Source organism: Granulicella mallensis (assembly GCF_014203225.1).
Classification (GTDB): domain Bacteria; phylum Acidobacteriota; class Terriglobia; order Terriglobales; family Acidobacteriaceae; genus Granulicella; species Granulicella mallensis_A.
Genome location: NZ_JACHIO010000001.1, coordinates 173,015 through 230,685, shown reverse-complemented (window position 1 = coordinate 230,685; position 57,671 = coordinate 173,015). Strand labels below are relative to the sequence as shown.

Annotated in this window: 45 protein-coding genes (2 of these 45 running past the window's edge); 21 read left to right on the top strand and 24 right to left on the bottom strand. The window is 55.5% G+C overall.

All coding sequences use genetic code 11. The features are described from left to right. The 3 genes from HDF15_RS00865 to HDF15_RS00855 form a co-directional block, all read right to left on the bottom strand. Positions 1-1,163 carry the start of a glycoside hydrolase family 2 protein gene (locus tag HDF15_RS00865; RefSeq protein WP_184252391.1) on the bottom strand. Its footprint begins 1,246 nt before the window's first position, so only the first 1,163 of its 2,409 coding nucleotides appear in the window; it begins with the start codon at positions 1,161-1,163; its stop codon lies beyond the left edge, outside the window. A 236-nt stretch (positions 1,164-1,399) separates the two neighbouring features. After that, positions 1,400-2,278, bottom strand: coding sequence for an alpha/beta hydrolase (locus HDF15_RS00860; protein ID WP_184252390.1), 879 nt, complete (start codon positions 2,276-2,278; stop codon positions 1,400-1,402). After that, complete coding sequence (locus HDF15_RS00855; protein ID WP_184252389.1) at positions 2,279-4,429, bottom strand: hypothetical protein; 2,151 nt, start codon at positions 4,427-4,429, stop codon at positions 2,279-2,281. A 150-nt stretch (positions 4,430-4,579) separates the two neighbouring features. On the opposite strand from HDF15_RS00855, the gene HDF15_RS00850 reads away from it, so the two are divergent. Continuing rightward, the gene (locus HDF15_RS00850) at positions 4,580-7,066 is read left to right on the top strand and encodes a glycoside hydrolase family 2 TIM barrel-domain containing protein (protein WP_184252388.1); all 2,487 of its coding nucleotides are present in this window, start codon (positions 4,580-4,582) and stop codon (positions 7,064-7,066) included. 89 nt (positions 7,067-7,155) lie between these two features. Here the strand turns inward: HDF15_RS00850 and HDF15_RS00845 are convergent, their stop codons facing one another. The 3 genes from HDF15_RS00845 to HDF15_RS00835 all read right to left on the bottom strand — a co-directional run bounded on the left by HDF15_RS00845 (position 7,156) and on the right by HDF15_RS00835 (position 9,985). Then, the gene (locus HDF15_RS00845; RefSeq protein WP_184252387.1) at positions 7,156-8,031 is read right to left on the bottom strand and encodes a hydroxypyruvate isomerase family protein; all 876 of its coding nucleotides are present in this window, start codon (positions 8,029-8,031) and stop codon (positions 7,156-7,158) included. 23 nt (positions 8,032-8,054) lie between these two features. Then, positions 8,055-8,930 carry a sugar phosphate isomerase/epimerase gene (locus HDF15_RS00840; protein ID WP_184252386.1) on the bottom strand — a complete coding sequence of 292 codons (876 nt, stop codon included), beginning with the start codon at positions 8,928-8,930 and terminating at the stop codon, positions 8,055-8,057. A 104-nt stretch (positions 8,931-9,034) separates the two neighbouring features. Beyond that, positions 9,035-9,985, bottom strand: coding sequence for a LysR family transcriptional regulator (locus HDF15_RS00835; RefSeq protein ID WP_184252385.1), 951 nt, complete (start codon positions 9,983-9,985; stop codon positions 9,035-9,037). Between the two features lie 126 nt (positions 9,986-10,111). Between HDF15_RS00835 and HDF15_RS00830 the strand changes: the two genes are divergently transcribed. From HDF15_RS00830 to HDF15_RS00820, 3 genes are read left to right on the top strand one after another with little or no spacing between them, the layout of a single operon-like run. Then, entirely contained in the window at positions 10,112-10,687 is a 576-nt protein-coding gene (locus HDF15_RS00830; protein ID WP_184252384.1) for an NADPH-dependent FMN reductase, read from the top strand. A 9-nt stretch (positions 10,688-10,696) separates the two neighbouring features. Continuing rightward, complete coding sequence (locus HDF15_RS00825) at positions 10,697-11,605, top strand: transporter (protein WP_184252383.1); 909 nt, start codon at positions 10,697-10,699, stop codon at positions 11,603-11,605. A gap of 29 nt (positions 11,606-11,634) precedes the next feature. Next, positions 11,635-12,045, top strand: a complete 411-nt coding sequence (locus HDF15_RS00820) for a XapX domain-containing protein (RefSeq protein WP_184252382.1) — start codon at positions 11,635-11,637, stop codon at positions 12,043-12,045. Between the two features lie 72 nt (positions 12,046-12,117). Here HDF15_RS00820 and HDF15_RS00815 read toward each other — a convergent pair whose 3' ends face one another. Then, positions 12,118-12,744: a TetR/AcrR family transcriptional regulator gene (locus HDF15_RS00815; protein WP_184252381.1), complete on the bottom strand. Its 627-nt coding sequence runs from the start codon at positions 12,742-12,744 to the stop codon at positions 12,118-12,120. Between the two features lie 329 nt (positions 12,745-13,073). Between HDF15_RS00815 and HDF15_RS00810 the strand changes: the two genes are divergently transcribed. The 5 genes from HDF15_RS00810 (at position 13,074) to HDF15_RS00790 (ending at position 17,633) form a co-directional block, all read left to right on the top strand. Continuing rightward, complete coding sequence (locus tag HDF15_RS00810; RefSeq protein WP_184252380.1) at positions 13,074-13,886, top strand: NIPSNAP family protein; 813 nt, start codon at positions 13,074-13,076, stop codon at positions 13,884-13,886. Between the two features lie 151 nt (positions 13,887-14,037). Further along, a complete protein-coding gene (locus HDF15_RS00805) occupies positions 14,038-14,565 on the top strand; it encodes a cupin domain-containing protein (RefSeq protein ID WP_184252379.1) in 528 nt (175 codons plus the stop codon). Between the two features lie 171 nt (positions 14,566-14,736). Then, positions 14,737-15,624, top strand: a complete 888-nt coding sequence (locus tag HDF15_RS00800) for an aldo/keto reductase (RefSeq protein ID WP_184252378.1) — start codon at positions 14,737-14,739, stop codon at positions 15,622-15,624. Positions 15,625-15,702: 78 nt separating this feature from the next. Next, complete coding sequence (locus HDF15_RS00795) at positions 15,703-17,148, top strand: sorbosone dehydrogenase family protein (RefSeq protein WP_184252579.1); 1,446 nt, start codon at positions 15,703-15,705, stop codon at positions 17,146-17,148. Positions 17,149-17,171: 23 nt separating this feature from the next. Beyond that, positions 17,172-17,633, top strand: coding sequence for a cupin domain-containing protein (locus HDF15_RS00790; RefSeq protein WP_260330742.1), 462 nt, complete (start codon positions 17,172-17,174; stop codon positions 17,631-17,633). Between the two features lie 110 nt (positions 17,634-17,743). Here the strand turns inward: HDF15_RS00790 and HDF15_RS00785 are convergent, their stop codons facing one another. Beyond that, positions 17,744-18,688, bottom strand: coding sequence for a cupin (locus HDF15_RS00785; RefSeq protein WP_184252376.1), 945 nt, complete (start codon positions 18,686-18,688; stop codon positions 17,744-17,746). A gap of 157 nt (positions 18,689-18,845) precedes the next feature. On the opposite strand from HDF15_RS00785, the gene HDF15_RS26145 reads away from it, so the two are divergent. The 3 genes from HDF15_RS26145 (at position 18,846) to HDF15_RS00770 (ending at position 22,696) form a co-directional block, all read left to right on the top strand. Continuing rightward, positions 18,846-19,739: an AraC family transcriptional regulator gene (locus tag HDF15_RS26145; RefSeq protein WP_184252375.1), complete on the top strand. Its 894-nt coding sequence runs from the start codon at positions 18,846-18,848 to the stop codon at positions 19,737-19,739. 133 nt (positions 19,740-19,872) lie between these two features. Beyond that, positions 19,873-20,871 (top strand): SDR family NAD(P)-dependent oxidoreductase, encoded by a 999-nt coding sequence (locus HDF15_RS00775; RefSeq protein WP_221314218.1) that lies wholly within the window; start codon positions 19,873-19,875, stop codon positions 20,869-20,871. A 166-nt stretch (positions 20,872-21,037) separates the two neighbouring features. Next, positions 21,038-22,696, top strand: a complete 1,659-nt coding sequence (locus HDF15_RS00770) for a DUF5597 domain-containing protein (protein ID WP_184252374.1) — start codon at positions 21,038-21,040, stop codon at positions 22,694-22,696. A 32-nt stretch (positions 22,697-22,728) separates the two neighbouring features. Here the strand turns inward: HDF15_RS00770 and HDF15_RS00765 are convergent, their stop codons facing one another. From HDF15_RS00765 to HDF15_RS00755, 3 genes are all read right to left on the bottom strand, one after another. Continuing rightward, the gene (locus HDF15_RS00765; protein ID WP_184252373.1) at positions 22,729-23,583 is read right to left on the bottom strand and encodes an amidohydrolase; all 855 of its coding nucleotides are present in this window, start codon (positions 23,581-23,583) and stop codon (positions 22,729-22,731) included. A 16-nt stretch (positions 23,584-23,599) separates the two neighbouring features. Next, positions 23,600-24,847, bottom strand: a complete 1,248-nt coding sequence (locus HDF15_RS00760; protein ID WP_184252372.1) for an enolase C-terminal domain-like protein — start codon at positions 24,845-24,847, stop codon at positions 23,600-23,602. 129 nt (positions 24,848-24,976) lie between these two features. Then, positions 24,977-25,606 (bottom strand): GntR family transcriptional regulator, encoded by a 630-nt coding sequence (locus tag HDF15_RS00755; protein WP_184252371.1) that lies wholly within the window; start codon positions 25,604-25,606, stop codon positions 24,977-24,979. A 588-nt stretch (positions 25,607-26,194) separates the two neighbouring features. On the opposite strand from HDF15_RS00755, the gene HDF15_RS00750 reads away from it, so the two are divergent. The 5 genes from HDF15_RS00750 (at position 26,195) to HDF15_RS00735 (ending at position 35,106) form a co-directional block, all read left to right on the top strand. After that, the gene (locus HDF15_RS00750) at positions 26,195-29,428 is read left to right on the top strand and encodes a carboxypeptidase regulatory-like domain-containing protein (RefSeq protein WP_311733006.1); all 3,234 of its coding nucleotides are present in this window, start codon (positions 26,195-26,197) and stop codon (positions 29,426-29,428) included. Between the two features lie 2 nt (positions 29,429-29,430). Continuing rightward, positions 29,431-29,637: a hypothetical protein gene (locus tag HDF15_RS25640; protein ID WP_260330741.1), complete on the top strand. Its 207-nt coding sequence runs from the start codon at positions 29,431-29,433 to the stop codon at positions 29,635-29,637. A gap of 143 nt (positions 29,638-29,780) precedes the next feature. Further along, complete coding sequence (locus HDF15_RS00745) at positions 29,781-32,429, top strand: glycosyl hydrolase family 95 catalytic domain-containing protein (protein WP_184252370.1); 2,649 nt, start codon at positions 29,781-29,783, stop codon at positions 32,427-32,429. A gap of 107 nt (positions 32,430-32,536) precedes the next feature. Beyond that, on the top strand, positions 32,537-34,051 hold the full coding sequence (locus HDF15_RS00740; protein WP_184252369.1) for a UxaA family hydrolase: 1,515 nt from the start codon (positions 32,537-32,539) through the stop codon (positions 34,049-34,051). A gap of 104 nt (positions 34,052-34,155) precedes the next feature. Next, positions 34,156-35,106: an aldo/keto reductase gene (locus HDF15_RS00735; RefSeq protein ID WP_184252368.1), complete on the top strand. Its 951-nt coding sequence runs from the start codon at positions 34,156-34,158 to the stop codon at positions 35,104-35,106. On the opposite strand, the gene HDF15_RS26330 is transcribed toward HDF15_RS00735, so the two are convergent. Both HDF15_RS26330 and HDF15_RS00725 read right to left on the bottom strand, forming a co-directional pair. After that, on the bottom strand, positions 35,045-35,800 hold the full coding sequence (locus HDF15_RS26330; RefSeq protein WP_184252367.1) for a beta-propeller fold lactonase family protein: 756 nt from the start codon (positions 35,798-35,800) through the stop codon (positions 35,045-35,047). The two genes, HDF15_RS00735 and HDF15_RS26330, sit on opposite strands and share 62 nt — an antisense overlap. Positions 35,801-35,861: 61 nt before the next feature. Next, complete coding sequence (locus HDF15_RS00725) at positions 35,862-37,409, bottom strand: FAD-binding protein (protein ID WP_184252366.1); 1,548 nt, start codon at positions 37,407-37,409, stop codon at positions 35,862-35,864. 555 nt (positions 37,410-37,964) lie between these two features. Here HDF15_RS00725 and HDF15_RS00720 point away from each other — a divergent pair. Both HDF15_RS00720 and HDF15_RS00715 read left to right on the top strand, forming a co-directional pair. Further along, positions 37,965-41,450, top strand: a complete 3,486-nt coding sequence (locus tag HDF15_RS00720) for a TonB-dependent receptor (RefSeq protein ID WP_184252365.1) — start codon at positions 37,965-37,967, stop codon at positions 41,448-41,450. Between the two features lie 222 nt (positions 41,451-41,672). Then, a complete protein-coding gene (locus tag HDF15_RS00715; protein WP_223295366.1) occupies positions 41,673-42,158 on the top strand; it encodes a RidA family protein in 486 nt (161 codons plus the stop codon). Positions 42,159-42,209: 51 nt separating this feature from the next. On the opposite strand, the gene HDF15_RS00710 is transcribed toward HDF15_RS00715, so the two are convergent. The 9 genes from HDF15_RS00710 to HDF15_RS00670 form a co-directional block, all read right to left on the bottom strand. After that, a complete protein-coding gene (locus HDF15_RS00710) occupies positions 42,210-43,463 on the bottom strand; it encodes an ABC transporter permease (RefSeq protein WP_184252364.1) in 1,254 nt (417 codons plus the stop codon). Next, positions 43,450-44,181 carry an ABC transporter ATP-binding protein gene (locus tag HDF15_RS00705; RefSeq protein ID WP_184252363.1) on the bottom strand — a complete coding sequence of 244 codons (732 nt, stop codon included), beginning with the start codon at positions 44,179-44,181 and terminating at the stop codon, positions 43,450-43,452. The genes HDF15_RS00710 and HDF15_RS00705 overlap by 14 nt, the downstream gene beginning before the upstream one ends. 30 nt (positions 44,182-44,211) lie before the next feature. Further along, positions 44,212-44,637, bottom strand: a complete 426-nt coding sequence (locus HDF15_RS00700; RefSeq protein WP_184252362.1) for a DUF3299 domain-containing protein — start codon at positions 44,635-44,637, stop codon at positions 44,212-44,214. A gap of 91 nt (positions 44,638-44,728) precedes the next feature. Continuing rightward, positions 44,729-46,078 (bottom strand): amidohydrolase/deacetylase family metallohydrolase, encoded by a 1,350-nt coding sequence (locus HDF15_RS00695; protein WP_221314217.1) that lies wholly within the window; start codon positions 46,076-46,078, stop codon positions 44,729-44,731. A gap of 121 nt (positions 46,079-46,199) precedes the next feature. Further along, on the bottom strand, positions 46,200-47,504 hold the full coding sequence (locus tag HDF15_RS00690; RefSeq protein ID WP_184252360.1) for a selenocysteine synthase: 1,305 nt from the start codon (positions 47,502-47,504) through the stop codon (positions 46,200-46,202). A 177-nt stretch (positions 47,505-47,681) separates the two neighbouring features. After that, positions 47,682-48,449 carry an RraA family protein gene (locus tag HDF15_RS00685; RefSeq protein ID WP_184252359.1) on the bottom strand — a complete coding sequence of 256 codons (768 nt, stop codon included), beginning with the start codon at positions 48,447-48,449 and terminating at the stop codon, positions 47,682-47,684. 95 nt (positions 48,450-48,544) lie between these two features. Continuing rightward, positions 48,545-49,168, bottom strand: coding sequence for a response regulator transcription factor (locus HDF15_RS00680; RefSeq protein ID WP_014266642.1), 624 nt, complete (start codon positions 49,166-49,168; stop codon positions 48,545-48,547). 57 nt (positions 49,169-49,225) lie between these two features. Further along, positions 49,226-50,491, bottom strand: coding sequence for a histidine kinase (locus HDF15_RS00675; protein ID WP_311733004.1), 1,266 nt, complete (start codon positions 50,489-50,491; stop codon positions 49,226-49,228). 63 nt (positions 50,492-50,554) lie between these two features. After that, complete coding sequence (locus tag HDF15_RS00670; RefSeq protein ID WP_184252358.1) at positions 50,555-51,850, bottom strand: MFS transporter; 1,296 nt, start codon at positions 51,848-51,850, stop codon at positions 50,555-50,557. A gap of 318 nt (positions 51,851-52,168) precedes the next feature. Here HDF15_RS00670 and HDF15_RS00665 point away from each other — a divergent pair, with 318 nt between their 5' ends. Beyond that, on the top strand, positions 52,169-53,269 hold the full coding sequence (locus HDF15_RS00665; RefSeq protein WP_184252357.1) for an oxidoreductase: 1,101 nt from the start codon (positions 52,169-52,171) through the stop codon (positions 53,267-53,269). 126 nt (positions 53,270-53,395) lie between these two features. Beyond that, positions 53,396-54,802, top strand: a complete 1,407-nt coding sequence (locus tag HDF15_RS00660; RefSeq protein ID WP_184252356.1) for an aminotransferase class V-fold PLP-dependent enzyme — start codon at positions 53,396-53,398, stop codon at positions 54,800-54,802. A gap of 41 nt (positions 54,803-54,843) precedes the next feature. Here the strand turns inward: HDF15_RS00660 and HDF15_RS00655 are convergent, their stop codons facing one another. Together HDF15_RS00655 and HDF15_RS00650 are read right to left on the bottom strand one after the other, a co-directional pair. Next, positions 54,844-57,468, bottom strand: coding sequence for a glycoside hydrolase family 3 protein (locus tag HDF15_RS00655; protein WP_184252355.1), 2,625 nt, complete (start codon positions 57,466-57,468; stop codon positions 54,844-54,846). A 104-nt stretch (positions 57,469-57,572) separates the two neighbouring features. Next, positions 57,573-57,671 carry the final stretch of an alpha-L-fucosidase gene (locus tag HDF15_RS00650; protein ID WP_221314216.1) on the bottom strand. It continues 1,299 nt past the right edge of the window, so only the last 99 of its 1,398 coding nucleotides appear in the window; its start codon lies off the right edge, out of view — the gene reads right to left on this strand; it ends in the stop codon at positions 57,573-57,575.

The following is a 57,671-nucleotide window of genomic DNA, read 5'->3' as shown; positions in this document are numbered from 1 at the left end:
TGGCGCGACTGCGGATAATGAGAGGTTCGTACGATGTTGCAGTGCAGGTTGTAGCGAAGGATCTTCGCATCCTGGCGTTGGACCCTGGCGGGCATGGCCTGACCGGCGAAGGGAAAGGTTTGGTGGCGATCAAGGCCGCGTAGCTTAACGATCTTTCCGTTCAGTGAGAAGCCGTGATCGGTGAAGATCGCCTCGCGGAAGCCGATCCGGCGAGTGTCTTCATCGATGACACTTCCAGCGCGCAAGAGACGCACACGGACTGTATAGAGATTCGGGCTCGCCAGATCCCAAAGCTTGATTCCCTCGATCTCTTTGAACGAGATCGTCTGCTTTCCGGGATCGTTTACCGTCTCCGTGCTCAGGTAAACAGGAGCGCTCGTGGCAGGATCATCCGCTACGTCAGGATCGCTGGCAGACGACACTCTGAAGGATCGGCTCGCCTTTGCGAGAGAGCGTTCGCCGTCCAACAGTTCTGCTTCGAGCACGAGATCTCCGTGAGGGGCGATGCCGGCGAGGAAGCAGTCCACGTCGAGCGCCGGCTTGCCACTCAGCACATCTTTCGGGTGCGCAAAGATATTGTCGAGATAGAGAGCGGGCACTACGCGCAGGGAGACCTCGCGGTAGATGCCGCCGAAGGTCATGTAGTCGATCTCGTAACCGAACGGTGGGATATCGCTTCGCTCCGTTGAATCCACCTGCACGGTCAGGACATTTTCCCGGTCCTTACGCAGGTGTGGTGTCAGCTCGAAGGAAAACGGCGTGAAGCCACCCTTGTATTCGCCGAGCGGGATGCCGTTGATCCACACCGTCGAGGCAGTCATGACACCTTCGAAGTCCACGAAGATGCGTTTGCCCTGCGTGTTGGACGGCGTTCTGAAGCGGCGCCGATAGGTTGAGATGAACTCGTAGTCTTTATCGTTGAAGCTGTGCCAGGGAAGGCTGATGTTCGTGTGCGGAATCACCACCTCTTCGAAGACAGAGTCATCGAACTCCGGGGCTTCGGCTCCAGCGACTTTGCTGGGGTGATATCGCCAGCCACGGTTGATGGGGAGAACCAATCGTCCGCCCGCTGTGGGCTTCTCCTCGGCGAAAGCTGAAATGCCCGGCAGCGTCGAGGCTGCCAGCAGTGTGCCCGTCCGTTGGAGGAAAACTCGTCTGTCCATAAGGTTGGTCATCCTAAAGATTTGCTTGAAATGTATCTAGACACACACGTTCAAAAGTAATGCGGTAGCTACCTTAGCCGCCCCTCTTCGATCGAGAGGGAGGGTGAAGTCCATACTACTGATCAAAAGCCACGCTACTCTTCGAAAGGGAAATGCGAATCCGTCGAAAGTAGGAGTGAGCGATTGGTTCCTGCGAGTGTTAGCCGGTCATCGATTTGTCGGCTGCTATTACCCTATTACTTCAAAAGACCTTGCACGCTCATCCATTCGAGAAAAAGCTCCGGCCAGTCGGCGACCGGCCTGGTGTTGCTCTTACGAATCCCGAACCCGTGCCCAATGCCCGCATAGATGTGCAGCTCCGCCGACACGTGCAGCCGAGCCAAAGCCAGATAGAACTCCGCCATTCCCTGCGAGATGTCGACTCGATCCATCGCTCCACAGGCGAGGAAGGCCTTTGGCGTCTGCGCCGTCAACCGTGGCTCCTTCGGAATGGCGGGATAGAGCAACGCCTGAAAGTCCGGCTTCGAGCTCACATGTTCTACGGGATCTTCCGTGTCGAGGTGTCCGGCATCGTAGCGAGTGCTGGCGAGTTCCGCCAGCTCGCCACCTGCTGAAAATCCCATCACACCGATGCGCGCTGGATCGATCTTCCAATCGCCGCTGCGGCTCCGTACGACGCGAATCGCACGCTGCATATCTTCCAACTCTGTTCCTTCGACGGTGTAGGAAGATCCCTTCTCTCTCGCCAGCCGGTATTTCAGAACAAAGGCTGCGACTCCGTGCTCGCTCAGAAACTCCGCCACGCGGAAGCCTTCATGGTCGATCCAGAGCTCGCTGTGTCCGCCGCCCGGCGCTATGATCACGGCTGCACCTGTGGCAGTTTGTGGCGACGGTAGATAGAGCGTGAGCGAAGGCTCAGCTACATGGGTGATGACGTGGTCGCCCTCCGGCGAGATCCGCACTGTCTCAGGCCTTGCATCGGCCTGTAACGCAGGTGCGCCTTTGGGCCACAACTTAACTACTTCATGGTTACCGGGATATTGGGCGCACGCGGCGAGGCTCGCTACGCCAACTACAACGCCCGCCAACAGACGCAATGTGAATGATCGTGTCATCTAGCGCTCCACCCTAATTTCATACCATGTGGTCGTGACTGGCCCTAGCGGAACCTTCCAGGTTCCGCCGATGTTTGCGGCCGCTGTGGGCTTGCCCAGAGGCTGGCCGGCGCCGTCGATCGGCTGCACCCATACTGCGTGCGCGCCTTCGAGGCCGTTCAGGGTAATGGTCCCCTTCACCGGCTCGACAAGACTCGGTGGCCCTCCGAACGAGGTCACATCGGTCCCTGCAGTGTTCCACTGCTGTCCGGTGTTCTCCACGGGACCTCCTGCCACCAGCAGCAGCTTCGCGCTCGTAGCAATCGGCTGCTCATCCATCGCGCTGAGCAGAAGGATACAGAAGCTGTTGTTCACCTCGGCGCTCATGTTGCGCACGCTTTTGCCCTGTGCCTTTACGAAGCCGATCAGTGCCTGGCTCCTCGGTGTATCCACCGTCACCAGCCCGTTCGTATGCTGAGGTCCCACATACCATGCGAGCTGCCGTGTATCGGAGACGATTGGGTCTGTTGCTTTCGGCGTCTCGAATGGCTTGGTCGGAGGTCCGGTCAGTGAGCCGATCCGCACCTCGTGCTCGAGTGGCAGAGCCAGTGGAAACCCCTCCGTATAGTACGGCCGCTCCGTCGAAGGGATCAGCATGCTATCGAAGACCTGCTTCTCCGAATACGTCCGCTCGCTGACAGTGCGCGCCTTCTCGACATCGCCGCGCAGAAACAGGAGCGCTCCCGCTGCCAGCTCCGGCATCTTTACCGGGTCTAACGAGATATCAAACGCGTCGCCTACATAGGGCTTCCATGCCGGATCGCTCTTAGGCTCGAAGGTGTACCAGAAGAGAGCGTCCCAGTCCTGTAACCCTGCATAGGCCGCAAGGATAGGGATACCCTCGCCCGCGTAGTCGTTGGGGAACGGATTGTTGACCTCGCTTACCGTATAGGGCTTTCCAGCAATCGCCGACCGCGATAGCTCTACTATCGTCGAGTTGAACGGGTCGTTCACCATCGGGAGTTTCTTCACGTAATACTCGGGATGCTGCCAGTAGGTATGCCCGTCGATGATGTCCATGTCCTCGGTCGCGAGCAGGATAGAATAACCGCTGTTGGAGTGGCTGTGATCCGCCGTCGCGATCACCAGCGAGTGCGACCCCAGCGTCTGCTTCAGGTATCGCTCCATGTCCAGGAAGTAGTCGTGCTGCAGGTCGTTGTAGAACTCGGCCTCGGCGTAGAACCGTTCCGGAGGAGCCTCCGCTACCAACGTCTTGCTACTTAGCAGAGGCACTGGATCCGCTGCTCCGGCACTTGTGATCTCCCGGAGCTTCGCGCTCTGTTCCGCGGTGCGGTGCTTCGCCAGCCATTGATTGTAGAGACCGGTTAGCTCATCCTGATAAAACGGCGCTGGCGCGTGGAACCCTACATTGATCGCATTCTCATTGTTGATTTCGACGATTGCGACCGCTGGATCGTCTGTGTACCGCAGCTTTGTATAGGGATTGAGATGTGTCAGCAACTGCCGTGCATACTCTTTCTGCAGTTCGATCATCCGCGCGTCATAGAGCGACGTTCCCTTCGATCCCTCCCGCAGCAGCTCTGCGTTCTTCACGCCATCGCCAGCGTGGAAGGGCCTGCCCACCAGCAGGTTGAAATCGATATAGATCCCGCGCTTTTCGAGCTCTGCGATGAAGTAATCTTCGCGGTCGAGCGCGTCGACATCGAGCATGCGGGTGCTGTCGCCCTGCTTCGCGATGAGTCCCCGAGACACTTCGAGATCGAGGAACTGGAAGCGCACGCTGTTCACGCCGAATCGTGCGAGCGTCGACGCCAGAAAGGCCGCGTCCTGCTTCACCGGAATCTGCCGCGAGCCCTTGCTCCAATCGGTGATGTTGACGCCCCAGAAGCGGATGCGTTTTCCCTCGCCAGTCGCCAGGTGGCCGTCCTTTACCTGCACGAAGCCGTGTTTGCCGGCCGGCGCATCCAGCAGGTACGAGACGTCCACCGGCGAATGCGTCAATGCGCCGCGCCGAAGCTCCATCGTAAAGGGAGACATATCTGCCTGACTCTGCTGCGGACTCTGCGCTCCGATGCGAGTCGCATTGATAGCAGCGACTTGAAGTCCCGCAGCCGTTAAGAATCCGAGCCAGATCGCTCGCCACGTCGTCATGCTGTTGCCTCGCCTTAAGAATGCTTCTTGAATGCGCATCAAGCCTACTCGCTCGCTACATCGATACGAATCCACCTTTTGGCGGATTCGCGGCGACTGATTTTCACGATAAGCTTCTCTGCCATAAGAGAACCAGAGAAAGGCCCCACGATGTCCCCTATCACCCGCCGAGATTTTCTTAGTGATGCAGCAATGGCCGGAGCCGCTTCGGCCCTTCGGCTCGACGCCTCTTCCGGCACGAATCCTGAAGTGCTGCCTGAACGCCGCACTAACTTCGACCGCGGATGGCGTTTTCTGCTCGGCGATGCCGCAGGTGCGCAGGCACCGGGCTTTCACGACGCGGCCTGGCGCAGTCTCGATCTCCCCCATGACTGGAGCATCGAGGGCAGCTTCGACGAGAACGCTCCCGCCAAGGGAAATGGAGCCTACCTGCCTACCGGCATCGGCTGGTATCGCAAGGACTTTATCGTGCCCTCCTCGGCGCATGGCAGACGCATCGCTCTTCAGTTTGACGGGGTCTATCAGCGCAGCGAGGTGTGGATCAACGGTGTCTCGCTGGGCATGCGCCCTTATGGCTTCATCGGCTTCTCTTACGATCTCACGGCCCATCTTGCGCCACCGGGCAAGCCCAACTATCTCGCAGTGCGCGTCGACAACTCTCTCCAGACCAACTGCCGCTGGTACTCCGGGTCTGGCATCTACCGTCACACATGGCTTCGGATTACCGATCCGATCCATATCGTCGAGAACGGTATCTATGTTCGCACGCCGTCCATCACGCGGGAGAGCGCCACGGTCGAGGTCACCACTCGCCTGCGCAATGATAGTGTCCGCGATGCCGATCTCGAGCTGATGACCGAGATCCTTTCGCCGACCGGCGAGACCGTTCAGCAGACCACAACGCCGCACACCCTCAGCAAGGATGCCGAGACAACATTGGCCCAGACGCTCACCGTGGCCTCCCCCGCGTTGTGGTCCACAACGACACCGCACCTCTATCGTGCCCGCTGCACCGTGCGCTCTCGCGGCGCGCAAATCGATCAGGACTCTGCCAACTTTGGCATCCGGCAGATTGCCTTCGACGTCGATCGCGGTTTTCTACTCAATGGCGAACACGTCAAGATGAACGGTGTTTGTATTCACGGTGACGGCGGCTCAGTCGGCACAGCGGTACCCGAGCGTCTATGGGAGCGCCGTCTTGAGCTGCTTCAGCAGATGGGGTGCAACGCCATCCGGCTCAGTCATAACCCACCCGCGCCGGAGCTGCTCGACATGCTCGACCGCATGGGATTTCTGGTGATGGCCGAGGCGTTCGACGAGTGGCGGCACGCGAAAGGGCAGACGCCGACCTATGGATACCATAGGTACTTCGATGAGTGGTCGGAGCGCGACCTCACTGCCATGATGGAGCGTGATCGTAACCATCCCTCCATCGTGATCTGGAGCCCCGGCAATGAGGTTCCCGATCAAACCGCTCCTGACGGCCCTGCCACCCTCCAGCGTCTCATCGAGATCATTCACAGCAAGGATTCCACGCGGCCCATCACCGTCGGCTGCGACCAGATCGCCGCCGAGCCGAAGGCTGCGCCTCCGGACTTTCTGGATAAGCTCGATGTCGTCGGATACAACTATGTGGACCGCTGGCGCGACCGTCGCGAGAAGTATTACAGCATCGACCGGCAGGCTTATCCGCAGCGTCGTTTTATCGGCACCGAGAGCTCTGCACTGCGCGGCGCACGCGGCGTCTACTTTACCGAGCAGCCGATCGACGACATCCTGGAACGGCCAACGAATAATCTCATCCAGGTCGAGCAACAGCAAAAGTTCGTGCAGACCTATGACTACGTGAGCGGCGACTTTCTTTGGGTTGGGATCGACTATCTCGGTGAGGCGAAGTGGCCAAACAAACTCGCCGTGAGCGGCGCACTCGATACCTGTGGCTTTCTAAAAGATAGCTTCTACTTCTATCAAAGCCTCTGGACGAAGCAACCCGTTCTGCATCTACAGCCGCACTGGAACTGGCCCGGCAAAGAGGGCAAGGTGATACCCGTCACGTGTTTCACAAACTGCGAAACCGTCGAGCTCTTTCTGAACGGGGAAAGCCTCGGCGTAAAAGGCTACAGCTTCCCGCGACCCGGCATGGTCGGACGTTATGGCAATTACCAGCCGGGCGCTGATGTGCTCCAGACTACCGCAGACCTGCACCTCACATGGGATGTGCCCTATGCTCCAGGAACCCTCACAGCGAAGGGCATTAAGGATGGAAAGGCTGTCGAAGGCATCGAGGTTCACACTACCGGAGCCCCTGCGAAGCTGGCGCTTATCAATGATCGGCAACGCCTCCGCACCACGCCGGATGATGTGGCTCATATCACCGTCACCGTGCAGGATGCACAGGGCCGCATCGTTCCTACTGCCGATGATGCCATCACCTTCTCGCTTACGGGCGCCGGTCGCATTCTTGGCGTCGACAACGGACAGCCCGACAGTCATGAGCCTTATAAAGCGAGCAGTCGACGCGCCTTCAATGGCCTGGCTCTCGTTCTCGTCCAATCGAACGGACGTCCTGGGCAGATCACACTCTCGGCATCTTCGCCGTCGCTTGCTTCCGCGCAGATCAGTATCGAGGCGAATTAGGGAGTGTCATCAAAAGGCAGTTCGAGAGAGATTGAGCCGTGCGAATTAATAACTCACCATGCCCAGCGTTCAGAGACGATTCTTCTGGATCATGATTGCTTCAGAGTCCGTTGCGCCCCCATCCGTGATTTCTTCAGAGAGGTTACCGGCTCTTCGGTCGGGTAGTACTCCATTGCGATCCAATGGCTGTAGTTGAGCTCCGCCAGCTTGCGATAGATCGACTCGTAGTCGATCTCGCCCGTCCCCGGCTCATGCCGTCCGGGCACATCCGCCACATGCACCAGGCCTACCCATTCGATGTTCTTTTCGAGCTTTTCGATCAGGTTCCCGAAGCTCCGCTGCTCATGGTAGAAGTCGTATAAAACCTTCACATTTGGACTGTCGATTGCCCGCACGATCTCGAAGCCATCCGTCACAGAGGCTAGATAAATGGTCGGATTCTCCAGCAGATCGATCGGTTCAATCACGATGTCGATCTGCTCTTTTGCCGCTCTCTCGGCAGCCCACTTAAGATTATCGATGGAGGTCTGCCGCTGCATACCGGCGCGTAGACCCTCTACCCGTTTGCCCGAGAGCAGAATAATCTTCGGACACTCCAGTTCCTTCGCTGCCCTCATCTGTTCGGTGAACTGCGTCCGAAACGCCTCTGTCTGCTCCGGCTCTGCGAATCCTGCCTTCACTCCACTCATCGCGTCAAAGACCATTCCCAGGCGGCGCATTCTCGCCATGGTGGCTGCTCTCTCGGTGGGTGACCAACTCTGGAACTCACCCACCAGTTCCACACCCTGGTATCCCGCTTCGGCCACCCATTCCAGGCATTGGTCGAACGGCGCCTGCTTCTCGAGTGCCCACAGCATGAAGGAGAATCGCACTTTTTTTGCTGCGCCAATGCTCTGCGCAGCCACAGGCCACGCCGACGCCAAAGCCGCTCCCGCACTCATCTTTCCAAACTCTCTACGATTCATTCGTCCCTCCGCAGCCTGCGGTTCTATAAGGTACGCAGATACTGATAATCAACTTTTATCGCCGCAAGCGCAGGCATGTCGAGGAACGGCGGCTCCTGTTCCACATAGTAGTCATGGATGCCTGCTTCGGCCGCCGCAAGAAGGATCGGCTTGTAGTGGATATGTCCACGTCCCAGTTCCGCACCCTGGGGCCGCTCCTCCTTTGCGAGCGATGTGCTCGGCCCCTTGGTCGCAACGAAATCCTTTATATGCAGCATTCGATAGCGCCCAGGATATTGGCGGAAATACTCGATCGGGCTGAACCCGGCCGCCACGATCCAGCCGCAATCCAGCTCAAAAGCTACCAGCTCCGGGTCCGTATGCTTCAGCAACACGTCGTACCCAATGCTGTCGCCGTTCAGCTTGCGGAACTCAAAGTTGTGGTTGTGGTACGCATACTGTAGTCCGGCGGCCTTTGCCTTGCGTCCCAGATCATTGAGCCGGTCCGCCATTGTGCGGTAGTCATCGAGTGTCTGATCTCCGCTCTTGGAAAATAGCGCCGAGCTCACTACATACCGTGCACCGACGACGTGTGCATCCTCGAAGAGTGGACCGAGTTCGGAGTTGCCCACGGGCAGGTGGGTGCTCGGACATACCAACTGTGCCTGATCGAGCTGTGTCCGAAATGCCTTGGCCGTCAACCCCGCAAATCCTGCCGTCTCTACCCGCTCATACCCGAGCGCCCTGATTTGCCGCAGTGTCCCGGGAACGTCCTTCTGTAGATCGTCGCCTACACTATAAAGCTGCAACCCAATCGGGAACCCTACCGGCAGTAGCTGCGCTGGTTGCGCCCAAGCCAAACGCGTGCACATCACTGCAGCTCCAACCTGCACAAATCGACGCCGTGAGATCAGCTTCATAAGCTCCTGGTATCCTTCCTGCCTTCGGCGTCCACGTTACACCAGTCATGCCATTATGCGAATCCTACAAAAGTAGGAGCATGACTATTTCATGTTTTCCCAATCTAGCCGGCGGCCCCCTCTGTTTCGCCAGTGGTCTTCGTCTTTCTTGAAAGTTCCGCAAGTGTCTCCAGAAAGAGTTCAACCGTTGTCTTCCCAGGAATGTCGTTCCGCCTTGGCCGTGTCAAAATTGCGATTCGCCATTTAGGAAGCTTTGGAGCCTGACTCAGTATCCGCAGCGTATGAAGACGATGGGATGCGGTGGAAGAACGAGCCAGGGCGGACGGCACGATTGCGACGCCAAGACCATGAGCCACGAAATAGAGTTGCGTCTCAATATCGCTTACCTGATATACGCTCGCTCTCGGTAAGTGGTGCTGGGTGAAAATCTGATCAACCAGCTTTCGCAGAGCCCTCTCGGGTGTGAGATCCACAAAGCTCTCTTGGCTGAGCACTTCGAGTTGCACACTACTCTTCCTGGCTAACGCATGCTTGCTGGAGCAGATCGCAACGAGCGAGTCTTGTGCATAGGGGATGACCCGGACTCCGGGCCACTGCTCTTTGCCAATGATGGCCTGGAAGCTCAGATCTATATATCCCGAGCGCACCAGCGCAGGCACAGCCTCTGTAGAAAGAGCTCGAACTGCGAATTCGACCTCCGGGTACGACGAATGAAATCGTTGCAGCAAGGCGGCGAGTTGCACGTACGGCGTCAGGCTTTGCAGGATGCCGAGATGCAGACGACCTCTGACGACACCATCCTGAGACCGAACGGCCTGAACTCCATCATTCAACAAAGAGAGACAACCACGCGCATGTTCAAGGAAGAGTTCTCCAGCGGCAGTCAACGAGACTTTGCGAGTCGTGCGCGTGACGAGTTGACTCCCGAGTTCCTGTTCGAGCTCTTTGATGGACATGGACAGTCCTGATTGAACGATGTTCATGCGTTGCGCGGCAGTCGTAAACTTACCCTCTTCCGCCAAGGCGATGAAGTGCTGCAGATGTCGTATCTCCATAGGATCTCCCTTTATTCATCATTTCTTCAGATATATGTTATGCGAATCTTTCGTTGGACACATGAAAAAGAGGGGCCTAGCCTTGTGAATGTGGACGCTAGGCGCGGCCACAGACAAGGAGAAAACATGGACCGCACGGGAGAAACAGTTCGAGTAGTTGGCCTTTCAGGAAGCCTCCGCAGAGCGTCCTTCAGCACGTCGCTGCTGAAGATACTGGCTGAAAAAGCCGCGCCTGCCATCGATATTCAGGTGGTGACTCTGGAAGACATTCCACTCTATAACGAGGATCTGGATCGGAGCCCTGAGACTCCTTCGGTTGCCTCGTTCAGGAAGATCATCGCGGCGAGCGACGGGGTCCTGATCGCAACACCTGAATATAACCATGGCATGCCAGGCGTTCTGAAGAATGCACTCGACTGGGCCTCCCGGCCGGTCTTCGAGTCATGTTTCAAGGACAAGCCCGTCTCGATCATCAGTTCGTCGAAAGCCTTTACGGGCGGCGTCCGGGCTCAGTACCAGCTACGGGAGACGCTGATCTCCATGCATGCGCACCTCGTGATGGGGCCAGAGGTCGTCGTCGGTGGTGTTCACACCAAGCTCGCTGAGGATGTGTATCAGGACGATCAGGGGCTGACTTTTATGCTGCGCTCGCTCGACAGACTTCGTGAAGAGATTCTGGGTCGCCGCCTGGTTTGTGCATAGGAGAGGATCATGCTCAAGCCGCTCCAATACGTCCTTTTCCTGGTCTTCATCTTTTCGGCTTCGCTCGTCGCGCAGACGCACGTTGCGGAGCCGGCGGTGAACCTGGGGGATACCAGCTTTCTCGACGGTATCGCAGGACCTGGCGTGGTCATTGAAGAGATTGGAGATGGTGCCCATGAAGGATCAGTTGTAGACGGCTACGGGAGGCCGATTGCAGGAGCCGGTGCTACTAACAGCATCAGCGAACTTACCCACATCGCGTGGCTGACTCATAAGAGAATTCTGAGCGGATGGTACGGGACGGAAGTAGTGGCGACTGCCGCGCACGTCAACGCCGGCAGTGCGGGACAATCCGGTGGGTGGGGAGCGCTTACGGTGTCTCCATTCATTCTTCAATGGAGCGAGCGAAAGATCGGCAAGGTCCCTATCGACCAGCGAATCGTCTTCGATTTCGATCTACCTGTGGGCGCTTACACCCGATCTTCTGCTGTAAATATCGGCGCGAATGCATTCACTGTTCATCCGTATTATACGATTACCGCATTCCCCATTAAACGTATCGAGACCAGTTGGCGCGTGCACTATCTCTGGAATTCGACGAACGATAGCCCGCCATTCGCAACTGGCGCTCAATCGACACAGGCAGGACAGGCGATCCACTTCAACGCCACCGCCGCATACAACTTTGGCAAACACCTTTGGATCGGCCCAAACGCCTACTACCTCCGGCAGATTACGGATGGCCGTATCAATGGCGTCCCGCTTCGGAACTCTCCGGAGCAAGTAGGAGCGATCGGTCCAGGCATGGTCTGGAACTCGGGTAAATGGTTCTTCTATGCAAACGGTTATCACGAGCTTGGCGCAAAGAATCGTGCCGAAGGAAACAAGCTCGTACTGAGGGTAGAAAAGACTTTCTGAACGAAACGCAGTATTCCAAGGAGGAGAAGATGAAAATCCTGATCGCGTTCATTGTCGCATTCGTTATCGGTGCAGCTTCGAGATGGACCGGAGTGCCCTCACTGGCCCCACAGGCGATCATCGGCGCTCTCCTCATCGTAGCGATGAGTACGGGCTATGTCTCAGTTGATCACCTTCTGAAGCGCACCTCCGCCCGCTCAATAGCAGCCTCCGCATCGACGGGTGCCACGACTGAATTGGGAGCCCACGGCAGGGAAGTCATCTCCCACGAGTCCCCAGCAATTCCAGAGCCTGAAGCGGATACTGCATTCTGGCGGCAAAGATCCGAAGCTCTGCAACTGATCATTGCTGATCTGCTACTCACGAATCAGCAGCTACGCTCTTCGGAAACGTTCATGTCTCCCAAAACGACGACTCACTTCACTGACTTCATCTCTTGATCTTCAGAACTGATTACGCGTCAGGGGAACCACGCGGTTCTGCAAGTGGATGGCATCCAACCTCGGGAATCGCTATTTTTTGGATGGATCGCTGCAAACGTTCCCGAGAATGGCGTCGACCGCAGTGCAGGCCAATCGCTCGAGCTCGGCATCGCTCTTAGGCTTACCGACTCCTGCCAACAGACGGTAGAGGATGTCTCCCGTTAATGAATCGTGAAGGAGCACCGCGATACGGTCAATTGGAATCGTTGTCTTTCGCAGCTCTTCGCGACGACTTTCCAACAGAGCGCGTATAAACGAAGCTGTCCTGGCGGGACCATGTGTGTACCATGCCTCGCCTACTTCAGGACAGTTCACCGCCTCGCCGATAGCGAGACGATGAAGCTCCACGGACCGTTTCGCGGTGATGAGATGCAGAATCTGGATAGAGAGTTTTTTCAGACTCGCTTCAAGGTTCAATCCTGCGTAGTCAATCTTTGTGAGCGGTTCATTCGCCTCGCGGCACAGGTTCTCGATGCTGCTGATGAACAGCCCACACTTCCCACCGAATTCGGTGTAAACCGTACTTTTCGATCCGCCAGCCAACTCGACAATCTTGTCGATGGTGACACCCTCATAGCCGTGCTTTAGAAACAGGTCTGCTGCGACTTTTTGGAGCTTGCTGTTCCGAACCTCTCCTCGCGACCGCTTGTTAGGCATTCATCTCTCCCGATCTCAAGTCGTGAATGCATTTCCAAAAACAGCGAATGCAATCTTCAGCTTGAGTCCCCTGTACCAGCAGCATTTTACGCGGCCTATTGTTTCACGCCACTTTGGCTTGCAAGCCTTATAGGGTTGTCGTAACTTGTTTCTATATTGTAACGTACTGTACAGTACGGCAGAATAGCTAAGCCTATGGAGAATGCAATACCACCATTGTCGCTGGAATCTCTCTGACGATCATCCTTGCTCAGGGCCAGGCGAAGAACGTTGCAAGTGGTCACCGCAAATTGTTTGGACCTAACGTTATCTAATCTCAAGGAGACTTCATGGATCGCCGCAATTTTCTTTCTAGCTCTCTTGCTGCTTCAGCCCTCTCGCTCGCTGCTGGTGGTGATTTACTGGCTCAGACAGCCACTATTGCGGACAAATCTGTGCCGGAGTACATGGATTTGCGCCGATACCATTTAGCAAATGGACCGGGAGTAAAGCTCACGAATGATTTTTTTGCCGATGCTTTAATTCCCGCATTGAACCGGCTCGGCATTGGGCCAGTCGGTGCATTCTCTGTTTATTTCGGACCAGATAGCCCGTCCTATTACCTGCTGATGCCCAGCTTGAAGTTGGAGACCCTGGTTACAGCTGACCTTGAGTTGGCGAAGGACGATGTCTTTATGAAGGCGGCTGCGCCATTCTGGGATGCTCCCGCCGCCATGCCGCCCTATATTCGCATAGAGAGTTCTCTCTTGCGGGCGTTCCCGGGATATCCCAAGGTCACTCCACCAGTCGCCGCCGCAACCAAGGGGAAACGCATCTATCACCTTCGCCAGTATCAGTCGCCGACAAACATGGATCACGTTCGGAAGGTGGAGATGTTTCATAACGGCGAGTTCGGCATCTTCGCTAAAGCCGGTGCTACCGGAGTTTTCTATGCCGATACACTCGTTGGACCGAGTCTGCCGAATCTTACCTATATGCTCAGCTTTCCAGATATGACTTCGCTTGAGGCAGATTGGGAAAAGTTTTCCGCCGATCCCGATTGGAAGAAGCTCTCTGCAGATTCGAGGTTTAACTTGGACCCACCAACGGTATCCAATGTGACGAGCCTTGTGCTGCGCCCCCTGGCCTGTTCGCAGGTGTAGTGGAATTGCGATAGACGCACGGCATTTTATGCGGCCTGTTTCTTCAGGTGCCTCGGATGAATGGTGCGTCGAATTTGTTGTCGGGTGCATCTTATTGTAATGTACGGTACAGTACAGTTTTTTAGGCAATCACGAACCACCTGGAGATCACATGGGAAGGAAACCGAATGATTCGCTCCCTCGCCCGATAGCTGACGCGTTTGCTGTGCAGGGGGAAGCTGCTATTGAGGCGGCATCTCAACCGGGATCGAATTCAACGATCAGCATCGTGCATCCTGTTGAGTTAAGCACGGAAACGCAACAGACGTCAGGATCGCTGAGGATGTCCGCCATTACAGCGATGCATGGCATTGTTTCCTCGTTATGGGCAGGCCTATTTGTCGTTGAGCCTGCAGCGAAGACCGGCATCCACCACCACGGCGAACAGGACACTGTAGTTTACGTGCTTGAAGGAGAGGCTACGGTGCGGTGGGGTGATTTTGGAGAACACTCGGCCACTGTTGGAGCGGGCGATTTTCTCCATGTACCAAGTTGGTTGCCACATCAGGAACTCAACCCATCGAAGGAGCAACCGTTTCGATGGGTGGTTGTGCGAAGTACGCCAGAACCGATCGTTGTCAATTTGCCTGACGATTTCTGGACGCCAACTGACCCAGATCCTATAGAGAGGAAATGCTGATGAATACGAGAAGAGGTTTCTTGAGCGTCACTGTCAAAGGATCAGCCATGGCAGTGGCCGAAGCCCTTCTGACCAGGGCAGCTTCTTCTGCAGAGTGCCCCAGTGTCCGCATGAGTACAGGCGCTGGGTCTGTCCTACATCCCAAATCTCAACACGAAAAGGAGCAGTCTTATGGATAAGGAACAAGTTCTTTCAGCCGCAGCAGCTGGTACGTTCACCATCGGTGGTGATCTTACGGTCAATCGGATGGGCTATGGTGCGATGCGCATCACAGGGGCAGGTGTGTGGGGACCTCCCACAGACAAAGTTGCGTCCCTTGCGACTCTTCGGCGTGCGATCGACCTCGGAGTGAACCTGATCGATAAGGCTGACTCCTACGGCCCTGGCACCTCCGAAGAATTGATCGCAGAAGCACTCTATCCCTATCCCGCTGGATTGGTGATCGCAACCAAGGGTGGATGGGAGCGCCCAGGTCCCGGCCAATGGACGCACAATGCCAGTCCGAACCATCTCACCGAAGCACTCGAGGGAAGTCTAAAACGTCTGCGGCTGGATCGTATCGACGTCTATCAACTGCACGCTCCCGATAATGCTGTGTCCTTCGAGGCGTCGATCGAAGCACTCGCCAGCCTTCGCGAACAGGGTAAGATTCGCCATGTCGCGCTCTCGAATGTGACTCGTGAACACGTGGAGAGGGCCCGCAGGATTGTGCCGATTGTCTCAGTGCAGAACCGCTATAGCTTCGCCGACCGGGAATCTGACTTCATCGTCGATTATTGCGAGCAGAACAATATCGCCTTTCTTCCCTGGGCTCCGCTCGGTCAAGCGAAGGAGGCACATGACACCATCAAGAGGGTCGCAAACGATCTTGACGCGACTCCTTTGCAGGTCGCCCTGGCCTGGCTACTCAAGCGCTCCAAAGTGATCCTGCCTATTCCCGGAACGTCCTCGGTCAAGCACCTGGAGGAGAATACCGGTGCTGCGAGTCTTGAACTGCCACAGGGCGCTTATGCCCGGTTGTCCGCTGTGACCCATCCTCCCGCAAGTCTACGCGGTTGATGCTACTGCCAAAACCTGTGCTTGCTAAGCCACTGCATGATCGACTGTCGCCAAATTACGTATCTGGAGATAAGAATGATGAGACATTCACGCTTCGAAAAGTTGTATGCATTCGCCGCTCTTGTTTTTACCGCGCTTCTTCCGTCTGCACTCCACGCTCAGCAGGCGATCACTGGTCAGGCCGCCTTTGCGGACTGGAATCAGCAGCAGCCTGGCGTCCGTCGTAAGATTACAGTCGCCGATCTGCCAGTGCCCAAACCTCAGGAGGCCGTTAACAATACCCCGCATTTGATTCCCCGCCCAAAGGATGCCTGGCCTATTGCTCCTCCAGGCTTCACGGTGACGCTTTACGCCGGAGGTGATGCCGCTCCCATGCAGCGTGCTGACAACAAGGAGCACATGCAGTTGAGTGGGGGCACATTTACGATGCCTCGCCTGCTCAGGACGGCACCCAATGGCGATCTTTTTCTCGCTGACTCCGGCGCCGGCACCATCTTCATCCTTCGCGGTGTAGGCCCCGACGGCAAAGCCGCGCAGATTGAAAGATTCGCTACCGGCCTCGATCATCCCTTTGGCATTGCGTTCTATCCTGCTAAGAACCCAAAGTACGTCTACGTCGGCAATGCCACTACCATTCAACGAATCCCCTATCGCACAGGGGATCTGCACGCGACGGGTGCTCCTGAAACGATCGTTCCCAATATTCCTGGGTATGCCCAGCTCATGGGTGGAGGTCATTGGACTCGCGATGTTGTCTTCAAAAAAGACGGCAAGTCTATGTTAGTTTCCGTAGGCTCAGGATCAAATATCGATGATCCTGACACGCATCCAAAAGAGTTCCACCGGGCTGATGTACTCGAATACACGCCCGAAGGAAAGTTCATCAAGGTCTATGCATCCGGTATTCGCAACTGCGTCGGAGAAGCCATCAATCCCAATACAGGTCAACTGTGGTGCTCTACCAACGAACGCGACAATCTGGGCAATCACCTGGTCCCCGACTACGTCACCTCGATCAAGGAAGGCGGCTTCTACGGCTGGCCCTGGTACTACATGGGCAGCCATCAGGATCCGCGCCTCCCGGAGCCCTGTGCCAAGGGCACCGGCCCCCATCCGCAGGCCTCCGCACTTACCGCGGATGAGGCCAAAACCTGCAATCGCGTCGATCTCGCCTCTAAGGTGATTACTCCGGATGTGCTCGTCCAGCCCCACATGGCCTCGCTCGAGATGGTCTTTTATCCCGACCAGAAAGAACAGTTCCCTGAGCAATATGACGGCGACGCCTTTGCCGCAGAACATGGCTCCTGGAACCGAGCCAACCGCGCCGGCTACGAAGTCATTCGTATCCCGATGCACAATGGTCACGCCGATGGGAGCTACGAAGACTTCCTCACCGGCTTCGTCACCAAAGACGGCCAGGTCTGGGGACGTCCCGTAGGCGTCGCCATCGCCCAGGACGGCAGCTTATTCGTTACCGACGATGGCTCCCGCTCTGTCTGGCACGTCACCTACACCGGAAAATAGCGAGGCTATAGGAGATGACCGACATGATTTGTAAATACCGTAGCATTGGAATTACCGCTATCGTCACCGGAGCAGCTCTGACGGTCGTACTCGCTCAAACCCCCGCGAATAGCGTTGCAAGCGGGCACCGCGAAATTCTGCTGCAGACAACCCAATCGTGGAACGGCAAGCCTTACACACACTATCCCACCGGCCAGCCGCAACTCACTACGATCAAGCTGACCATCGCACCACACACGGCCCTGCCATGGCACACGCATCCCTCTCCAAATGTTGTCTACGTGCTTTCGGGCTCTCTTACGCTGCACGACAAAGTCAGCGGCAAGACTCAGGTCGTTCATCAGGGGCAAGCGGTAGGGGAGTCAGTAGACGATGTGCATCGGGGCGAGTCGGGTGACGAATCCACCGTATTGCTCATCACCTATGCCGGTACCCCAGGCGTTCCGACCTCTGTCCCCGCAAAGGGGGAGAAGGCGGAATACTGAATCCGTAGGTGCGAAAGAACACAATCGAAGTAACAAACGATCCTGATAGAGCGAATAAAATGCTGTGGGCCTGGATACAGGCCCACAGCAGCAGAAGACCTGAAACGGAATTAGTCTTCGAGATAGAACTGGATGTCCAGGGTGCGCAGATAGGAGTGCAAGCCAGCATCTTGAATGGGCATCACATAGGCATCCGCATTGGACTCGTTAACATGTTCATGCCAGTAGCCGGCTGGTGTTACGAACGCGGCACCCTTCACCCAGTCCACGCGGATAGCGTCTTTGATAGAGCCGTCTGCATTCAGTTCCGGTCCGATCAGGGTGTATACGCCGGAGTTCGCTTCTACCGCGAAATCAAGTGCAACGGATTGATGACGGTGCGGAAGCTGCCGCGTCCCGGGAGGCACAATGCCGAACATGGACCACAGAGTATGCGTGATGGTTAACGTCTGGTCGAAGTTCTTGTTTGCCAGCAGCACGCTCACGCGACTGCGCTTGCCTGCGTTTGGATCGTTCTTGGCCCTCTCCAACTCGGCCATGATCATGGCATGCGCGTACAGCGTTGGCTTGAAACGGCTTTTCGACTTCTCTACACCGAGATAGGCGAGCAGCGGCGAATCGTTAACCATGTAGAAGGCCGTGCCTGCATCAGCATGGTGTACCGCAGCCATGCCAGGCAACACGAAGATGTCGCCTTCGCTCCACTCGATGGAGCCCTCCTCTGTATCGGTATGGCCGTTGCCCTTGATAACGTAGAAGAACTCACTGGTGGCATCGGCTGAAGTGGTGATCGACTCGCCAGCCTCGATGCGAACAAAGCTCGCCAGAACACTCGGGCCTGTCGCAGAATAGTGGGTCTTCAACTCTTTGCTCAGATCGAGTGGAACCATACGTGTCGTGCCGGAAGCATAGAGTTCACTCGAGAACGTCCTGACTGGGATGCGTGGCGTCGCCCCGGAAGAGATCGGATCGGCTGCTTTACTGTACTCAAAGATCTCGGCATCCTGCGTGAGAGCAGTAGCTGGAATCACCTTTGCGGAAATTGCGGTATTCATGTGTTTCTCCTTTCACACGAGGTGCAGTCGTTGGTCGCTTCGGCCAACGTCAGATACAGTGTGGCTTTGGCCGAATGATCCTGTATCTTTGGTTCTTCCGGGACTTTTGGATTCTTTAGACTGAGATCATCCGGCGAGTTAGGAGCCGACCGAACGCGTGACACAGCCATCGCAGGAACGAATGATTCTGGTGGGAGCGAATGAACCGTTGCCCGAAGATCACTTCTGGTTTGATGGAGAAGGCTTTAGCGTTTACGCGGCGAAACAGCCGCGCAGTACGTGGCAGGAGCATGTGCACGACTGCGTGCAGGTAACCGTGGGGCTTGAGCCAGCGCATATGCATGCGGAGTGGCGTGCAACGGGAAAGCTTCGCCAAAGCAAGGAATTTATTGGGAACGCAGTCAGTGTGATCCCTGCGCGCATTTCGCACAAGACACTCTGGCAGCGGCGAGCGGCGTTGATTCACATCTACATCCGTGAAGAGTTTCTGCTGCGTCTTGCCTCTGATGTCTTGCAGCGGGATTCTCTGGAACTTCAGACCACTTATCTGGTCCGAGACCTGTTGATCGAGGAACTTGCTCGTTCGCTTTATCTGGAATCAGAGGGTGGACATCTGAATGCTGCGGTGGCGAGCGCAGCGGTCATGACTCTCTGCGTACGCCTACTCCGCGCCTACTCCGTACGGAAGGGAGAGGCGCCTTATGCGACCGGAGGCTTAGGGCCCACCCGCGAACGACGCGTCCGAGAATATATCGAAGCTGATCTGGAACGCGATCTTTCGATTCAATCGCTTGCGGGCGTCGTTGGGTTGAGCCCGCAACACTTCGCGGTCCTATTTCGCGAGTCTACCGGATTTACGCCGCATCAATACGTCAACCATCGCCGCATCGCCTGCGCTCAGGAGCTTCTGAAGAAGGCCGATGTGCCGCTCATCGAGATATCAATGCAATGTGGCTTCTCCAGCCAGAGCCAGTTCATTACGACCTTTCGCAAGCTGGTTGGTATGACGCCGGGGCGCTTCCGCTCATCACTCACTGCTTCTCCATCGTAGTTAGTACTTCGAGGTCGCCTTCTGTGGATAGCGTGACAACTACACCTGAAAAATCCAAAATTACCCGCTATTCGAGAAAGCTAAGCAGTCTCTGCTCGCCCAAACTGTTAATGAAAGACAGGTGAGGGTGCTCATGCAATCAAATGGAAAACAAGAGACAGCGAAGGCGATCGTATCGCGCAGGTTCTTTCTGGCTGGCTCAGCAGCGCTGAGTGCGGTTTCACTGACAGGAAATATGGAGGGACAGATGACACAGGCGAAGACAGATCTTTGGGGACGCATTCTCAATGGAAGAGTAGCCGTCGTAACTGGAGCGGCTCGCGGGATCGGGCGCGCAGTAGCCGTTGCCCTGGCGCATAGTGGAGCGAATGTGGTTGGAATCGACATCTGTGCCGTTGTCGATCCGCGTTCGGGAGTGGAACCTGCCAGCCGCGCTGAGCTCGATCAAACTGGTGAAATGGTCAAGAGCGAAGGTGGCCAGTGGAGAAGCTTTGTGCTGGACCAGCGCGATCTTCCCGCATTGCGGATAGCCGCAGAGAAGATCAACGCTGAGTTTGGCCACATTGACATCTTGTTTGCCAACGCTGGTATCCAGGCGTTCCGTCCATTGCTGGAGATGGAAGATGCTGATTGGCACATCCAGATCGACGTCAATCTGACGGGCACCGCCAACGCTCTCCGTGCCTTTGCGCCGTATATGGTGCAGCAGAACCACGGCCGGATCATCATGACGACATCAACTCAGGGACGACACGGCACATTGAACGGTTCGGCCTATTCGGCGTCGAAGTGGGGGATCATCGGCTTGATGAAGTCTGCGGCGATGGAACTGGGCCGGCATGGCGTCACTGTGAACTGTCTTGTTCCAGGACTCATCGATACACCGCTCACACGCCACGAAGAACGATATGCGCAAGCGTTGCAGGTCGCGGGACGCACGCCAACCGGTGACAAAGCCGTCGACGAAGAAGCGGCCCGGAAGGCGCTGCAGAGCAAATCTATTCTGGGTGTGCCATGGATCGATCCGGCAGAGATGGCGCCGGTCGTCGTGTTTCTCGCGTCTGACGCGGCGCGAATGGTCTCAGGCGCAACTTACGATGTAACGGGGGGTGATAGCGCCAACAACGTCTAGCGGCAGGGAGTTGCCCTTGGCGCTGTTTGCGGTAGAGTTGCATCGATTCATCGTGATGACTCCGATCGCCGGGAAGAAGTGACACAATGGGTCCATTGGTTTTAGCAAAGAGACCTTACCTTGTGAAGAGCGCATCTTCCCCGAGGAGGTGTTCAGGAGGTTGTTCATGAGTCGTTTGTCAGTTGGTTGTGCGATCCTCGCGGCGCTTCTCATTGTTGGGACTGGACAGGCTCAATCGCCCAGCGGAGCTGAGTCGCAGTTGCCGCACCTGCAGAGGCAGGACGGGCACTACGCTCTGGTGGTAGACGGTAAGCCCTACCTGATGCTTGGCGCACAGATCAATAATTCGAGCTCCTGGGCGTCGACCTTGCCGGATGTCTGGCCTGCGTTGGAGGACCTGCACGTCAATACGGTCGAGGCACCCGTTTATTGGGAGCAGATGGAGGCGCACGAGGGAACGTTTGATTTCTCAAACGTCGATCTTCTCGTCCATGGCGCTCGTCAACATCATCTGCATCTCGTCCTGCTTTGGTTTGGCACCTGGAAGAACGGGCAGATGCACTATGTGCCGGAGTGGATCAAGACGAATCCCGCTAAGTATCCGCGAGAGCTGAACGCCTACGGCAAGGTGCTGGATGTGATGTCTCCTCATTCGACAGCGACTCTCGAAGCTGACGGGCATGCCTTTGCCGCGCTGATGCATCATCTTCGTGAAATCGATGGCAGCGAGCACACTGTCATCATGATTCAGGTTGAGAACGAGTCGGGATCGGTGGGTTCGGTGCGGGACTTCTCCGCGGCGGCGAACAAGGAGTTCGCCGGAAGTGTGCCCCAGGTTCTGCACGCCGGGTCTGGAACCTGGTCCCAGGTGTACGGCGCCGATGCCGATGAACGTTTCGCGGCCTATGCGACTGCCCACTACATCAATCAGGTCGCAGCGGCCGGCAAAGCGGAGTATGCGTTACCGATGTACTGCAATGTCTGGATTACCTATCCCGTGCATGCGCTCGAGAACCGCGACCACCCAAGCGCCGGCCAGGAGTACCCGAGCGGGGGGCCGCAGCAGGAAAACATCGATATCTGGAAGGCTGCTGCTCCCTCGATCGATCTGCTCGGTCCGGATTTCTACTCAGACGATCGTGCCCTGTTCCACCGTGTCGTCGCAAGTTATGCCAGGCCGGACAATGCACTCTTCATTCCGGAAACACACCTGGGCCGCGATTTTGGTCCGAACTTCTTCTACGCGCTGGGTCATGGAGCTATCGGATTTTCGCCGTTCGGAGTCGACTATACGAATTGGACGATCAGTGACCGAAAGATTCCCGCTTTTCTCGCAGAGAACTTCGCCCTGCTCGGCCCAATCGAAGAGCAGATCGCGAAGCTGAACCTCGAAGGCAAGGTGCAGACGGCTGTCGAGCAAAAGGGGGAGCCGGTGGCGCGCATCCACTTTGCCGGAGTCGATGCCGTGGTCTCTTATGGGTTTCCGCAGCGCGATGGTGAAGTGCCACCAGGCACGCCGGATGCGAGCGGACGCGTCATCGTAGCGCAGCTTGGGCCGCTCGACTTCCTCGTCACCGGATTCGATGCAAGCGTTACCTTCGTTGCGACGACCGCGGCGGGTGCAGCTCCGCGCAACGAGCAACTCGAGATCCTGAGTGCGGAGCAGGGCCAATATGTGGGCGGCGCGTGGCAGAGCTCACGCAATTGGAATGGAGATCAGACGGATCGTGGGCTAAGGTTCAAGAGCGATAACAAGGACGTCGTGCGTATCCGGCTTCACACACTTCCTTTGTATGATCGTCCTTCGCGGGATGCTGTTCACTAGAGCATGCGCCGCCCAACCAGGATCAGAGATCCCTATCCGAGCCAGTAGGCCTCGGTAGCCGTTCTCCAAAGAAGCCAATCCTGCTCGCTATTCGATAGCTGGGAGATGGCTTCGCGTACTGTCTCCAGCCACCGCCCGTAGGTAGAAGCGAGAGTGACGAGAGGCCAGTCTGAACCGAACATCAAACGCTGCGGGCCGAAGGCCTCGAGGACGACGTCGATATAGGGAGCGATCTCCTGTCGCGTCCAGCTCTTCCAGTTCGCTTCCGTGACCATGCCGGAGAGCTTGCAATATACGTTTTGCCGCTGCGCGAGTTCGATGATGTTTTCTCGCCATGGGCTGATCGTGCCGTCGTGGATACATGGCTTTGCGACGTGGTCGAGGATGAAGATCTGATTCGGATGCCGGTCTACGAGAGCGGCCGTCTGGGTGAGATGCTTCTCGAAGATGAGCAGATCGTAGGTCAGACCGAACGGCTCAAGCGCCGCAATGCCGCGATTGAAGTCGGCCCGAGCTACATAGTTATCATCGGGTTCGTCGTGAATGGGATGGCGGATGCCTTTGAGCTTCGGTAAGGAAGCGATTGTTTCGAGTGCGGATTCAATCGAGGCATCCGTGAGGTCTGTCCAGCCGACGACCCCACGGATGAGTTCATGTCTCTCTGCGATCGAAGTTAGCCAGAGTGTTTCGTTTGCCGTGCGGGTTACCTCGATCACAACTGTTCCTGTGATCCCGGAGGTGGAGGCTACCTCTTCTAAATCCTGGGCGAAAAAATCGCGTCGTAAGCCGCTCATCTCCTCCGTCATCCAGGGTTCACCAGGGGCGTTGTATCGCCAGAGGTGATGATGAGCGTCAATATATTGCGGTCTTTTCGTCAGCGCATCCATTCCTTACCTCAAGGTCTCAGTGGTTGACGTTGACCTTCAGGTCTGTGGAAGAACCGGGCTCCTGCGGTGTGCGGTACACACCACCCACCACTTCTGCGGGGTGGACGAAGTGCTTGCGAAGGTGCGGGATGTGTTCGAGGAAGGCCGCTTCGTGGCCGAGAGCGATGTGATTGAACAGAACCAGGTGTTGGTGGATCTGTCCCATGTCGCCGACGTGAGGAACCACGGGGACGTCGAAGAGCTTCGCAAGAAAACTCACGGTGAGAAACTCGCTCACTCCCGCCACGCGCGTGCAATCCACCTGCAGGAAGGACAGAGCCTTCGCCTTGAGAAAGTTCTTGCACAAGACACGATTGGAGATATGCTCTCCGGCAGCAATCTTCACAGGAGCTATTGCGTTCGCGATCTCGACGTGGGAGAGGATGTCATCGGGATGAGTCGGCTCTTCAATCCACAGAGGCTTGAACTTTGATAGCTCGTGGCACATACGGAGAGCGTCGGGCAGATTCCAGTGTTGGTTGGCGTCGAACATGACCGTGCTCTTTTCGCCGACCAGCTTCCGTAACATGGCCGCCCGCCGCAGGTCTCTGCTCTCTTCAGGAGACCCCACCTTAAGCTTGAAGGCGGAGAAGCCCTGATCTAGCGCGGATTTGGTGAGCTCTGTCACTTTATCGTCGCTGTAGTCCATCCAGCCGACGGAGGTGTCATATCCGGGATAGCCGTTTTCGAGAATGCGCTGCCTCTCAGGGCGAGAGTCAAGCTTCTCGCGAAGCATCGCGATGGCACGTTTCTCGTCGACAAGGTCTTCCACGTAGGTGAGGTCGAGAACGCGAACGAGCTCTTCCGGGCTGAGATCGAGAAGGAGCTTCCAAAGAGGAACGCCGCGGCTCTTCGCCCAGAGGTCGAAACACGCATTGGTGATCGATGCCAGGGCCAGATGGACGACCCCCTTGTGCGGTCCGAGCCAGCGAAGCGCTGCATGGTCCGCGATGCTTCGCGAGATGCGCCCGAAGTCGGCCATGACAGCCTCGATCGATTTCCCTTGCAGCGGTTCGGCAAGCATGGTGATGGCCTTGCAAACCAGGTCATTCCCATTGCCAAGTGTCAGGACAAAACCGGATCCGGTGGGGCCACCGTCGGTGGAGAGCAGAGTGACCGCGAGGCAATACTCTGATGTCGCATGGATAGAATCGGTGCCGGCTCCTGCAGGTAAAGGGAACCGAGCGTCATAGGTGGAAATCGAACGGATAATAGGGTCTGCCATTATTCCTCTTCAGGGTTATCGTTTGTAGCCAATTTCTGCGCCACCGCCGACTGGCAAAATGCAGCCTGTGATGGATCGCGCTCGATTCCGCTAGTTCCTCGCGTAACGAGAATGACTTTGTTGCTGAGGCTATTTGTCATGGGGAAGCCAATTCATTCGTGCCGTTGAGGCAAAACGAGTCATGGACCTTTTCACGTAGTGCTCGGTTAACTCCGCTTCGCCTTCGCGGATGAGATCGACGATGCGCTGATGGGCTTCAACGTCCTGGCCCCATGCAGACGTCCCCTGTCCACTGACACTGACTCTCATGCGAACAAAGGCGAAGAAGGGCCGGAGAAGCTTCTGTGCATAGCCTAAGAGGTGGCCGTTGCCTGATAAGCGGCAGAGCTCCAGGTGGAAACGAAGGTCACAATCGGTGAGTGCCTTGCTGTCGTGAGCCTGAGAAGCAATCCTCATCGCTTCAACGATGTTCTGGAGATCGGAGACGTCTGCACCGCTTGAGGCGGCAAGATACCCAGCCATGCCTTCCAGGGCGGCCCGCACCTGGTAAAGCTGGAACACATCTTCTTCGCTCAGGTTGACGACCCTTGCGCTACGACCGGACTCCTTCGTGACGAAACCGTCCCGTTCGAGGATGTTGATCGCCTCCCGGATCGAGGCCTGAGCGACACCGTACTTGTGCGCCCAGATTCGTTCCGAGATGTTCTCTCCAGGGGAAAGAACTCCTCCGACAATCTCCGAGAGAAGACGTTCTGCCATCTCGTGCTTTCGGAGATCCTTCGACTTGTTTTCGTGTAAGTGAGCGCTCATATGGGTCAAACGGGATGCTAATGGGTCGGCGTGTAGCTCGTCAACAGCAAAAATATCAAGCGCTCGCTATATCTGGCTGACCGTTGCTTTCAGCCTTGAAAGTCTGTTTTAAAGGAAATTGATAGCTCCTATGCAGGCCGTAGTTCGCGAGTGAGCGCTCGTGTGAGGCGTTAATGTAAGCGATGTTTATTATATTTCCTTTGTTTTCATATATTTAATAATTTTTATTGACGAAGCGTAGAGGATCGGCCTATTGTGTCCTCCGAGTGAGCGCTCACTATGCAGTTGGAGTGCTCAGGAGGCAGCATGATCATCCGTGGGGAATTTCTTGGAAGGCATGAGGGAGGCCGGTCGCTCCCAAGCGAACATAGAAGCCAATTCAATGCCATGTCTACACTCGTCCAACAACAAAACGACGCCCATTCAGGCCGGCGATGGCCGGTTGCAGGGGGCCGATCGTTACTACTCCTTCTAGTGGCACTTCTTGTCCCGATGTTTGCCTTTGGGCAAGTCGATCAAGGGGCTATTACCGGAGTGGTGTCTGATATCACGGGTGCTGTTATTCCGGGGGCAAACGTCACACTGAGCTCACCGGATACAGGCCTGACACTCCAGACGAGGTCGAATCAGAGCGGAAACTATACGTTCTCACCCCTGAAGATCGGCAACTACTCGGTCACCGTTTCGGTCAAAGGCTTTCAAACGCTGGCTCGCCAGAATCTTCATGTCGACGCAGAACAACGCCTTGAAGCGGATCTGCGACTCACACCGGGTGAGGTATCTCAAACCATAACGGTGACGACAGACGCGCCCTTGCTGCAGACGGAAACCAGCGCGGTCGGCCAGACCATCGATACAAAGACGATCAACAACACGCCCCTGAACGGACGCAACTGGGTTTATATCGCTCAACTCACGGCAGGAGCTGTTTCCGCCTCCGCCAATATGGGTGGAACTCGCGCCAGCGGCACCGGCGATTTCGAGGCGAATGGACAACGGGCCGAGCAGAACAATTTCATCCTTGACGGTGTCGACAACAATTCGAATCTGGTCGACTTCCTGAACGGCTCCAGCTTCGTGGTGCGCCCGCCTCCAGATGCCCTCTCGGAGTTTAGTCTTCAGACGAGCAACTTCAGCGCCGAGTTCGGTCATTCGGCTGGAGCTGTCATGAGCGCCAGCATCAAGTCGGGCACAAATCATATCCATGGCGATGTCTGGGAGTACATACGCAACACTGATCTTGATGCCACTCCCTGGAATGCGCTGACAACTCCTCCGTATCACGAGAACCAATTCGGTGCGACGTTGGGCTTTCCCATCTGGCGCAACAAGCTCTTTTACTTCGGAGACCTCGAAGCGAATCGGATCTCGATCAGTAGCGCGAATATCACGACCGTTCCTACAGCCCTGATGCGGCAAGGCAACTTTACGGAGCTGCTGAATACGAACTTAACGGACTCCCAACCCGTCACTCTTTATCAACCGAACTCCGCTAATCCCGGCCAACCCCTTACATGCAATGGCAAGGCGAACGTGTTCTGCGCGAACCAGCTCAATCCCATTGCTCAGAACATTCTCAGTCTTTATCCCAGTCCGAACACCAATAACGGTAAGACCTACAACAACTACAACGTCAACCTTGCCAGCGAAGACAATACCTTCCAATGGGACCAGCGCCTGGATTGGAATATCAGTTCGAAGGATCAAGCCTATGCACGGTACAGCTATGAGCATGAGCAGAAATTGAATGGTCTTCCCCTGGGCCCTGTTCTTGACGGTAGTGGATATGGTGGATTGAGCGATCCCAATCTCTTCATGAACTTTATGTTGAGTGAGACCCACGTCTTCAATACGCGCCTGACGAACGAGTTCCGCTTTGGCTACAACTGGGGGCGCTCCAAATTTATTCAGGACCATGCGTTTGAGCCCACAGCCGCTACTGCACTTGGCCTGGGAGGTGTTCCTGCTCCCGGTCCAGGGCAATATGGTTTGCCCTACGGAGGCGTAGGCGGGATCAACTCCTGGGGATCGGAAGGGACGAATAACGAAGGGCAGAACGTCTACCAGATTCTCGATAACGTCACCTGGAACCTGGGCAATCACTCCATAAGAGCAGGCGTATCGTTCCAGGCAGTGAGATTCTCCTACCAATTCGCTCCGGCCTCACTCGGACTGTATTACTACAATGGAACGTTCACCGGTCTTCCAGGTGTTAGTTTCACCGGCTCTGCTGTCGCGGACTTCCTGGCCGACCAAATGAGCAGCTCCAACCTGGCAAATGCGCCTAACGTCAACGATGCGCAGTGGTATCGCGCCGGTTACGTCCAGGACGACTGGAAGCTGTCTCACCGTCTCACGTTGAACCTTGGCCTTCGGTACGACTACTACCAACCTTACAAAGAGAATGCCGGGCAGCAGGGGAACTTTGTGGTTACGGGGCCGCTCGGACTTGGAACCGGTTCGGCTGTGTACGAACTTCCAACGCGGGCTCGGAACGTCAACCTCGGAGCTCCATTCCTGAGTATCCTGGCTAAGGACAACGTCACCGTTCAGTATGTCGATAATGAGCGACTGGTCACGGGGCAGAAGACAAACTTCGCTCCACGCGTAGGTTTTGCCTTTCAGGCTGCGAAGAACACAGTGGTTCGCTCCGGATTTGGCATCTTCTATGGTGGCTTGATGTCTGAAGGCAATACCAACCTCGGTGCGAACTTTCCGTTTTCGAATGAGGCTTCGTTTAATCCGACTAGTTGCTTAATCAGCAACTGCCCATCGGTCTTTGCGCAGGGCATCTCTCTCGAAGAGGGCGTTCAACACGTAATCACGGACAATGGTGGTCTGCAGAATTACGTGTCGTATCCGGGGTTCCACGCCGAGGATCCGAACATCAAAACGCCCTACACCATGAACTACAGCCTTTCGGTGCAGCAGGCTCTTACCCCAAATCTTGCCTGGACGATCAGCTATGTTGGGAATGAGTCGCGTCATCTTTCTGTAGCTGGATCGCCCAATACGGTTCCTGGGCTATTCCGGCCGGGAACCGACACGCGGCCTTTCAGTCCATTTCCAGATCTGGGCGGTATCGGTCAAATCCACTACGGGGGAATCAGCAACTACAACTCGCTGCAAACGAAGTTGGAGAAACGATACTCCCACGGTCTTTCGTTCCTGGCGACGTATACCTGGTCTCATGCGCTGGATGACTCCAGCGATGCGGCGGGTAACTTCGGCGCGGTCGGCGATCGCAATCTGGCGCTGATTCCATATCGTGATGAGTACACAAACTCTGTCTATGACGTACGTCATCGATTCACGATCAACGGTAACTACGAGCTGCCTATCGGCAAGGGTAAGAGGTTCCTGAGCAATTCCAGGTTGGCGGACGAGACCGTCGGTGGATGGTCGGCCTCCATGACCTGGGTCGCGCAAACTGGAACTCCTTTTGGGGTGTCTCCCAATATCAGCACAGCCGGTCCGGCGCGAGCCTACATCTTCGGCAACCCCTATGCGGGCGGAGGTGCGCCAAACGCAACCAATCCAAACATCACCTGCCCGGCCCAAGTTCACACGAAGGCAAACTGGTTCAATCCGTGTGCTATGGCGAACCCATACCGGGTGAGTCTATTTCAGATGCGACCCACCCGGTTGGCTCAGTCAACCCCGACGGCGTCCCGGTCGTGTTTCAAGGACCAGTACGCGATGAGCCGACAGCAATCGCATTGCTCGGAGGCGAGCAGGACATTCTTTACGGCCCAGGTTATTACCGCGTGAACATGTCACTGTTCAAGTCGTTTCCTATCTGGCGCGAACAATACCTGCAGTTCCGCGCGGATGGCTTCAACGTCCTGAATCACCCTACACTTGGCGCGCCGAATGGCTCACTCAATAACAATGGCGGCCAAATTACCGGACCGCAGTTCTTCCAGAACAATACCCCGGACTCACGCTTCTTCCAGTTATCGCTGAAATATGCGTTCTGACCGATTCACCTGTTGAAGCGAAGACTCCTGCTCGCCAGAGGCAGGAGTCTTTCCTTCTTCGCTCCTCTCATCAACACGGCAAGCGTTCTGTTTAGGCTCTAATATCCAAGAGAGAATGGGCCGCACTTCGGCCCCAGGTTTCAATGAAAACGACACGGCGCACATTCCTGCAAACGTCCGCGATGGCCTCTCTGATGCAGATCACATCTACCTCCAGGGCTTCTCCATCGCCTGGCCGTCTCTCCATGACCGACGGCAGAGCGCTCGATGGATTCGAGATTGCAGGTCACCATCCACTCGTTCGCACGAAGCCCGGCCCGACCTACTTTGAGGGGATGTTGCTTGGCAATGGTGATGTGGGTGTGTGCGCGGTAGTACGGCCCGATGCGCTCGGATTGCACATTTCAAAGAGTGATTGTTGGGACATCAGGGTGACGGAAGGAAGCGAAAAAGAGGTTCGTCCCTTTTCTGAAATTCTGGAGATGTGGAAGCGTGCAAGTGCTGAACTTAGCCGCTATGGCAATCATGACGGAGAGTCGGTAGAGGATGCAGGCTTCTTCCGCGAGTATGTGGGAAGGGTAGGGGAGTCCTACTCGAAACCCTGGCCTCGACCATGGCCTTGTGGCACGGTCTGGCTGAAGTGGGACTCGCGCTGGGTCGCGCCTGTGACCTATAGCCTGAACCCCGCGAATGGTGTCTTCACACTCGAACTGAAGATCACGCCTCTGAACGACCGCCAGCGCACTGCGACACTCACGGCCTTTGTCGATTGGGACTTCGGGCGAATCAGTGTTAAGTCGGATCCGATTCCGGAATTATCCGTGACCTACTCTCCTGCGATCGATGGATCCCAGGCTGGGCCGTTTGATTCAGGTCATGTGGAGATACATCCGGATCAGTTGCCGCGGCCCGTTCTTAAGCACCAGGTGACGGCGGACGCGAGCGACTTCAGGTGCTTTCAGGAATTTCCCGCGATCGGCCCTTCCAAGGAGAATCCCAATCCGCCTCGCTCGGACAAAGATCGGAACTTCTCTCTTCATGGCCGGATAGAGGGAGTCTGGACGGTAAGCCAGATTCAGGCAAGCGATAGCCTGATGTTCTCTTCGAAATCAAACAGTGCTATTCGCCTCGAAGTTGCCGTCACCACGCCCCGAGACCTGCTCCTTCGCCGGCTAGAAAGTCAGCACGATGGCGACGATGAGCCTGCCAACTGGATTACTATCCCCCAAACCCATTCTTATAGTGCCGAAGATCTCAATACCGCTGTTTATGCGGAGCAGGTTGTGGTTGCCGCCTCGAAGCTCTCGTTCGAAACTCTGAGGCAGACGTCCGAGCGCCACTGGCGTGAACTTTGGTCGGCCTCCGCAGTCCGCTTTCAGGATGAAGCGCTCGAGCGTGTCTGGTATCACAACCAATACTTCCTCACCTGTTGCCTTCGGAAGTCCAGAACAGCACCGGGCCTGTTCGCGAACTGGTCGTCAGGATCGATTGGAGGTGCGTGGCATAGTGATTATCACCTCGATTACAACTGCCAGCAGGTGTATTGGGGAGTCTTCTCCAGTAACCGAATCGACATGCATCAGCCTTTTCTAGAGCTGGTGGAGAATTTATTGCCGATGTCTCAGAAGTTCGCCCAGGATAGTTTCAATCTACCTGGTGCGTTCTTTCCGCTTTCTGCTTACCCTGTTCCAAGCCAGATTGTGCCCTATCCGGTTCCACCCTGGGGTTATCAGATCTGCATGACACCCTGGGCGGTGCAAAGCCTCTGGTGGCAGTTTCTTTATACGCAGGACCAGAGATATCTGCAGCGGGTGTACCCAATCCTGCGTGCCGCTGCACGTTTTCTTGCCGCGTATCTCACAAAAGAGGAGGACGGAAAATATCACGTCTTTCCATCGATCTCGTCTGAGAACTGGGGATGCACGGTCAACTTCAAACTGAACAAAGATTGCATTCTGGATCTGGCTCTCACTCGATTCCTCATGAATGCGATGGTCAACGCCTCGACCATTCTCGGTCAGGATCATGAGGAGTGCCAACGCTGGAAAGAGATCGGCGACAACCTGGCGCCCTATCCGAAGTCGTCAGGGCCGTATGGAGAGGTGTGGCTCGATATTCTTAACGCTCCTCCAGAGCATGTCTACAACGTGCCCATCACGCTGGCTCCCGTCTTTCCTGGCGAGCAGGTTGGGCTGGATAGCGGCAAGGAGTTTCTGGAGATCGCAACTCGTACGGCGCAGACGATACGACTCGAAGGTGGCAATGACCTTGTCTCGCAGCCTCTCATCCGGGCGCGGCTTGGGATGCTCGATCTCGATTGGTTCAAAGGGCAGATCGAATATTGCATGCTCCCGGATGGAGTCTCCAATGACCGGGTTCGGCAGTCGGGCGGGCGCTACAGTCTCTCAACCGATTTCGACTTCATGATGAGAATGGGTCTATGGTGCGAAAACTTTGCTGTCCCTGTCGTCCTCAACGAATGCATGTTGCAGAGTTATACAGGAGCCATAAGGCTTTTTCCGAATGTTCTGAATCTCGGTGCCGCACGATTCGAGAAGCTGCGTGCGGTAGGAGCGTTCCTTGTCAGTGCGACCTTCGATGGCGACACGGTGACACAATTCGAGGTTCTCAGCGAAAAAGGAGTGTTGCTGCGATTTGTCTCTCCATGGCAACAGAGATCAGTCCAGGTCCTGCGATCCCGAGACCAAAAGCACATGGATGTAGGACGCGACGGAAGCCTATGCAGCGTGCCGACCGATGCCGGAGAACACTACTCGATCCGTGTCGCCTAGTTAGGGCGGCAGCGGCTTCCCCTTGTGGGCGCAAGGCCGTTCATTGCAGAATAGCGTGACATGGCAGTGCGAGAGTTTCGCCACTGACACGACATAAAGGATGTTCTATGTCTCTTCTTCAGCTCCACCCGCGTGACAGCGTTGCGATAGTCACTGAGACCATCGTCGCAGGCTCCTCCGTCGATGGTTTAAAAGCCTTAGACGATATTCCAGGTGGCCACAAGATCGCCACGCACGACATCGCTTCAGGAGAGCCGATCCTTAAGTATGGAAGGATCATAGGCGTTGCCACGCAGAAGATCGCAGCGGGCGAACACGTTCACAGCCACAATCTTTCAATCGGGAGCAGCGAAGACCGCGCTCCTGCAAAGCGGGTGGAACAGAGCCCGTCTCCTGGGGCACTCTCAAAGAGTGCGCCAATCGTCGAGCAAAAGGAAACCTTCTTCGGCTATGCTCGGCCAAACGGCTCGGTCGGCACGCGGAATTACCTGGGCATTCTTACGAGTGTCAACTGTTCCGCCACGGTCGCCAAACGGATTGCAGCGCATTTCACAGCGGAAAGATTGGCTGCCTTTCCCAACGTGGACGGCGTCGTCGCGCTAACGCACTCTGGCGGCTGTGGGATGAGTGATAGTGGTGAAGGCGCAGAGATGCTACGCCGAACAATCAGCGGCTACGCGAATCATCCCAATTTTGCGGCTACCTTGCTATTGGGGCTAGGCTGCGAAGCCAACCAGATCAGCCGTATTGTGCCGTTGACCACCGGTAATATCACCGCTACGACGATACAAGACGAAGGCGGTACAAAGGCTGCCATCGCACGCGGCATATCCGAGATCGAACGTCTCTTACCCGAGGCGAACGAAGCGCAACGAACGTTGCAACTCGTGAGCAAGCTCGTTGTGGGCCTCCAATGCGGTGGTTCGGATGGCTGGTCGGGCATAACCGCCAATCCTGCACTGGGGCTGGCGATGGATCATCTGATAGCGAATGGTGGAACCGCGATCCTATCTGAGACGCCAGAGATCTTTGGTGCTGAACACCTTCTCACTTCACGAGCCGAAGCTTCCGTTGCCGCTCAGCTCATGGAGCGAATTGCGTGGTGGCAGCAGTACGCTGAACGGCACAACAATTCTTTGGACAATAACCCTTCGCCGGGTAACAAACTCGGGGGAATTACAACCATTCTCGAAAAGAGCCTTGGAGCTGTGGCCAAGGGTGGGAGTTCGCCGCTGCGCGCGGTAATGCGCTATGCAGACTCTCTTCCATGCAGAGGTTTAATCTTCATGGATTCACCTGGTTACGATCCTGTTTCAGCGACAGGCCAGATCGCCTCTGGGGCGAATATGGTCTGTTTTACCACCGGCAGGGGGTCCGTGTTTGGAGCCAAGCCTGTGCCAAGCCTCAAGCTCTCTACAACCACGCAGCTCTATCAACGCATGCGTGACGATATCGACATAAACTGCGGCACGATCCTCGATGGCGCGGAGTCCCTGAGCGAGGTCGCATCGCATATATATTCTGCAATTCTCGATACGGCATCGGGAAAGCTAACGAAGAGCGAAGAGCTGGGCTTTGGCGAAGAGGAGTTTCAACCGTGGATGCTCAACTCGGTTCTATGAGAGCGGCAGTTATGCGTTTCCCAAAACCGTCGATTGCGATTCGACAGAGCAGCAAGATGATCGACCTGAAAATAAGTCGGATGATCGCGTAAGGAGAGTTATTTGTGAAATACAGTCCTTTAGGAAAGATAGGATTAAACGTTTCTACGATTGGGTTTGGTACGGTCGCTTTTGGCGATGGGTATGGAACGGTGTCTGTCGAAGACTGTAAACGGGCCTTGATGCACGCGATCGATTCCGGAATCAATCTGGTCGATACCTCGCCGTATTATGGCAGGACCCTCTCCGAGGAGCGACTCGGTACTGCGCTGGAGGGACGCCGGCATGAAGTTGTGTTGGGGACGAAATGTGGCCGATACGGATTTGACGAGTTTGATTTCTCTGAGGCGGCCGTGGTCCGTGGATTTGAAGCCTCTCTTCGCCGGCTGCGTACCGACTATGTAGACATTCTCCAAGTTCATGACGTGGAGTTCGGATCGATCGATCAGGTAATTCATGAAACCATACCTGCGCTCCAGCGACTTAAAGCGGAGGGCAAAGTCCGCTTCATTGGTGTCACGGGTTATTGGCCGCACATGCTCGCGCGCATCGCTGAATCTGCTTCCATTGATGTCGTCCTGAATTACTGTCATTGGAATCTGATGATGGACGACATGGACGTTGCGCTAACGCCAGTTGCAGAACGTCAGCAACTCGGATTGATGAACGGTTCTCCGCTGCACATGGGTTTGCTGGGCGGCAACCCCGGGCCGGACTGGCATCCAGCTCCCTCCAAGATCAAGGCTGTTGCGGCGCGCTTGGGCAGCCTATGCAGGGAATATGGAACTGATCCAGCGATCGTGGCTCTCCATGCCTGTTTTCAGCATCCATCCGTCGCAAGTACCTTCGTGGGGCCGCGGAATATTGAGGAAGTCGACGATGCGCTGGAGGCACTGAAGTTTCGGCCATCGGCCGAACTGATGGAAAAGCTGAACGAACTCATCGCGCCGATATTCAATACTTCGTGGCGTTCCGGGCTTCCAGAGAATCAGCCACCTCTCGGAGAGGCTCGCTGATCGCAATCTCCAGAGTGTCAGGGTGCTTCCTCAGCGAGATCGGCTCATGGGTGCTAAATGAGAGCGATCCATCTTTTGAGACCGAGAGTGCGATCGTGCGGTGTGAGTGTGGTTCGGCTGCGAGGAGCGTGTCGTTATCCAGAAATCTTAGATCTTGCCGATATGTCGGTTGGTCATGCGAAGGGATGTTGTTGAACGATAGCCGTTTCATGCAGGCTGTGACATGACCGACTGTACCGTCCTTGTGAATAGGTAGAAGATTTATGGTTCCGTAGGCAGCAGCTACGGCGAGGTTCGTTCCGTCTGGAGATATGGCAAGCTGGCTGGGTTTTATCGTGAAAAGTGCGAGTGGTTGACGTTGCACGCAAGTGAGCGTTCCTGACCTGCTGTTAATGGAGAAGACTTGAACTGAGCCCGAGGGGCGATGCTCAAAATTGCCTACTGCATTGGCAACATACAGCGTTCTTTGATCAGGTGCCAGCAGGATCGAAGCAGGAGAGGAAGATGATGCGACCTGGACGATGCTCCAGTCGTTTTGGGTGTTTGAGCGAAAAACATGGATGGCGTTCTCTGCGGTGGCAACATATCTAAACCTGGTTGATCGCGCGGAACAAGATGCCGAGCCTTGGAGAACTCCAAGACTTTGTGCCGCAGACAAGGTCGCAAGAAATTGGACAAAGGTTCTTCGTGTCATGACAGATGCCTTTCTCACTCTGCTCTCGTCTTGAATCGACGAGGATACTGCGTTTCGTCACCTAGACATCGGCACGGACGGACATCGTGTGGTGAAAGACATTATGGGGGTCATAGTCCTTCTTAACCCGCTGCAGCAATGGATAGAGATCGCCAGTGCCGTAGTAAAGCTGTGGCCAATAAGAGTGCTCGATCATATCGACGTCGGGATAGTTCATGTAGCAGCCATCGTAGTGATCATTGGGGAAGGGGGTTCCGATATGTTTTGGGTCGGCAACTGAAGTTGAGTAGGCTGCCATGAATGTGTCCCGGATGCCCGCCAGCCTGAAGCTGTCCTCTTTCTCATCCTGCCAGTAAGTTTGATATTGCAGCTTCATTACCGAGGTGCGCTGTGGAATCGCAGTATCACGAGCGCGCGCTGGATTGTTTGTGGCCCCGCCGTACGAATCGACCGCGACTACGAGACCACGCGATCTGTCGTCGGAGAGCATTCGATAGAGTGCTAGTGCCTCTTCCTCAGTAAAAGCCTTCTTCATGTAGGCAGACTTGTATTTAGCACGCACGCCTCTGCTCATACTGTTTCCGCTTCCCTCGCTCGCCGCAGAGATCCAGGAACTCCTGACCATGGGATGTTCCCCATAGCAGACAGAAGGCATATTGAAGTGATGATCCATCTCCTGGCCCAGTAACCGATGGGCTGCATAGCCGAGAGGGGCATCGGCAATCGGTTTACAAGTTTCAAAACGGTCGAGGAAATCCGCAAGAACGGAGACATCCTTTACAGTCCCATCGGGATTGGTGAAGACCGTACTTATGCCGAAACGACCTGATGAACGGCTGGTGATACCCATGTAGCCGAAGAGACCCCAGGTCTCTTTGTTCTGATCATTTTCTTCCCAATACTTTCCGTAGGTCGTGAGAATCTTCACAAACCTCTCGGGAGTCATTGTTTCCCAATCAAACGAAACTGCCGCCTGCATGATCTCAAATGGGGCAGGTGGGAGTTGGTTGAAGGTAAAGCCCGTGATGAGGCCAAAGTTAGAACCCTGTCCTCCGCGAAGTGCGCGAAACAACTCTGGATGATGATTGGAATCGACGTGGAGTGGAACTACTTTGCCAGCCGCATCGACTGTAAGGATGTCAACGGCCGAGAGCCAATCCACGGTAATGCCATAGAGGCGAGACAGGATTCCGTAGCCACCCCCACTGATACGGCCACCCGCGCTGACGGTAAAACAACTCCCGCCCGGCAGAACTACATTGGAACGTTTATATAGCTCCTGATAGATATTGCCCAGCATCGCGCCGGGTTGGATGCGATAAGGTGCCGAGCCGCTCCGGCCTGATGTCACTTGATTGAGCAAGCTGACGTCGAGGATCGCGCCATTGGGATTGTTTGCGATGAAATCTTCATAGCAGTGTCCCGAGGACCTTACAGTTGGCCGTAAGCCGGCATTGATCACCTGTTGAAGTGCGGTTGCGGCATCTTCAACACTCTCGCAGTATTCAACGCGACCAGCAGCCTCAGCAGCTACTGAGGGGAAACGTGCGTTGTGTCCACGATGAGCTACTGCGAATCGTGAATCCTGGCGGTCAACAATACTCGACATGGTGCTCCGGCGAAATCGTAAATGCTGAATGAGAGTCGGAACGACCTGTGAAGACGAAACAACTCATCCCAACGGATCACCGAATGCTCTGTGGAGTCATGGCTGCTACCTGGTTACTGACACTATGCGATTGCATGCGCAGTGCTGTCAACGGGCAAGTATGTAATGTGTAGGGCGTTTGACCTAAGGACTACTCATAATATTCCCCAATGCCATCCATTAGTTCAGGCTATAGGGCTTCAAGCTTGCTTGCGTCTTCGAAGAAATTGAGCAGTCGAACAGCCACTGCACATCGTGAGAACGAAGAGGGTTTAAACCAGTTTTGGCCTGTGTTCATAGGCTTTTCGCTCGAATTCCCGTTCAGGTAGGGCAATTAGCCTAGTCGCAGCACTGGCAACTGACCCATGACAGTTACATGGAACTGTAATCCAATGGCAACACTCTAGAAATGACGATTTGGCGTTGCACCGAGGGTGGTTCATGTTGGACATGAAGCGGTAGACGAATATCACAGCGAAGTACCCTGGCTTGCCAGGATCAACTTAGGAGCCCACCATGAAGAAGGCATTTTGTTGCTGTCTCGTATTGCTGTTGAGCCCCTTGTTCCTTTGGAGCCAGGTTGCGAATAATACTTCTCTCGTCGGAACTGTGCTGGACTCCAGCGGAAGCGCCATAGCTGGAACGAAGGTGGTTGCGGTCGAAGAAAATACCAAGGTCAGATCCGAGGCCATCACTAACAATGAAGGTTATTACGCAATTACCTTCATCCAACCCGGTGTCTATGACCTCACTGTTGAGCAGCCTGGATTCATGAAGGTAACAACAGTGGGTGTGCTTGTACAGGTTGATTTAGCCGTTCGTACCAACTTTGGCCTGACTGTGGGCGCTGCCAGCGATACGATAACGGTGACGGCAAGTACCCCGCCACTGGCGACAGATGACGCTAGCCTCGGTGAAACGTTTGAGACCAAGCAGGTTGAAGATCTCCCTGTCCAGGGCCACAATGCCCTTGAAGTCGCTGCATTGGCTTCCAATGTGACTGTCGGGTCGAAAACCAACTATTCCGGTAATCCTCCGGGGGTTGACTTTATTGGAGCAGGCCAGCGCGAGACGCAGAATGAGATAACGCTTGACGGCGTCTCGGTCATGAATAACCTGGGCAACGTAACGCCTGCCCGCCCTGGAACGGACATGGTTTCGGAAGTACAGATGCAAAGCGGTAACTACTCGGCCCAGTACGGTGCATACCTCGGCGTGCATGTGAACCTGTTGAGCAAGGCCGGGACGAATGACTTCCACGGTGTGGTCTATGACTACATAAAAAACACGGCGCTGGATGCACGGAACTTCACCGATGTGAAAGCCACGCCGACATCGGCTGCAACTCCCAAGGCGCCGTTGAACTATAACCAATGGGGCTTTACGCTCGGTGGTCCTGTTCTTATTCCAAAGCTATATAACGGAAGAAACAAGACTTTCTTTTTCGGCGCCTATGAGAAGTTGAATCAGAAGGCGCAGTCTACGGGCACGGCGACCGTGTTGACCGGTGCGATGGAGAACGGTGATTTCTCTGCCCTCGGGTCTTGGAACGGAACATCCTGCCAACTGCCGGCTGGCGCATCAGGGTTTACGCCAGTATGTATCAAAGATCCACAAACGGGCAATTATTACGTCAATAACATGATTCCCGCCAGCGAGTTGTCCACTGGTGCTGCGGCCATCGCAAAGAAGTATGAAGCCTATGTGCCGCTCCCCAATACGCCCAACAGTCCTTCAAATGGGACGGCTAATAATCTTGCGAGCGTCAACTATGGCAATAACCTCTTCATCGCACAAACACTAGAACGTGTGGATGAAAATATTGGTGAAAAGGTGAAGCTGTTCTTCCGCTTCCATTGGCAGGATCTCACCTATGCTAACGGTAATGAGGTTCCGGTGTCCGGCGGCTATGGGCCAGCAAACAGCCGCAACTACGCCATCGGATATACGCACATCATCACGCCTAACCTCGTCAACGATTTCCATATCGGGTTAAATCAATTCACGACGGATTCGTTGAACTACTGGTATGTCAACGGCTTAAAGACGGCGGGAACGGATCTGGGGATCCCCGGCTTCAACTATGACACTACACAAAATATGCCCGGTATTCCTAATGTTCAAGTGAGTTCCGCAACCGGAATGAATATTGGCAATAATGGCACAAACTGGTTCCAGGATGACCGTAACCTTGATGGGTACGATCAGGTTAGCTATACCCATGGGAAGCACAACCTCATTGCAGGCCTTGAGATCAGAAAGCTGGAAACCGGGCGTATTGCGACGAACGAAGCGCTTGGGCTCTTCACCTTCAATGGTACGGTGACCAACGACGCTCGTGCTGACTTTGTTCTCGGTCTTCCTGCAAGCGATCAAACACCGGTTACGAGTATCAAGGGCGCAGTAGGGGAGTATAGGGATGGCTTCTTCGTTTTAGACAATTGGCAAGCCAACTCGCAATTAACGTTGAATATTGGACTACGGTATGATCTGCCAACGGTGCCTTACAGCTTGAATGGCTACTCGCGTATTATGAATGCCGATCAGACAGCATTGCTGCCGGCTTCACCTGCCACAACTGCTGCTACATGGACGCCAGTTCCGGGCTTGAAGCTCGGTAGTCCGACGCACGATAACTGGGGTCCGCGGATTGGTTTTGCGTTCCGTGCCCTGCCCAAGACGGTTGTGCGCGGCGGCGTAGGAGCTTATTACAACGCCAACCAACTTAACAGCTTTACCTTGTTGACGAGCAATAACTATCCCTTCGGAGCGAACTTTCAGTATTTCGCAGCGTCGGGAACTGCTGCGAATCCGCTGTCGTTTACTAATCCCACACCGGGGCAAGCAACTGCTTCGCCAGTGACGGGCACCTGCAGTCCTACCTGTACCTACGGTAGCGCGGTCACCTATGATCCGGCTAATAAAACGCAGCGGAGCTATCAGTGGAATCTTTCGGTTGGGCAGGAACTATGGAAGGGCGCTGCGGCCGAGGCTCAATACATCGGTTCTCACTCGTTGGATCTGGACACAAGCTGGTATGACAATCTTCCAAACCAGCTAACCTCCAGCAATACATTTTCTCAGCCAACGAAGATCAATCTCAACTCGGCCCCAGGCTCCTGCGGCCAGGCAAACTGCCTGGTGCGTCCTAACCAGCTATTTGGTTCCATTCGAGATCTGAGGAACTTTGCCTGGGCGCACTATGACGGCCTCAACCTTGTTCTTCGACAGAGGGCGTATCACGGTCTTTCGGGGCAGGCGAGCTATACCTGGTCGCACACTCTCGATATCTCCTCTGATTCTAACGGCGGAGGTACCGTTACGCAGCCGTTCAATGTTGCTGCAGACTATGGCAATGCGAACTGGGATATTAGGCATCGGTTTGTCGGAGTGCTGACTTACGAGCTTCCTTCTCTCCGAGGTTCGAACGTCCTGCTTCGCGAAGGGGTTGGTGGATGGCAAATCAATACGATCATCAATCTGCAGACAGGCATGCCCTACAATGTGTCCATGGGGTATAACACCGCGGGCTTTGATCAGGGTACAACGCGTCCTAGCTGGCTTCACTCTCCGAGTTCCAATTGCAGTCTGAAGACAACCTATCTCGCGGGAAACACGAAGCCCTGCTTTGACGTATCGGCCTATGTTCTGCCAGTGGCTCCTACGACCCTGAAAGGAAACGGAACTGTGGCGAGCTACAACTATGCATTCGGTAACGTCGCTCGTAACTCGCTGTTTGGGCCGGGTTTCTCTTATGCGAATTTGTCGATCTTCAAGAACTTTCCTATCTGGAGTCGCGCCAAGTTCCAGTTCCGTGCTGAGGCTGCAAACGTCTTCAATCATCCCAGTGGATCAAATCCCAACTCAACATTAAACGCTGCTTCGCAAAGCGGGACTGGAATTAGTGCGGGAAATGCGGGGACGATCACAACCGTGCAGACGATTCCTGGCGAACTTACTGGCTCCAGGGTTATTCAACTGGCTGGAAAGATCATCTTCTAGTGTTTCTCGTGGTGCTAATCCTGCGGCTGTCGAGAGCGTCTTCTCGGCAGCCGCTCTCTCTCAATCTACGTAGGCCGACGCGATATATAGTTACTTGCGTTTGGATCTCAAGCTCTTCGAACAAGCAGAAGATAGTATTGAACTATATGAGCAGTTCCTTCAACGAAGGCCTGATTGCTTCCGAAGGCTTTCACCAACCCATAGTCTTTCCAGAAGGAGAATATGATGTCAGGTCCATCCCGTAGAGGTCTACTGAAGAACGCCGCCAAGGTAGCCGCCGTTGCCGCTGGAGGAGTCATCGCAATGGCCCCGGCCGAAGCGCAGACTACCGGCAAGCTTGAGAAGAAGTCCTATCCGGCAAACAAGAATGTGGATCCGGCAGCCGCTCCGCCACTATTTTCAGGGGCCGTTTCGTATGGCAACCTGTTATTTCTGGCCGGTGTAGGTGCACATTTCACCGGGACAATCGAGGAGCATACAAAGCACGTTCTCGATGAACTTGAGAAGAACCTGATTGGTGCGGGCTCGTCCATGGAAAAAGTGCTGAAGGTAAATGTCTACCTCAATGACATCAACGACTGGGCCAAGATGAACACCGTTTACGCGGGACGCTGGGGGAAGGTCCCACCTGTGCGTACGACTGTTGCCCCTGCCGGAGGCATTCCGGGTGGCTCTCTCGTTGAGATCGACCTGATCGCTTATATCTAGCCGCTTAGTAGTGCGAAGCATAGAGCTGTGCCTCTCAGGAGGCACAGCTTTTTAGCGGGCGTTCAGACCATCTACGAGCGAGTTGCGATAGGCGCGCGCTGCAGGAATCAAACCTAGAAGCGCTGCCAGGACGATCGTGCCTATCGCATAGATCTCAACCCGAAGCGAAAGGCCGACGAGGGCGATCGGGAGTCCTGTATGGCTTTCGATCATTCCGCGAAGCAGAAAGAGCATCGCGTAGACGGCTCCTATCCCCAGGGCAGTTCCAGCAGCGGCAATCAGCGTGGATTCAAGCAGAAAAAGAAGGAAGATCTGTCGTGCGTGGACGCCGACAGCCCGCAGGATTGCAATCTCTCGCCGCCGCTCATTCAACGCGGTGTAGAGTGCGATCAGCATAGCCAGAAGCCCTACGATGAGAACAGCAACCGAAACCAGCGAGAGTGCGGTGTCAGCGTAATCGAGTAGGCTCCAAAGCTGCTGCAATGTATAGGCTGGAATAATGGCAGTGAGTGGTTCCGGCTTGAATGTATTGATCTCGCGTTGCAGATAAAGTGTGCTGATGCGAGACTTGGTGCCGATAAGGAAACTTGTAACCTCATCGACCTTAAGTTTGGAGGGGTCGAGCTTGGGGACGGCCTCACCGATCGCGGGTGGTGTGCCGTCAGTCCAGCCGAAGTGCATGGCTTCGTCGCCGAGTAATGTGATGTAGAGAGCCTGGTCGACAGGAGTAGATGTAGACGCAAGAATGCCCACAATCGTAAAGGGGGTGTTTGCGTGATTAAGAACCGACTTCTCTTCTATGCCATGTGCCAGCGTGATCTGTTGCCCGAGATGAAGGTTGAGATGCCTCGCAACCTCTGAGCCTACGGCAACATCAAATAGCGCTTCTGGAGTACGGCCCTGCGCTATTTCAAGCGACTTCGTGCGGTGATATTGATAGTGCTTATAAAAGTTGTCGTCTGTGGCCACGACGCGATAGCCATGGAAGGAGTCTCCCATCGATATCGGGATTGTCCACGCCACGGCCGGGTGATGTGCGAAATGCTGGTAGGTGTCCCACGAGATACTGTTTGCAGCATTTCCAATATGAAAGACGCTGGAGAGAAGTAGAGGAAGATCTCCCCCACGAGCACCGGCGATGAGGTCGGTGTGGGACAAGGTACCAGAGAAGCCGGCCTGGGCTGCATCGCGCAGGCGATCGACACCGACGAGCAGCATGACTGACAGAGCGATGGAGAACACGGTAAGCGTCGTTGTGAGGGTGCGAGCGCGGAGCGACTTGAGAGCCAGCCTAAGCAAGATCATGTTTGCTCTCCGGACGATGTGTCGTCGCAATCTCTTCGAGCGATATCGCCTCATCGAAGTGGTTGGCGAGGGATCGATCATGCGAGACAAAAAGAAGTGTGGTCTTCGAGCTGTCCTGGCGAATAGTGTCGGTGATCACTTCATTCAGCAAATCGAGAAACGCTTCACGCCGGTCTGTGTCCAACGACGATGTGGGTTCGTCGGCGATGACCAGCTCCGGTGAACCGATAATGGCACGGGCGATAGCGACCCTCTGTTGTTGGCCTCTGGAGAGCTCGGTCACAGGGGCGTCAAGATGCGTATGGATATCAAGCCGTCCAGCCAGTCGTGCAACTTCGCTGTTCACCGTGGCGGCGCTGATGCGATTGCGCCGGATCGGATGAAGCTGGCAGGGCAGGGCGATATTTTCTGCGACGGTCAGATAAGGGATAAGGTTGAAGCCCTGAAAGATGTATCCGATGCGAGAGCCACGCAGCGTATCGCGACTGGAAGCCGAAAGCTTCTTCAAGTCCTGTCCAACGATGTGGACTGAGCCGCTTTGAGGTGTCAGCACCCCGGAAATAATGGACAGCAGTGTCGTCTTACCGCTTCCGGATGGGCCGTGCAGAAAAACGCGGCGCCCCGACGCGATTGTGAGTTCATCGATACCGAGAGTGAGTGAATCCGGTTTGTAAGAGAACCGGACGTCTCGGAGTTGGATGGCATGGTCGTAGGTCATAAACCCGCAGTGCTCCTCTTGGCGGCGTCGTTACTGGTCGTAAGGACGTACTGTGTCGCCGTCCATGCTGAAGGAGACATCTCCGTAGGGACTATCCACCGTAGCGACATGCAGGTGTCCAGTGACCATGATCGGTTCCGTGAATGACATCTTCGCTTTTTGATTATGCTGCAACTTTACGTAGACCATTTGATTCGGCGGCGGAGGCGGAACGTGAATGCATGCGCCTGCGAACGGTACAAGGAGGAACTCGGTCACTTGGTCGGCGTCGTCTTCTAATGGGACCATGAAGCCTGGGATGGAAACCAACTGATTATCGAGTGCTCGTGCTGGAGAACTCTGCTGCGTCGAGTTCAAGGTCTTCAGGGTCGACCACCCAACAGTGACCGGCACAGGTTGAGAGGCGAGCATGGAAGCAGAAAGCGCCATGGCAATCACGAAACGAGCTTTCTTCATGGCGCTCCTTTTATCGGCAACCTCAGACCGGCTATTGATGGCAGCTCCGAGAAATACAAACACCTGACTTGATATTAGGCTTTTCCAGGGTTTACTTCGCAGGGGCTGGTTGACCAACAGGTGTCGATTGCGGGAAGAGCCGGCCGTGCGTCGCCCCAAAGGGCCGCTCATTGAAGGTTGTCCAATGTCTCGCCAAGCGATCGTCTGATGAATGCTTCGTTGCATTCCACATGTCTGAGGAGATGCCGTTCAGATCATAGACCACTTTACCGTTTCGTACCGTTAGTTCGCATACGAGTTTTCGAGTACCCATCATCTTGGTGTCGTACATATCGACAAAGCCGAAGTTCCCTCTTTCGACAGACAGGACTGCCACATCGGCCATGGAGCCTACCGAAAGATTTCCGAGCTGTTCCTGTTCGATCTCATGGGCCGGATGCGAAGTCATCTGAGCTATCACTTGTGGGATCGTTTCGCCGAGCGCCAGGAACTTGTCGGCTACATTCAAGATGTCTTTCATGCTGCTATTCATAGAATCGACATGCAGATCGGTCGAAATAGAGTCAGGCAGATAGCCGGAGCGAACGATAGGCGCGGCCACAGTCCAGGAGAACGATCCTCCTCCATGACCTACGTCGCAGTAGATCCCGCGCTTGCGCATGACGAGTAGAGACTCTGAGGCCAGACCGGTAACAGGATTCTGTTCTCCGCGAAGGCCGGAGAAACAATGCGTATAGATGTCGCCAGGCCGCAGATGGGTTGAGACGAGTTCAATAAGAGGCCGTTCAATCCGGCGGACGCCGTAGTCGATCATGACGGGGAGGTTCGCTATGTTGCCGGCAATGACGGCCTGATCGTAAGGCTTCCACTCGGGTCCCGTGAAATGTGCGCTTTTGATGCCAACAATGACGCCGGGAAACTGCTTTGCCTTCTCGCCCGTTAGTTGCCCGTCCATGTCGTCAATGTTGTTTTCGAAGAGCGGCCCGCGCATGCCTGAACCGACGATGTTGAGCTCCGCGAGGACACGAGTCTTCGAGCGATCGATAATTTTGGCTTTGAAGTCGTCAAAGTTCTTCCACCCGGAGCTTCCGGCATCGACGATCGTGGTGACGCCATTGCGAAACGTAAAGCCATCCGGATAGACGGAAAGATCGCCCGCGTAGGAGCCGCGCTCACCGGTTCCGGTAAACACATGAGTGTGGAGATCAATCAGTCCTGGCGTAACGTATAAGCCCTTTACGTCGATGGTTTTGAGCGCCTTGGCCGGATCAAGATGAGCTGCAACCGCAGCAACCTTCCCGTCCTTTATGGCGATATCGCGCAGGCCGTCGATATGGTTTCGATCGTCAAGAAGATGCCCATGCCTCAATAGAAGATCGTAAGGAAGAGGGTTGGGAGGGATTGGTTTGATCTTAACGCCTTCCTGCGCAGGAAGAGACATTGAAATTATCAAAGCACAACAGGCAGCCGTATTCTTGATTAGTCGTATCACAATAAAACCTCTCTACAGAAACATTCCAAGGTCAGGAGCCGAAGTTGGCTCGCAATGGTAGTGCGAAGAATCAAACGTGGCTCTTTGGCTTATTGAAGGCTTCCTTCAAGCGCTGACCCACAACTTTATCTTCCCCGGGCTGCAGCATCCAGACTCCCACGACAAGAGTGCTAGCGCTCGAGGGTATGCCCTGGTTGGGCTTTCCACCCGTGTTGGGGTTGAGCTCAATCGAAGGACTACCCATGCGGAGGTAATGGACAATTTCGCTGGTTGTTGTCTGCGTGACAGCGGGATCAAACTGTATCAACAGATGCGGAACGTGGTTTGCTATTCGGGGAACTACAATTTCAATCGTGACCGATGGGATATCTTTCACGGCAGCAGCAATCAGGTCGGCTCGCTTTTGGTAATCGCCTTGCATGGATTCTTCGGTGTGTGACAGCACCCAGTCCACTGCCGCGACCATCCCCACAATCTGTTCCTTGGCTACTTTCATGCCGCGGCCGACGCCATCAGCCGGGTTATTATTCTCGTTCGCCAAGTCCGTGAGATGTTTTTTACCCAACAGCAGGCCGGCGTTCTGCGGACCTCGCATACCTTTTCCTCCGGAAAAAGAGACGAGATCAAAACCCATGCCGGTATATTTCCATAAATTGGAAATAGGTGGCATGTCGGCGGCCGCATCGAGATGGCAGGGGATGTTGTATTCGTGCGCAATCCTTAGCCACTCTTCGCGGCCTATCTGGGCAGTTCCAGCAAAGCCAACTTCCTCTTCTGCGGCATTGAAGAAGTTTGTCATGATGGCTGTGCCACTGGCGCAAGCTCGCTTATAGTCGTCGAGTGTAACGACCTCGGTGACGCGAGCACCACAAAGGAACATGGCATGGTCGTAGCCATAACGATGTGCAGCCTGAACGATGACTTGATTCTTCAAGCCGCTTATAGCCTGGGGCATGGCCAGAGGATCGATGTTGTTCGCGTATTGCAGGCAGGCTGCAGTGGCCAGACTGATGGCTCCTGAGGCCCCCGACGTGACAACTGCGCCTTCGCACTTGAGGCGCTTCGCGATGTATTCACCGGCATTGATCTGAAGATCATGGAGACGAACTGGGTGAAGTGCGGCCTTTTGAACTGCGGCCAGAACCACCGGGGGCATGCAGGCGGCGGTCAGAGTCGTGTAGGTACCAGCCGCATTGATGATCTTGGGGACGCCGAGCTTGTCGTAATAATCTTCGCCACCTGTGGTCTCTGGCGGCGTCGGCTTTGCGGACTCCGCGAAAGAGGGAATCCCGAAAGACGCGATGAAGGAACTCGTCCAGCCAAAGAAGCGACGGCGAGAGAACGGTTCGGTGGATGGCTCTTTCAAAATCGGCAAGAAAACCCTCCGGCTCTACAGTGGGCAATGCGTCTGAAAAAGAAAAATACACGGGAAATAGGTACAGCTAATTCATCGTTCGAATTAGCTGTACCTATTGGAAGACCTTTTGTTCAAGCTGTCATCGGTCAGAAGCTTGGTATAGAACTAGGTCAAATGGCGTATATGGGATTGGTATTAAATCCTGCCGAACTGCCGGACAGCGTCAACGATGGAGTGAAACTTCTCAATATACGGATACATGCTGTGCTCGCTGTCGTCCAGCTTTTGGGCGAGAAGAAGAACTGCGGTAGCTTGTGCGCGAGGCACGATGACGACGCCATCCTGATCGGCGACAACAATGTCTCCAGCATTGACGAGGGTCCCACCTACTTCGATCGGTACATTCACTCCGCCAAAACGGTAATGCGATACCGAAGTCGATGGGACTGAACCTGTCGAATAAACGGGGAAGCCGATTTTCTTCAATTGAGGCAGGTCACGTACTCCACCGTCCACCACGGCACCGGCGAACTCGCGCGAAAACATGGCTGTACCCATCAAGCCGCCCATGCCTGCGATATCCTCGCCATCTTCGACCTTCATGACATAGACGGACCCAGCCCCTCCGCTATCGATCGCAGAGAGCATTCCTGAAAGAGCATTTGGATCCTTGTTCTCTTCCTTCTTGAGTAACACGGTCAAGGCTACGCCAGCGAACTTGGTTGGAAAGATGGGCTGCATCTTGTGCGACATGTAATGTCTTTCGTGGAGTAACTGCTCTTCCGCATCCGACACGGAGGCCGCTTCAACGTGCCGGTAAGCCTGCAACAGCCGAACAGGATCGTGGTCATAGTCGGCGGCGCTCAGGGGTGTATCCGCATAGAGGGTCGCCGTTACGAAGGTGGTGATTGCCAGGCCTGATATCAGTAACCCGAAGACGATCGTGTTTTTACGCTTCAACATGCAGAAACCCTCCAAACATGGATGTAAAGATAATGGGGATGAAGTTCATGGCAGCCAGGGGTGGGATAGTACCTACCCATAAGACAGACCATAGGTTAATCGAGGTGTACTAAGCCGCGTTGCAATGCATAAATTGTTGCCTGGGTGCGATCGCGCGCTCCCATTTTGTCGAGGACTGACGACACGTGGATGCGTACAGTCTTTTCCGCGATGTGAAGCTGTTCGGCGATTTCGCGGTTGGAACGGCCTTGTGTGATGCAGATCAGGACCTCTCTCTCGCGAGGGGTTAGCTCGACAGCGGGCGTGCGTTCGGCAAGGCGATCCAGGGCTAAGCGAGGCAGATAGCGCAGATCCCGGTCGACAGTCTGAATCGCATTGATGAGTTCCTCTCCGCTGGCATCTTTCGTGAGGTAACCCATGGCACCTGACCGCACGGCGCGATAGATATCCTCCGACCCGTGATAGTTGGAGAGCACCACGATACGCGCCGGCCGCGGTGCTTTGCGTAGCGTCGTGATCACGTCGAAGCCGCTGATGCGGGGAAGCCTCAGGTCCAGGACGACGACGTCGGGCTTCAAGGCCCGGTAAAGTTCAATGCCTTGCTCTCCATCGGAGGCCTCCCCGATGACGCGGATCTGGGAATGACCGGCCAGAACCGATTGCAGAGCGATGCGAGCTAGAAAATGATCCTCAACAAGGAGGACACGAATCTGCTTCATTTACGTTGTTCCCTCAGCGCCGTAACGAATTGCCAGAAACTAATATAGGTTGAAATTCTAAACTCCAATCCATGGCACTACGTGGTGCTGCTGCCGGATGGGCTGGTTGATGGTTTGAAAGTCGACGGTGACGGCTACTTCTGTACCTACACCTTCTGTGCTGTGCAGCCGGAGTACGCCACCGAGTTTTCTGGCCCTCTCTTCCATCACGGGGATTCCAAAGTGGCCTGTGCGGATCGTGGAACTCGAGGAGTGGAAGCCTTGCCCGTTATCCCGGATGCTCAAGCTGAGAGAGTCGCTTTCAAAGCGCAGGGTGATCTGGATGGTGGATGCGTTGGCATGACGCATGGCATTTGTTACCGCCTCCTGCCCGATGCAAACGAGGTGATGGACAGCGCCGGGAGCGATCGGTATCTCGTTTCCCTGAACGTCAAGTGTGGTCTCGATGGAATCCTTAAGGCGATGGGTGGTGATGGCACGCGATAGAGCCTGGGAGAGCATATTGGTCAGCTCCTCCGAATCGCGAAGATCCCAGATGATCCGTCGAGCTTCTGCCTGACAATGAGCCACCATACTGCGTGCAAGTTCACAGGACTTTGCCGCTGGTGTGTCCGGTTCGTCCGTGTCGCGGAATAGCTTGGCGGTTGCCTCGAGCTGCCAGGAGATAGCTGCAAAGCCTGCCATCAGCGTGTCGTGACAATCGCTCGCGATACGGTTGCGCTCTTCCAGAACGATGCCCATTTGTCCTTTTAGAAGTTGATCGCGTTGACTAAGCAACTGTGCGACCAGGATGACAAGTCCAAGAATGACAAGCAGGTAGAAGTACCAGGTTTGATAAAAGAACGGGTGCTGCACTACGGAGAGCCTGGCGCCAGGTGAATGCCACTGTCCGCCTCCTTGCCGTGATTGCACCTCAAAGGTGTACTTGCCCGGTGAAAGCCTTCTATAGTGCGCAATATGTTCGCGGGTCACGGTCCAGTCGGGATCATAGCCGACAAGCCGATAACGAAACTCCGTCGTCGGGGAGGTTAGTCCTTGCGGATTGAAAAAGACGACAAACCCAGGATTTCCTGGTTCCAGGATGGCTGGTTTGTCGGTGTCTATCGTTTGGGGAGTTTCTTCCCCGGAGAAGGACCAGCCCATGATCCTGGCACTCGGTTTGTTTCCTGGCTCCTCTACTGTTTGAGCTCCGGACGATAGATCGGAAGCCGAAACTGGCGGGGGCGTTGTTGGCGCAGGAACAACTTGTCCAATCAAAGGGCTGATTGAGATGCTGATGGCGAACAGCCATACCAGTGCGGTTGACTTGAGCTGACGTATCACTGCTCCTAAAGCACCACACTTCGACCACCTCTTGCAAGCGCAAAACACCGCGCTGCCACTATTTCATGCTTCCAGTGCGTTCTCTGGGTGGACGACAAGCCAGCAAAGGCCACCTATGACTGCAAATGCGGCAGCTACCGCGAAGGACGTCGTCCAGCCGAAACGCTGTGCAATCCACGGAGTGAGTGAGGCCGTGAGCGCACCGCCTATCTGTCCTCCCATATTCACGATGGACGAGAAAACACCTGAGCTGCGACCGGCAATATCTACCGAGACAGACCAGAAGGTGCTTTGCGAAAGATAGAGGGCTCCGGCACCACCAGCAAGGATGATGCCAGCCAGTTGCGGACTTTTCGCCTGCGAGCCCAGCACGAGGAATACACCCGTCAAAAACAAGGAAAACGCTGCAAGATAGCATCGTCCCACGCGCAGCCCGTAAAGACGGGTCAACCAATCGGACAGGGCGCCACCAACGAGGCTGAAGACGGTCATGCAGAGGAAGGGAAGCATGGCATAGCGGGCGCTGGCCTTTAGATCGAATCCCCGCACCTGGGCCATATAGAGAAAGAACCAACTGAAAAAGACCCAGGCGATATAGCCAAAGCTGAAATAGCCGGCCATCAAGGCTGCGAGATCCTTTCGCGCGAAAATAGCTCTCCATGAGATGGCTGTGCCTTGCGAAACCGGCCCCTCCAGGGTGTCGGCTGAACTTGATTGCAGCCCTTGCCTGATTTCGACCAGTTCCGACCTGGCAACTCCGGGATGATCCTCGGGTGTATCGCGCGCAAAGACCCACCAGATCGCTCCCGCTGCAAAGCCGATGGTGGCGCTGAACCAGAAAGCGGCGCGCCAACCTTGCTCGACAATGATCCAAGTGAGCAGTGGCGGGGTTAGCCCGCTTCCTGCTCCTACTCCGGCAAAGATCAGTCCATTGACGAAGCCTCGTTCCTGCTGCGGTATCCATCTCGCGACGAATTGATTTGCGGCCGGATAGATCACAGCTTCGCCAGCGCCAAGAGCAAACCTGACAGCAATAAAGAGCGCGAGCGAATGCGGGAGCCCTGAAGGCATCACAGCGGTAAGTGCCGTTGCAATGCCCCACCAGAACACCCCAAAGGTGAGAACGCGCCGCGGTCCGAAACGCGCCGCCAGATAGCCTGCAGGTAACTGGAAGCCTGCATAGCCGATCAGAAACGCAGAAAAGATCCAACCCAGACGTTGATTGCTGAGCCCGAACTCACGGCTGATATCAAGCCCCGCGATCGAGATATTGGTGCGATCAAGGAAGGCGACTCCACTGAGAATGAAGAGCCAGAAACTCAGAAACCATCTGACTCTCGTGCGCCGGCCTACAACCATGTTGATTCTCCCGATTCGCAAATCTTTTAAAGGCTTGATATGTATCTCCCTTGCACTCTAACCGATAGCAGGTCTATGAGGCCTCTAGTGCTTAGGGCATTTGTCCCAGGTGTATGACAATTTATTTGGATGAGAGGTGAAGCCGTTCGTTTTCTCGCCGAACAATACGTCCATGTAGTCCATGTAGTTCCACCTGGCAGATGTTTTTAAAGAAAAATTCTTTGCCTGTATGTCGTTACGATTTTTGAGGGCAGCTGAGACTAACTGTGCCCACAACCTAAGCTGACGCGATGATAGGTAATGGAGATGTCACAAAGCATGAATAACGAAACGCAGAAGATTCGGGTTGCCCTCATCGGCTATGGCTATGTAGGCAGGGTGTTTCACGCCCCACTGATTCGGTCCGTAGCAGGACTCGAACTAACTGTTGTTGGATCGAGCAGGAAAGAAGCGGTCTTAGCGGATCTGCCCGAGGTTCATGTCTGTGCTGCCAGCGAAGTCGCTAGCCGCACCGATGTTGATCTCGTGGTGATTGCCAGCCCGAACGATAGTCATCATCCCCTGGCTGCGGCTGCCTTGCGCGCCGGCAAAAGCGTTGTCATTGATAAGCCCTTTACGGTAAGCCTCGATGAAACCCGTTCTCTCGTGGATCTCGCGCGGCAACATGGACAGTTGCTGACTGCCTTCCACAACCGGCGTTGGGATAGTGAGATCCTCGCAAGCAAGGCCGTCATCGAGTCCGGCGCGCTTGGAGAGATATCGCACTTTGAATGTCACATGGATCGATTTCGACCGAACGTCCGCCAGCGGTGGCGAGAGGACCCCGGACCTGGTGCTGGTTTGTGGTTCGATCTTGGTCCGCATCTTATCGACGCAGCGGTCTATCTCTTTGGACTCCCGCACTCTGTCAACGCAAGCTTTGGAATCATGCGTAACGGCGGTAAAACGGACGACTGGGCGCATGTTCAACTGAACTATGATCGCCTCCGAGTCATCTTGCATGCTTCCTTACTCGCCTCCGGCGGTGGTCCGCGAACCATCATCCATGGGACGACCGCGAGCTGGGCAAAGTACGGAGCCGATACCCAGGAAGCGCAATTGAACCAGGGCGTTCTTCCCGGATCGCCGGGCTTTGGGTACGATCCTGATCCCGGTGTCCTCTATGAAGGGGCCACAGGCAAGAGAGTCGAGATTCCTGTTCCCGCGGCAGACCAAAGCCTCTTTTATGCAGGGGTAAGAGACGCGATCCTAAAGCTGAAACCCATGCCGATTCCCTTGGAAGATGCTCTGGCTGGGATGGCTATTTTGCAGACTTCTTTTGATTCAGGGAAGCAGGAGAGGACTTTGCCGATCCCGTTGACGGAGGAGGAACGTCTTGCCTGGTCTGAAGCGAGACGCCTACAGCGGATATCACGATGATCCTGCGTAGGTCATTCGACCTAGAAGAGGCTTAGGTCATTTGTCTCTGGCAGTTCCTGACGGTTTACCTTACCGTATCCACATCCTATCTTTGCGGAAAACTTCTTGATCCTACGGAGTCCTGGCATGAATTTGAAGTTCGGTTGGAGTCGTCGGTCCTTTCTTTCTATGTTGGGTGCAGCGAGCGGAAGTTTGTTTGCCGGACGCGAGGCAAAAGGTTCAGAGCTGCTTGTGGGCGAACACGAACACTCCCTGTCGAAGATTGACGGCCATCCTATCGTGCCGATCACCTCAGGGCTAGGTTCAACCGGGGATATCTATGCCGAGCTTGGAGTAAAGCCTCTCATCAATATCGTGGGTACCGTGACTGTGATCGGTGGCTCCGTGATGAAGCCCGAGGTTATGGAACTTATTCGTCGCGGCAACGAGCATTTTGTCTTGATCGACGAACTGGAAGTTGCGGCGGGAAAATTTATTGCCAAGCTATGTAAGTCACCCGCGGGATATACGGGACTAGTCACCGGCGGCGCAGCTGCCGCCATGGTGGTTGGCTATGCCGGAATGATGACGCAGGATCTTGAGCCTCGCCTCAAGGCCTGTCCTGATGTAACAGGGTTTCCCCGGACAGAGGTCATTATTCAAAAGAGCCACCGGTATGCTTTCGACCATCAGATACGCCAGACCGGCGCGAAGTTGATCGAGGTCGAAACGCGCGAGGAGATGATCGCCGCGATCAATCCCAGGACACTCGCCATCCACTTCACGAATATCCTCTCCGATAAGGGCAAGGTGAGTGGGCCGGAGACCGTGGAGATCGCCAGGAAGCACGGCATCTATACCTTCAACGACGCCTCGGCTGATGTGCCACCGGTATCGCGTCTTTGGGAGTATCCAGCGATCGGTTTCGACATGGTGACCTTCAGCGGCGGCAAGGATATCTGCGGACCCCAGGCATCCGGAATTCTGATCGGCAAAGAAGAGTTAATCCACTGGGCTCTGATGAATATGAGTCCGCAGGAAGACCGTATCGGACGGTGCTGCAAGGTTGGCAAGGAGACTATCTTTGGCTTGCTGAAGGCACTGGAGATATTCGTCAATCAGGATTACGACGCTACGCTAAGAATGTATGACGCTCGCGCGCAAGTGATCTCTGACGCGGTAGCAAAGTTCGGTGTCAAAGCCCTGCCTCGGGAGTTCGATCCTCAGGCGCTTGGAAATGTCACACCAAGCTATAGCTGGATGATCGACTCCTCGAAGCTTGCGATCACGGGACACGAGGTGATGCTTCAGCTGGCGGCTACGCAGCCCGTCGGGATCGGGAGCATGGGAGCTGATTCGGGGGGTATGCGAGGACGGAACCCCGACGCACATCCGGATAAGTCGGCCGCCAAGGTCGAAAAGCCGAAACACGCTGAGAGCGCAGCGAAGAATCCAAACACATTTGGGTTTGCCGTCTGGCAATTGAAAGAAGGCGAAGACAAGATCATTGCAGACAGGCTTGTCGAGATATTCAGTGCAGCACCAAAAGCCTAGGTTTGATATCTGCCGATCGCGCTATCGCGATCGGCAGTTAGCTATTGCGGCAGCGATGCTCCTTCGATCCTGAACGCAACTCCCTTGCTCGCGTTCAAGTCCGGCTGCACTCCGCCCACGAAAAGCTTGTACTCTCCCGCTCGGACTGCCCGTGCGCCGGAGGTATCAACGGTACTCATCTGGCCGGGCGTCAACTTGAACGTAAGCTCACGTGTTTCTCCCGGGCGAAGCGAGATGCGTTGCACGCCCTGCAGTGTGAGGCGGGGAGCTCCGGAAGCCTGGGGCGGCTGCAGATAGAGTTCCGCTACCTCAATGCCTTCGCGCTGGCTCTCGTTGTGTACTGTCACCGTCGCCAACAGTGGCTCGGACGTCTTGAGCGTGTGAGTGGATAGCCGTAGCTGTCCATATTGAAAACGGCTGTAGCTGAGGCCATAGCCGAAGGGGAACAGCACTGGACCGTCGAAATAACGATAGGTGCGGTGCGCCATGCTGTAGTCCGTGAAGGCTGGCAGGTCATCCACGGAACGATAGAAGGTCACAGGCAGGCGACCGGACGGGTTCACGTTGCCGGCCAGTATCTCTGCAAGAGCTTCCCCTCCGGCTTCGCCAGGGTACCAGGCCTCGAGGACTCCGGCTGCATCCTTGGCTTCAGGACCGAGAGCCACTGCCGACCCGGACGTAAGTACGACGATCATTGGTTTGTGCAATTGGGTGAGACGGCTGAGGAGGGTACGCTGTGCCTCAGGCAGATTCAGGCTGGTGCGATCGCCTCCGTTGAACCCTTTCAGGCGAAGCTGCAGAGCTTCGCCCTCGAGATCGGGAGAGAGGCCAACGAAGGCGACGATGACGTCGGATTTTGCCGCGGTTTGTACAGCCTGATCCAGTAGGGCTGCTGCGGGAGGCTCCCATTCCAGCGCCACGCCGTCATCTTCACCGCTATGCAGGTACTCCAGTCGGATCGCGTGGGGTGCGGTGTCGGCGAAGTCGAACGTCTTGTGGTCGGCATCCCCCTTTGCTCCGTGGTTCTCCAGCACAAGCTTGTCGTCTACGAAGAGGCGGAAGCCATCATGCGTCGTGCAGTCCCAGCAACGCTCTACGTTGACCCGGAGCGTATAGGAGCCTGCTGCCGGCGGCACAAGAAAGCCCGTCCAGCGGGCGGCGTATTGCTTCGACTTGAGAGCGGGCAGGAAGCTCACGCGATTCAGGTCGAAGTCGATCTTCTCCACCGTGTTCTGGACTGCGGGTGTGCCGTCCAGCGAGGCTTTGTCGAAGTACTCCGCATGGAGCCCGGCAGGAGAGCCCGGAGCCGCAGCAACGCGTAGCGCATTGCGCGGCACCGGCGCGGAGACACCCTCTGCCAACAAGCTGCCCTGTGCGTAGCTCACATCGTGAAAGCGGGAACGAACGCCGTCCAGCGGAGTGATGGGGTGAAGAGCTGTGCCATGGTAGTTGGCCTCCAGCACCTTAACCATGTCGGCGGTGGGACCTATCACCGATACCTTCTGTGTTGCGGCTTGCAGCGGAAGAACTCCATCGTTCTTCAGCAGCACAATGGATTCCTCTGCCGCGCGCAGCGCAAGCCTATGGTGTGCGGGCGAATCGAGTTCTTCCGCTCCGATGCTGCGATAGGATGAGCACGACAGCGGGTCCATCATTCCCAACCGCACACGCGCCAGCAGCAGCCGGTGCAGCGCCTGGTTCAGCTTTGCTTCCGTCGTAAGGTTCTGCTCTAGGCTCTTCGACAAGGCGGCATAGGTGTTCCCGCAGTCCAGGTCTACACCTGCGTTCAGTGCGTCCGCTGCGCCATGGGCATTGTCCGTGGCGAAGTGGTGGTATCCGGCAATATTGCCGACGGCGTCGCAATCGGAGACGACATAGCCCTTGAATCCCCAGCGCTCGCGGACGAGATCCTGCAGATTGTTACCGCTGGCGCAGGAAGGTGTCCCGTCGATCTCGTTGTAGGAGCACATCAGCGCTGCCGCATGGGCGTTGGTTGTGAGTGCATGAAACGCGGGCAGATATGTGTCGGCAAGATCGTGTGGCGAGACTACGGCATTGAAGCTGTCGCGGCCTTCCTCGGGTCCGCTATGCGCCGCAAAATGTTTCGGTGTGGCATCTGCCTTCAAATAAAACGGATCGTTTCCCTGCACGCCTTCCACGAACTGTGTTCCGAGCATTGCTGTCAGAAATGGATCTTCGCCGTAGGTCTCCTGTCCGCGGCCCCAGCGCGGATCACGAAAGATGTTGATGTTAGGCGACCACACGGTAAGGCCTCCAAAACGCGGAGTATTCTCTCCGCCATGGCCGTAGAACTTGGCGCGCGCCTCCGTTGAAACAACGTCGCCCACGTCGTGTAGCAGAGGGGCATCCCACGTTGCGGCCAGCCCGATCGCCTGCGGAAATACGGTGGCATAGCCATCACGTGCCAGGCCGTGAAGCCCTTCGTTCCACCAGTTGTACGAAGGCAGACCAAGGCGTTCTATGGCGGGTGCACGATCCTGCAACTGGGCAATGCGTTCCGGCACCGTCATCTTCGCAATCAGCTCGTCGATGCGGGCGTCAATCTGCTGCGGGGTTTGCTTGTTCGAACAAACCTCCTGCCCAAAGCAGGCGGTGCAGACCCAGAGGAGCCCAATGGCCATCCCCAATTTGCGTTGCTTCTTCATCGTTCGCCACTTTCCGGATTTCGCGAGTTGCCTTGCGTCTGCCAACGAACGCTCACTGGCAGGGAACGGAGTGGCCCTTGTCATGGGCCACTCCTCACTTCGATCTATCGCGATGCTTCTACCTTAGTGCCATCCAATGAGTAAATTTGGAAGGTCCGGATGCGTGCAACACCGGCACTGGTCAGGATATGCAATCTCACGCG

Coding starts and splice junctions, on each gene's coding strand:
- HDF15_RS00755 (WP_184252371.1), bottom strand. CDS start 25,606: ATGGCAGAACGTCTTCTCTCGGAGATTGTCGGAGGAGTTCTTTCCCCT.
- HDF15_RS00655 (WP_184252355.1), bottom strand. CDS start 57,468: ATGAAGAAGCAACGCAAATTGGGGATGGCCATTGGGCTCCTCTGGGTC.
- HDF15_RS00810 (WP_184252380.1), top strand. CDS start 13,074: ATGGATCGCCGCAATTTTCTTTCTAGCTCTCTTGCTGCTTCAGCCCTC.
- HDF15_RS00860 (WP_184252390.1), bottom strand. CDS start 2,278: ATGACACGATCATTCACATTGCGTCTGTTGGCGGGCGTTGTAGTTGGC.
- HDF15_RS00670 (WP_184252358.1), bottom strand. CDS start 51,850: ATGGTTGTAGGCCGGCGCACGAGAGTCAGATGGTTTCTGAGTTTCTGG.
- HDF15_RS00710 (WP_184252364.1), bottom strand. CDS start 43,463: ATGATCTTGCTTAGGCTGGCTCTCAAGTCGCTCCGCGCTCGCACCCTC.
- HDF15_RS00665 (WP_184252357.1), top strand. CDS start 52,169: ATGAATAACGAAACGCAGAAGATTCGGGTTGCCCTCATCGGCTATGGC.
- HDF15_RS00760 (WP_184252372.1), bottom strand. CDS start 24,847: ATGGCAGACCCTATTATCCGTTCGATTTCCACCTATGACGCTCGGTTC.
- HDF15_RS00850 (WP_184252388.1), top strand. CDS start 4,580: ATGTCCCCTATCACCCGCCGAGATTTTCTTAGTGATGCAGCAATGGCC.
- HDF15_RS00700 (WP_184252362.1), bottom strand. CDS start 44,637: ATGAAGAAAGCTCGTTTCGTGATTGCCATGGCGCTTTCTGCTTCCATG.
- HDF15_RS00775 (WP_221314218.1), top strand. CDS start 19,873: ATGCAATCAAATGGAAAACAAGAGACAGCGAAGGCGATCGTATCGCGC.
- HDF15_RS00805 (WP_184252379.1), top strand. CDS start 14,038: ATGGGAAGGAAACCGAATGATTCGCTCCCTCGCCCGATAGCTGACGCG.
- HDF15_RS00830 (WP_184252384.1), top strand. CDS start 10,112: ATGGACCGCACGGGAGAAACAGTTCGAGTAGTTGGCCTTTCAGGAAGC.
- HDF15_RS00660 (WP_184252356.1), top strand. CDS start 53,396: ATGAATTTGAAGTTCGGTTGGAGTCGTCGGTCCTTTCTTTCTATGTTG.
- HDF15_RS00725 (WP_184252366.1), bottom strand. CDS start 37,409: ATGTCGAGTATTGTTGACCGCCAGGATTCACGATTCGCAGTAGCTCAT.
- HDF15_RS00795 (WP_184252579.1), top strand. CDS start 15,703: ATGAGACATTCACGCTTCGAAAAGTTGTATGCATTCGCCGCTCTTGTT.
- HDF15_RS00800 (WP_184252378.1), top strand. CDS start 14,737: ATGGATAAGGAACAAGTTCTTTCAGCCGCAGCAGCTGGTACGTTCACC.
- HDF15_RS25640 (WP_260330741.1), top strand. CDS start 29,431: ATGTCACTGTTCAAGTCGTTTCCTATCTGGCGCGAACAATACCTGCAG.
- HDF15_RS00790 (WP_260330742.1), top strand. CDS start 17,172: ATGATTTGTAAATACCGTAGCATTGGAATTACCGCTATCGTCACCGGA.
- HDF15_RS00745 (WP_184252370.1), top strand. CDS start 29,781: ATGAAAACGACACGGCGCACATTCCTGCAAACGTCCGCGATGGCCTCT.
- HDF15_RS00825 (WP_184252383.1), top strand. CDS start 10,697: ATGCTCAAGCCGCTCCAATACGTCCTTTTCCTGGTCTTCATCTTTTCG.
- HDF15_RS00815 (WP_184252381.1), bottom strand. CDS start 12,744: ATGCCTAACAAGCGGTCGCGAGGAGAGGTTCGGAACAGCAAGCTCCAA.
- HDF15_RS00840 (WP_184252386.1), bottom strand. CDS start 8,930: ATGAAGCTGATCTCACGGCGTCGATTTGTGCAGGTTGGAGCTGCAGTG.
- HDF15_RS00680 (WP_014266642.1), bottom strand. CDS start 49,168: ATGAAGCAGATTCGTGTCCTCCTTGTTGAGGATCATTTTCTAGCTCGC.
- HDF15_RS00685 (WP_184252359.1), bottom strand. CDS start 48,449: ATGTTGAAGCGTAAAAACACGATCGTCTTCGGGTTACTGATATCAGGC.
- HDF15_RS00765 (WP_184252373.1), bottom strand. CDS start 23,583: ATGGATGCGCTGACGAAAAGACCGCAATATATTGACGCTCATCATCAC.
- HDF15_RS00740 (WP_184252369.1), top strand. CDS start 32,537: ATGTCTCTTCTTCAGCTCCACCCGCGTGACAGCGTTGCGATAGTCACT.
- HDF15_RS00820 (WP_184252382.1), top strand. CDS start 11,635: ATGAAAATCCTGATCGCGTTCATTGTCGCATTCGTTATCGGTGCAGCT.
- HDF15_RS00785 (WP_184252376.1), bottom strand. CDS start 18,688: ATGAATACCGCAATTTCCGCAAAGGTGATTCCAGCTACTGCTCTCACG.
- HDF15_RS00835 (WP_184252385.1), bottom strand. CDS start 9,985: ATGGAGATACGACATCTGCAGCACTTCATCGCCTTGGCGGAAGAGGGT.
- HDF15_RS00720 (WP_184252365.1), top strand. CDS start 37,965: ATGAAGAAGGCATTTTGTTGCTGTCTCGTATTGCTGTTGAGCCCCTTG.
- HDF15_RS00715 (WP_223295366.1), top strand. CDS start 41,673: ATGATGTCAGGTCCATCCCGTAGAGGTCTACTGAAGAACGCCGCCAAG.
- HDF15_RS26330 (WP_184252367.1), bottom strand. CDS start 35,800: ATGACACGAAGAACCTTTGTCCAATTTCTTGCGACCTTGTCTGCGGCA.
- HDF15_RS00855 (WP_184252389.1), bottom strand. CDS start 4,429: ATGACGACGTGGCGAGCGATCTGGCTCGGATTCTTAACGGCTGCGGGA.
- HDF15_RS00695 (WP_221314217.1), bottom strand. CDS start 46,078: ATGTCTCTTCCTGCGCAGGAAGGCGTTAAGATCAAACCAATCCCTCCC.
- HDF15_RS00705 (WP_184252363.1), bottom strand. CDS start 44,181: ATGACCTACGACCATGCCATCCAACTCCGAGACGTCCGGTTCTCTTAC.
- HDF15_RS00845 (WP_184252387.1), bottom strand. CDS start 8,031: ATGAATCGTAGAGAGTTTGGAAAGATGAGTGCGGGAGCGGCTTTGGCG.
- HDF15_RS00770 (WP_184252374.1), top strand. CDS start 21,038: ATGAGTCGTTTGTCAGTTGGTTGTGCGATCCTCGCGGCGCTTCTCATT.